Raw genomic sequence first — 54937 nt, 5'->3', positions numbered from 1 at the left:
CACCGAGCTGGCCGAGGGCAGCGCCGCGGGGCCCGTCGGCGCATAGGGCCTGGTCAGTTCTTCGGCAAGAAGGGATACACCAGCTGTGTCGAGCAACACGTCCGTCTCGGGCGCCGACGGCGCCGGACCTTCCCACCCGGCCCCTGGGAGGGGCAGGCGGAGGGCCACCGTGCGGGAGCGGGAGTACCTCACGCGCGCTGCCAGGCACCCCGAGGGGCACGTGCCGGGCGAGGCCAGCGCGCGGCTGGTCGAGGCGATGCTGATGGAGGGGTGGATCTACCGGGAGGACGGTGACGGCTTCCGGCTGGAGCCCGAGGAGGCCCTGGCGTTTCGCGGGCGCACCGCCTGGAAGATCACGCCGGACGGACGCTGGGCCGCGCTGGGCCTTCGGCAGCGCGTGCTGCTCGCCGGGGCCAAGACAGGAAGTCGGCCGCTCGCATGCGACGACGTCAGGGCGAAGGCCCTCGTGGAGATGCACCTGGCCGAGGCCGTCGGCGATGCCGTTGGACTGACCGTCCTGGGCGACGAACTGGTGCGTGCCTTCGTGACATCTCGCGACGGCTATCAGCCGTGAGGCTTCGGGGCCCGGGGTGTCTCTCGGGGGACGACGCGGGCTCCGAAGCCTCACGGCTCGAGGCCGGGGCGGAGTGCCGGGGGGGTGACGCTCCGCGCGGGCTGCTCGTGCGCTCCATGCTAGTGCTGCTCCCCGCCGTGCGCGGAGGTTTTCACTCGTCGGTACGTCGTGCCGAATCGGTCTGCACCGTGCGCTCGCCCGCACTCGGCCGGCCTTCGGGGATCCGGCGGATCACGGACCGGTACTGGCGACAGGGATGGCCAGGCCGCCGGTGTGGAGCCCGTCCCGCTCCCACTGCCTGAGCGTGAGGTAGTCGCGCTCCACCCGCTCCTCCGTCTCCGCGGCGAGATACAAGTATCCGGGCGTGCTGAGCAGGTCGGCGGTCGGCCGCAGCGGATCGCCGTGGTCGACGGCTGGGCAGACCTCGACGGCGCTGGGCAGGGCGGCGGCCCGAATCATGGCGGCCCGGTCTGCGCGGCCGGCGCGGTGGTTGATGAACTCGACATTGCGCAGGGCACCGGTCCAGGTGAGGTGGCGGTCGTCGAAGTCGTCGAAGGCCTTCGGGGCGGCCAGGGCTGCTGCTGCCAGGGCGGTCTGGGACATGCCGCAGTGCTGTTCGACGACGGTCGGCGATGTCGCGCCCCCGAGCCGGGCGCCGGTTTCGATCAGGACGGGACCGGTCGCAGTGAGCATGACCTCGGTGTGCGCCGGGGAGTTGCGGATGCCGAGGGCGTCGAGCACGGCGAAGGTGTACGCGCGCAGGAGACGGGCCTCCGGGGTGTTCGCCGGTACGGGCTCCTCGTAGTCGTAGACGGGGCCGGCGCCGGGACGGACCTGTTTGGTGTAGCGCCAGATCTCGGCGACCTTGTGCCGGCTGTTGAGGGTGACGGTGTTGATGTAGTACTCGGTGCCGACGAGGCGCTCCTGGACCAGGGCAGTGGTGTTCGGCTGGCCGAAGATGTTCCGGCTGTCCAGTACGGTGCGCGTGGCGTCGTGGACGTCGGCGGGTGTCCGACAGAAGCGGACGCCGTCCGAGCCGGCGGAGGCCAGGGGCTTGACGACGGCTTCGGGGAGGCCCGACGTAGCGAACCACTGTGCCGCGGTGGCGGGGGACGCTGCCAGATGCGTGCGCGGGGTGGCGAGGCCGGCGGCGCGGACGGTGGCGGCCATGAGGTTCTTGTCGCGGCGGGCCGAGCTCTGTTCGGGGACGTTGGTGGGCAGGCCCAGGGCGTGGGAGAGGGCCTCGGCGGTCGTGACGCCAGACTCGGTGCCGGCCACAACGCGTGTGGTTCCTTCGCTCCTGAGCCGTTCCGCGAGGGTGCCGAGGTCCGGGACGAAGCCGAAGTCGCGGATGTAGTGGGCCGGGTTGTAGGTGCGGCGCAGGAAGTCGTGGTTGTCGGGCTGGCTCTGAATGTGGACGCAGGGCACGCCCAGGTGGTGGAGCCGTGCTGCGAGGGCGGCTCCGGTGGAGTAGCCGTCGACGATGGCGATGGTCATGGTTATCCCTCGGGTTGGCCGCGAAGCGGCGCGGGGTGGAAGGGGCTTACGCGGCGGGCTGGAGACGGTTGCGGGCGAGTCGGTAGGTCGCGGCGACGCGGGCCCGGTTCCAGCCGGGGGTGCGCGGCAGGTCACGCAGGTGGCGGCGGAGTTCACTGGCCTGGACGATGGTCACGCCGCCGCTGCGCAGACCTCCGCGGGGGACGGGGGCGTGGTGGACGGCGATGACGGCGCGGACCGGATGACCGAGCGCCTGTGCAGCGGATTCGGCTTCCCACAGGACGGTCTCGATGGTCTTGTCCTGGGGGTAGCGGCCGTACCAGAGGCGGCCGCGGCGGTCGGTGGTGACGCGGGCGTTCTTGGCGCCCCAGGTCTTGGTGTCGACGTACACGGGTCCGCAGCGGCCTATGACGAGGTGGTCGCCGTTGTACTTGGTGCCGACGCGGAAGTCGTGGATGACGGCCCAGGTACCGAGGCCGCACCAGACAAGGGTGCGCAGGATGCGTGCCGTCTTCCGCTCGCCGGCGGCTCCGCGTGCCCAGGTGCTGCCGCCGTTGCGGTAGAGGCGGCGCAGCGCGAGGACGGTGATGGTCAGGGCGACCGCGAAGCCGGCGCGGGCACTGGTCACGGTGGCGGTCAGGTAGGCGGCGCCCGCGGCGGCGGGTGCAACGAGGAGAGGAACGGCCCAGGCGGCCGTGCGGTGTTGCTTCCTGCGCTCGTCGGCGCGGATGGTGTCGGCCATGCGCTGGGCGCTGGCGCCGGCGCCGGTGCGGCGCCTGGAGCCGATCAGGGACATGCCGTGGTCCTTCGGGACGGGGTCGGGTTCGTGGCGATGGTGTGGCCGGTGATCTGTGGACAGAGGCCGGCGCCCGGCGCCAGGGGGCGTGCGGCGGCATCGGTCGGTGGCGGTGGCGGGGCGCAGCCGGGGTGAGCTCGCGGCGCGGCTCGGCGGGTTTCGGCTGCTCGGCAGCCGAGTGGCGTAGAGCTCAGGGCGTTGTTCCGCTGCGCCCGGCACGAGGGCGGGCGCGGGATGTCAGCTCAGGGTCCAGGTTCATCCGTCCCGCTGGAGCTGGTCGAGACCGGCCAGCCCCGAGGGCCTGCACGATGTCGGGATTCGCCGCAGCATGGAGGAGAGCGCCCGCGGGTGGAAGCCAGCAGGTGGCCGCGGGGCAGCGTTCAGTCGGGCGGGTCCGGGACCTTCGGGTACGCGGTCACGGGCGGGTGGCCCAGGCGGATGACCTCGCGTTCGCGGCGGTTGCTCGGGAGACGAAATACATACCGGTGTGGGCCGCGATGTCTGATTCTGCGGGCTCCGATGTCGGCCAGGGCGTCCCGCAGCCACTCGGCGGGGTTCACTCCGGCACGGGGGACGGTGGCGCCGAGTCGGATCAGCTTCTCCTCGCAGTACCGGTGGCCCTGTTCCTGTTTGCGGATCTTCTGGGCTGCCCGGTCGTGGAGGATGGTGCCGTCGGGCAGCAGGACGAGCGTGCGCGCCGCCCCACGGCCCGTGTAGACGGCGTTCGTGGCTTGATATATTCGCCCGATATGCCCGATAGCTGTGAGGGTGCCGTCCGCGCTGCGCCGGGGAACGGGATCAGCGAAGGAGACGACTCCCTTCACGCCGGTCGCGCGCAGCTCGGAGAAACATCTCGCCAGGAACCAGGACTCGGAATTGCCCGGGCAGGCGTCGGTCAGCACGAACCGGGAGCACACCAACGCCTCGACGTTCGGGCGAAGTTCAGGCAGTGCTCGGCTGAGCACGTTCGCGCCGGCCGGGGTGCCGAAGACGGCCACGCCGGAGAGCTGGGGCTCGCCGGCGTCCAGCCGGTAGAGACCGAACCTCCTGGTCGCGGAGGGGTAGGAGGCGGAGTAGTGGTGCGCGAGAACGAAGTCCTTGGCCGGCTTCTCCGGCAGCGGGTGGACCTCGAAGCTGCGGGCGTCGAAGCCTCCGTCGCTCCGGTGCCTCCATGACGGCTTGCGGTGCGTCCAGCGGCGGCACCAGTCGGACGCGGTGGGGACCTCGGGCAGGTCCTCGGCAGGTGGCCCGTCGAGAACGCGGCCGGTCACTGCGGCTCCTGGGCGTCGGGGGCGACCGGCTCCGCGTCGTAGGCCGCGCCGAGCGCGGCGGGCGGATAGAGCCAGGCTCCGTGGTCCGGGTAGCTGACGCGGGCCGTGAAGGTCGGCCTCCAGGTGGCGCCGCAGTCGTCGCTGGACATCGTGGGCCCGAGGTAGGTGACCTGGTGCCCAGACGGGTCCGTCAGCGTGGCGCCGGGGGTGATCTCCCGGCCGGTGGCGGTCTCCCGCAGGATCCGGATGGGCTCGTCGGCGCGGTGCAGCTCCTCGCGCAGCGGGTTTCGGGTCAGCGTGTAGGGGAGGGCGTCCAGCGTGGCCTTGTGCTCCAGGTACGCGTCGAGTGCGGTGCTGCCGGCGGAGGTGAGTTCCAGGCTGACGCCGTCACCGCGGTACCGGAGGAGTCCCGCGGTGAACAGCTCCGGCGGCGGCGCACCGAGGTAGGAGCGGAACTTGCCGGAGCGGTCGACGAGGTAGCGCACGGCGCCGTACTCGGTGACAGCGCTCAGGGCGCCGCGCCGGGCTGCCTGAAGGTAGCGGGCGTCGCGGTCGACGAGGGCGGTGCGGTGGGTGATCGGGGACTCCCGGGGTCGTGTGGGTGTGCGGGTGACACGGGGTCGAGCGTGGTGCGCTACGGCGGGGTGGGCGGATGCCGTCGCGTTCTCCTGCTGGTGCTGGTTGGCCTGGTCACGCGTGGTGTACAGGACGCCTCCGGGGTCGGTGCGCGCCTCGGGCCAGGTGGTCTTGGGCAGGGCTGTCCACTGGCGCAGTTCGCGCTCCGACAGGTGTCCTGCGGCTCGGAACTGGCTGATGCCCGTGCTGAGGTGACCGGTGCTGACGGAGGTGGGCAGTACGCGGCGGGCGGGTGAGCGCGTGGTCCTTGGAGGCGGCGGACAGGCGCCGGTCACGGGGCATCGGGGCGCAGGTCCACCGGAGCGTCCGGCAGCGGTGCCCACCAGATCCTCGTGCCGAGGCGGCATTCGAAGACCTGTGCCCCGCTGTCGTCCGTGGTGTCCAGGCTGTACAAGCCTTCGGTGTTGTACGTGACGCACACGGTGGTGTCCTGGGTCGGCTCGACAGCACTGCGCGTAGCCGGGCCGCCGAAGCGGATCCGCAGGTTCTTGGTACGCGCGCTCGCGCCGGTCTCCCGGAGCGTGGTGGCGCGCCACAGGTTGAGATCCTGCTCGGGGGTGTGCGCGATGCGTCCGGTGTCCGGGTAGAGCATGAGCCGGTTGGACAGGGCGGGGGCGTCGCCGCGCTTACCGATGTAGACGAGCCAGCCCTCGGCGCGGCCGGTGTGGCGCTGTCCGGTCTCGGGGCGGGGGGCGGCGAGAAGGTATCCGGCGCGCGGGGTGTCGACACCTCGGCTGTCCGTGCCGTGGGCGTGGACGTGGTCGCCGGCGTTCAGAGCGGCGACGGTGGTTTCCAGGTCGGTGTGCAAGGCGGAACTCCTTCGAGGAGAACGAGTGGCGGTGGGGTGCGCGGTAGCGGAGGCCGGGGCGGCAGGGGGTGGGCGAGCTTGCGAGCTGGTCGGTTCCGGCGTCGCGGGCTGTGACGAGGCCTAAGGGATACTCGCCGTGCCTGTGGTCGAACCGGCTGCACAGCGGGCGCAACACTGCGGCGTTGCCGTCGGCCAGGTTGGGGACGGCGTCGGCTTCGTCGAGCTCGTCGTTCTCGTCATCGGCCGCGATGCGGCGGTGCGCCTCGGTGGCCTGGGCGGGGCCGTGCGCGGGCATTCCGAGTGGCTGGCCGGGTGGGCACGTTGTCCGCGAGCCGGCGCGCCGAGCGCGGCGCAGGTCCGGCGCACCGTGGTACGGGGAGGTCGTCGCGCGGCGGTGCGATCCGCGGCTCGCCGTGGCTTCGGGCAGGGCGCCCGGGCACCGGGGGTGCTGTACGCACCCCCGGTGTGGGTGTGCCGTTGGAGCCGGGCGGCGCGGCAGCCTACTGGGGGAAGCTGAGAACGACGATCGTCGGGGTCTTCGACTCCGACGCTGCCGCGATCGCAGCTGCGACGGCCTCGTGGAAGCTGGTGGCGTCGCCCTGCCGGGGCTCGCCGAGCTGAGCCGCCGTGGCAGGCGCAGGCGTGGCGTCGGGGGTGTCGGGCTGTGCGTCGTGGATGACGCGCAGGAGGTGCCGGACGAGGAGTTCGGCGCGGGTGCTCACCTGGGTGGGCATACGTCCGTCGGGCCTGATGCGGCGTGCCGCGGCCGTCATCTGGCGGACGCTGAGTTCGTCGATGAGGTCGGCGGTCGGGCGGCCGTTGAACTTGTTCCAGAAGACGTCGAAGGCGATCGGGATCGCCTGGTGGAGGTCCGTGGTGAACTCCGCGACCCACCGCGGCTGGTGGACGCTGCGACCGCGGCCGGCGGAGGGCTGGGCCGTCCGGATGACGTGCAGGAATGCGGTAATCAGGTCCGCGGTCGGGCTGCCGTTGGGCCGAACGCTCGGAGGGTTCTCGTTGATCTGACGTGCCGCGAACGCCATCTGGGCCTGCGTCAGGGCGGAAAGCTCACGCGTCGTGATGACACCGGCGAAGTGACTGGTCCGCAGTTCCGCGGTGATGAGCAGTGCCTTGCGCACCCGGTTGTGGAACTCGTGCGGGCTGTAGATCTCCTTGTCGAGATCCTGGGCGAGAGGCAGGTGAATCATGGAACTCCCGGGCTTGGGGGCGAGGGCGCAACCCCTCGCGTGACTCTTTTACTTTAAGCTATGATGCCACCTTTAGTCAATTTAATTGCGTCAACCTGGGTGTACGGAGATCCACCTCGGGCCGCGGTCTGCCGACGGACCCGACCACGGTTCGATCCCTCACAGCCAGCAACTCCACTCGCTTGCCGGCTCTATGCCGGCCCGAACCCACGGGATTCCCCATGGCCTACACGACGCCACACGCGCTCAGCGGACGGCGCCCCCGACTGCTGATGCTGCCCTTCACCCTCGCTTCCCGCGTCTTCCGCCCGGCCCGTCCCGGCCGGCTCACCGACGGGGCCATCGAGGTCGCCCAGATGATGCGGACGGTCATTGGGATCGTGGCGACGATATGGATGGTCTACGCGTACCCGCTGCAGCAGTCGGTGTCTTCGTTCGCCCAGGACAAGCTGGCCGAGACCCTCATCAGCACCGGCGTGCTCATCGTGGTCGGCCCGTTGGCCCTCGTGGTCTTCGTGGCCGCAGCGCGTCCTCCGGGTAGAGCGGTGTACGTGCGCCGGCTATCGGGGCCGGTGACGGGCTTCGGCGCCCTGTTCGCGACCGTGCTCCTCCTCTTCCTGCTTCTGCAGAACAGCGGCGGAGCCCGTCTAGCCCTGCAGTTGGGCCCCTTCCGGTTCGTCTTCCTGCTCCTGGCCCTGGCCGCGGTGCTCTTCGCCGTGCCCTTCGGCCTCGCGTCGGCGTTCCTCTGCGTCCACTACGTCTTCCGCACCGGTGACGTACACGAGGTCCTTCCCCCGCTCCTGTCGCCGTTGCTGGTCTGGGTGATGTTCGGGTTCCAGCTCGCCGACGGCTCGCCCGCCGTGGCGCCCCAGGCGGTCCAGTACCTCTTCCTGTTCGGTCCGCCGCTGTCCGTGACCCTGCTGTCGGCGTGGGAGTTGCGGCGCCTACGCACCCAGTTCGGAGTCACGGTTCGTGGTGCGCTGCACCGCGGGCGCCGGCCGGCATCGTGGTAGCCGTCCCAGAGTCGACGCCGGTCCAGTCGGGTCGATCCGCGGCCGGTGCTGCTCTGCGCGTGCAACAGTGGTCAGCATCTGCACCGGCCGAGTCCCGTTCGAGAGCCCTGGAGCCTACGCATGTCCGAAGAGCACACGGCACGTACCCCGGGTCCCGTCCGGGGCGCCGCGCCCGCGGCCCACGTCCGAAGGCAGCTGCCCCTGGCCTTCCCGATGATGACCAAGGGCGGTCAACCCAAGCGGGACGAACCCGGATCTCCCGGTTCGCTCTCCCGGCTGCTGGCCCTTCAGCTCGCCACCCGGGGCACGCGAGTGCTCGTGACGGATCTCGACCAGCAGGAGACCGCCACCAGCCCCCGCTGGGCGGACCACTAGCCGGGCCCGGCACACGATGAACAAGTGGCCCCCGCGGCCGGCCGGCGCGGGGGCCTTGTGCTGGGCGACGGACAGCTCGAAGCGGGCTCCGCACCGCCATCTTCTGGTCGGTACGGAGCCTGCTCTCGTCCGGGCAAAGGCGGTCGGCACCCACGAATGAGCGCGAAGCCCCGCCCAGGACACGCGACCTCGGTGCGCGCCGCCGATGTACCGGGTCAGGCAGGCCGGTACTGGCCTGGCACCAGCCGCCATGGTGCCGAGTACTCGGCGCCGCAGACAGCGCAGCGGGCACGGTAGAGGGCTGCGGCCGGGCCCAAGCTCTCGGCCGGCCGGGCAACCAGCCGTTGCCCCTCAATCACCGTGACCAGTTCCGCCCAGGGCGTGGAGCAGGTGCAGGCGGCCGGTGGTGTCTGCGTGGCCCAGGCGGTCATGCTTCGGCCCCGGTCTCGGGCGGGTCGTCCGCAGCAGCCGCTCGCCACTCGCGGGGCTTGCGGCCGATCGCCTGCGCCACGGCGTCAACGTCGTTGTGTCCGTAGGCGGTGCGGACACCGGAGACCGACATGCCGGAGGCCGTGGCGAGGTCAGCCAGCTTGTAGGGGCGCGGGCGGGTGAACTCCCGCCCGTAGGCGACCAGGCGGCGGAGTTCAGCTTCCGCCTGCGCCTTGCGGTAGAGCGCGGCACCGATGGCGCTCAGCAGCGGCTCGTTCTCCTCCGGATCGGCGTCCCAGGACATCTCCAGGTTGAAGGACATCTTCTTCCGCGCCTCGTCGATCTCATGGCAGACGTCGTTGAAGACGTCCTCCGGGACCTCCCCCGGCTTCGGCATCGGGTGGACGATCGCGGCTACCTCGTCGAATACGCTCATACATTGCAGCGTACGCAAGGAATTGCGATGATCGCAATAGATTTCACGGATCGCAAGACGCGTTGGGCAGCGAGGATGGGTGATGCCCCCGGCGGTGCGAAGAAGCGGTGCTCCCCGTGGTGAAGGCGGATCACGGCCGGCGGCCTGTTGTCCGAACCGGGTCGTACGCTGCCGGGCATGGGAATCATGGAACGTGAAGAAGAGCGACCGCAGTTCGGGTACGGGCGGGGTGAGCGGCCGCTGTGGAGCGCGAGGGACCGGGACGCCGAAGTGATCCGCGAAGTGCTCCATGGGGCCGGGCGCCCGGCGTTCAGCGACTCCGAGGACGGCTTCGTCGTCGAGAGCGGCGACGAGGGAGCGCCCTTCCTGGTGGCGTGCACGATCGATGAGTGGACGGACGCGGAGCCGGAGCTGCAGCGGTACCGAGTGGCGCTGACCAACGCGCGCATGCGCGTCGAGCTGGACCCCGAAGACCGCAAGACCCTGCAGGTGTGGATGCCGCAGACGGCGTAGCGGCTCGTTGGCGGCCGCTGTGATCGAGCGGGACGACGAAGGGGCGGGGTGGCGCGCCACCCCGCCCCTTCGTGCTCGGCGACCATCCGTCGGCATCCGGACATGAACACGCTTCCGTCAGGCCCTTCACGCCCGGACTGCCGTGGCGCCCCGCACCCCGCGCCTATCGTGGTTCGGAAGGTGAAAAAAGGGGGCGGCGCGTGCGCGATTCCAGGCTGGTGCAGACGGCGGTCATCGGCGATGAGCACTCGGATGTGCCCGTCGTCCTGCCCCCTGAAGCGATCGAGCTGGACGTCTTCCGTCACGCCCATGAAGGGGACACGTTCTGGTGCGGGGTGCTGCTCGGCGGCTGCGGCGCCCAGCTCGCCACGAAGCTCTACGTCGATCGGCAGTGCCACTTCCAGCACTTCCCTCAGCCGAACGGCATGCCGAACCCCTGCCGCCGGCCGGCCGTGGGCGAGTCCAGCGCGGACCACCTGTATGTGAAGTCGGCCCTCTCCCGGTCGCTGCTGGACCACGGCCGCGCCGCGCGCTTCGCCTTCCCGCCGCCGATTGGTTCCGTGGTCGACGTGGACCTGGAGGACGGCACCTCCTTGCGCATCCACATGGACGGCTCGGTCCGGCCCGACTGGGATGTCGCCGAGCGGACCGTGGTTCTCGGGCCCGGCGTGGTGCCGGAGCCGGGCACACTGGCGGGCTGCCCGTACGTCTACCGGGTGCGGTGCGACAGCGACGGCGCAACCCGGCAGGTCTGGATCGGGACGCAGAGCCTGGCCCACCCCACGGACTGGATTCCCCTCGGCGAGTGCACCTGGGGCGACGAGGGTCTGCTCACGCCGACCGCGGCCCGTCTCCTGCGTACCCGTGCCGCCAACCCGAGCCGTACCGCTACCGAGAGCCCCAACGTCCAGTCCGCGACCCTGCCGGAGAACGTGGTGACGTTCGTCCGCGGCTTGGAGGCCGCGCAGCGGACCGGCACGGTCGAACACGTACGCCGGCTGTGTGCCGGCGGCGACTCCTTGCTGCCGAGCCTGACCCCGCCCGTGCGAACCGAGGTTGAAAAAGCCCTGGCGGAGGCGCGCGCGTGGCTGGCCACGCATGAGGAGTACCAACACCGCCTGTTCGCCGAGCTCGAGACGGCCGTCCGCGAGCGCCGCGCCTGGGACGTGCGATCCCGCCTTCAGCAGGCCGCCGCCCTGACCCGACGCGGCGCCAGTGTCTCGGAGCAGCGGGTGCTCGCTGCCGCACGCTCCTACCTGCGCGGGCAGGACCGTGTCGAAGAACCCCGCGCCACGGCCGCCCTCCGGCGGGAGGCGAGCTACCGGCCGACGCCGCCAGCCCCGAAGGAGCCGAAGAAGGAGCCGCGCCCGGCCGCTCGGAAGACGAGGTCTCAGCGGCGCCAGGAGGCCGCCGCGGACGCGCGCAAGCTGCTCAAGTACCTGCGCCGTGAAGAGCGCTCCCTGTCCGCCGCCGAGTTGAACAGGGTGGTGGGCAACCTCGTGCGCGCCGCGCGGACCGCAGGCGATGAGCTCGAGCCCAAGGACCGCCTGGCGGTCGTGTCGTGGGAGCAGAAGAACGAGCGACGGCAGCGGGCAGCGAGCCGCCGCGATTCCTCGCGCACGGAGAGCGAACGGCCGGCCAGGAACCGGGAGCGTCCCGAGCACACGCAGCTCGACCCGCTGGCGTACGCGGTTCGGGCGGTCCTGCAGAAGGCCGCGTCCGCGGGAACGACCCTCACGTGGGCGCAGATCCGGCAGCAGCTGCCTCCGGAGCTTCCGGCCCTGGAGCGCGGCGAGCAGACGCCGCTGCTGATTCGCATCGACCGTAGCCGCGACAGCAGCGCCCCGCTGCTCTCCGCGCTGGTTACCGGCGCCGACCATGACATGCACCCGGCTTACCCCCGCATCGCAGCCGCCCTGGGCCGCCCCGCGACGAACGGAGACCTGGCCGCTCTGGCCCAGTGGGCGGTGGAGGTGTCCCGGTTCCGACGCAGACCGGCGAGGTAGAGCGCCCGCGAGCAACGCCTCGGTCCGAAGCTGACAACACGGCCGTCCCGCGCAGGAGCCGCCCCGCCCGGCCCCGGGCTTCCGCAACGAGAGGGAAGTTGAGCACAAACGACTACCGGCGCTAAGCGTTTCGTTTAATCTTGCGGGATGGCCCTTCCCTGGACACGTTCCGACCGCCCCCTCGCCGACGCCTACTCCGGTGCCGACATCGCCCGGCTGACCGGCCTCACCCGCGGCCGGGTCTCCCAACTGCGCACCACCGACGAGGCCGACGCCCTTCCTGAGCCCGACGCTCCGGGCAGCACCACAACACGGCCGTTGTGGCGTGGTGACACCGTGGCCCGCTGGTGCGCACGTACCGGACGGCGTCTGCCGCCGGGCACCACGTCATGGCTGATGCCGGGCCCGGACGGCCCGCACCTGCGCCGTCAGAGTCAGCAGACGATCAGGCTGCTGCAGGACGAGGTGCCCGACGATCTCGAGCTGCGGCGCCGGCCGATCGACGTCCAGGTCGCCCGCTACACCACCGCCGGCGGCAGCGGCCCGTCCGTGTGGCTGGCGACCGTGCTCGCCCCGGGCGAGATGCGCCGCCTGCTCGGCTGGCCGCCCAGGTGGCCTCACGGGAGCCCGCTGGACCACCTGGTCCACGAAGTCCTCGCGGACTTCGAGCCCGATCCCCGCGTGGCCACCGACCTGCTGGGCACGCTGATTCTGCTCCCGACCATCGCCGAACCCGAGTACGGCTCCATGTCTGGGGACGTACGCGTGCTCCAGCTGCACAAGGGCGACACCGGCAACCGCGCCGCGGACCGCCTCCACGGCCGCCTCCGTCAACTCCGCCCGTCCACCGACGAACTGCGGGACCTGGCCCAGGCACTGGGGCACCGGCTGCCGTGGTGGCCGCCCGGCTGCGCCACCCCAGCGCTCGTGTCCAACTGGGCGCCGGACGCCCAGCGGCTGCCGGAACACGTCCCCCCGCCACTGGCTGGGGCGCAGGCGTTCCTCCGGCGCTGCGAGAGCGCCGCAGCCGAACTGCAGGGCACTCTGCGCGACTCCGTGCTGGAGCTGGGGAGGTACCGGTGGGCCAGGGCTACCTCGGGCTGGGTCGGAGATCCCGACCTCGGAGCGCTGCCCAAGGATTGTGACGCCGGGATCTGGCAGGTCGCCGTCGAGTTCAACCTGCCGCCCGCCTCGGCGACAAGCGGTGACTTCGACGAGGGGCTGGAGTGGGCCATGGACCACGCCCCGTCCCAGCGTCTGGCGCGCGACGCCGTGGACACCTTCGGCGACCCCGGTAGCGCCGGGACCGTGCTCCTCGACACGAACTCTCTGCCGTCTCCGTTGCGCGCGCTGTTCACCGGGCAGGTCACCTCCGCCGAGGCCTCCGGCAGCTACCGCGCGCAACGCGTCCTCGACGCGCTCGACGCCCACCCCGCCGCGGCGGCCGGAGCCTCGCTGGGAACCTGGCCGGCAGTTACCGGTCCGGCCTGGTGCGCCACCTCCCCCGGCACCGGGCTCGTCGCCCTTCACGTACCGAGGGTCATGCCCGCACCTGCTTCCTTCCCGGGCGCCCCGTTGGAGGTCGTACTGCTGCGTACCGAGCCTGTCGGCAGCTACGGGCAGCCGGCTCCTGCCGTCGGCTTCGTCATCACCGAGCAGGACCGGGTTCTCCTCCTGCCGGCCCAGGGGCGGCCCGTAGATCTCGCGGCCGCGATCGAGCACGCCGTGTGGCACCCCGATGTGCCGACGCCGCTCGTGGGCCTGGCGCCGAGCTCCAACGAGTCCCTCGTCACCGCCGTGGACGCGCTGGTAGAGACGGGCCCACGCGTCACTCCGTGGGAGCAGCTGACGGCGCTGGTGGCACCGCCCCCGCCCGGCGGAGGCTACTACTCCTGCTGCGGCGTCGCGGCAGGCCCGGTCGACGGGAAGCTCGGAAGCAGGAGCTGAGACGGCAGGTGCCGGGCGGGGTGCGGATATCCGCACCCCGTCCTGGGCATGGCTACGTCTCCAGAGGCGGCCTGGGACGCGCGGCGGGAAGGCCCGGCCGTCATCGCCGTCGAGGACGACCAGCAGCACGGGTTGCGGATGGCATCGCGACAGGCCCGTGGCTCCCGGTCACAGAGGAAGCTGTCGTCACGGCTCGCTCGGCCGGCACTCCTTGCACAGCCGGTAGTTTCGTCCTCCGCGCGGCCCGGTGTTCTCCGCGATCCACTGGCGGGCCCCGGCCGGGCTCATGATGTACAGCCGCAGGTGAGGGCTGTACCTCTCCTCAGCTTCCGGAGTGTTGTAGTCGTGGTGCTCGTGCGCCCACTTCTGCAGGGCCCGGTCGTACGCCTCCCCTTCCGGGCGTACATGGTCGGCAGGCATCTGCCGGCGGACGCGGCCGCAGGTCGTGCGGTGCAGGTAGCTACCGCTCGCGGTGTAGCTGAACTGCTCGGGGTCCCGGTAGCACGCCCACGAATAGTCGGCGCCGTCCAGGACCCGGTCGAACTTCGCCTTCGCCAGACGACACCAGATGCACCCCTCACACGGTTCCTCGGGCTCCGGCTCCATCTTCGGCTCGCGGTAATCGGGGTGCCACGGGTCCAGCTGGTTGGTCATGTCTGCTTCCTTCAAGCCGACTTCGCGGTTTCCTTGAAACCCTCGCGGAGTGCGGCCAAGTGCTGACCGTGCCTCCACGCGAACACGCGCGCCCGCGATTCCATCGCCGGATACGAGGGATGAGCCGTCATCTGCTCCGAGTGTTTTCGGTAGTGATAGACCACGGCTGGCAGGAGGGCCCCGGGAGCACCACCCGTAATGCCCACCAGATAGGCGTAATCCTCTCCTTGAGGGAGGGCGGCATATCCACCACTGCCGCGAATGAGGTCGGTGCGGGCAAGCAGGGTGGTGGGCCCAATCGGGATCGTCGAGTCGGGCGTCTTCCAGAACCGCCACACGGCGCCGGGCTCGTGGAAGCCAGGCGGTGTGGGGCAGTGCCAGGTCGTGGTCGAGCCGTCCGGGTGCAGGTCGGCGGACCAGCCGGCGCACCATCCCAGGCCGTGGGCGCGCGCGTGCTCGAGCCGGAGCGACAACGATCCTTCCGGCAGGAGGTCATCATCGTCAGCCGTAGTGCACCAGGCAGTCGTGACCTCGTTCAACGCGAAGTTCCGGGCGGCGCCGGCACCGACGGCGCGGGGCAACGGCACGGCGACGACGCGGGGGTCCTCCCTCAGGACTGCGGGCAGCTTCGAGAGCGGCACACCGTCCAGCGCCAGGACCCACTGGAATGGGACGCCCTGCGTCTGAAGGCTGGCGTACAACTCCAACAGGTAGGGGACTCGCTCCGCGCGCAGCCGGGTCGGGGTGATGACAGCGACTTCGGCGGTGTCGGAATGGGTCACAGTGGCGACTTCCTTACGTATGCGGGAACGGTGTCAGCAGTCCGGGCGGGACACCGGATTTCCGATCCCGCGGTCAGCGGGTTTCTGGGGAGTGCAAGCCTTCAGCGGAACCGGAAACGATCCGTATTCGGTCCGCTGAAGTGAATTCTTCATTGCAGCCCCTGTGGATATCTTCCGCCGTATTTCGATGATCTCGGAGCTCAACCGACGTGTGAGCCGGGGCCTGGCAGAGGACCGCCGGAACGCGACGCTTGGCGGAGAGCGGAGGCGCGGGAGTGTAAGGACACGGGACCTTCCGAGGAGTCGTGGGCGAGCGGGTGTTACGCGGCGCGGTGCGGGCCGGACAGACCGGCGCCCGGCCGTTGCGACCACGGCCCGATGACGTACCGGGCCGGAAGATCGATCAGGTGCAAGCGGGGTGGCAGGGACGTGTGGAGCGCCTGGAGTTCGGCGGGGTTCGGGGGCATGGCGGGGGCCCGGGTGGCCGCGGTCATGAGCAGCGTGGGGGCTTCGCCCTCCTCCCCGGACGGGCCGGTCCAGCGCAGGACGAGCATTCCGTAGGCGTCGTCCGCCTGCTGTTCGGGCAGGCCGGGGTGGTGAGGGCGGTGCCACCGGTGGGCCTGGTCGAGGACGACGATCGGGAAGATCGCCCCGATCCCGTAGGAGGCGGCCTGGACGCCCGGCTGGTTCAACTCGTCGCTCCCTTGTGCGTTTCGGCGCTCGCGCTCAGCGCATGTACCCGGTGGTGCGGGCGGGCGCGGCGAGGTTCTGCAGTCCTTGGGCCAGCCGAACCCGGCGGCTGGTCAAGGAGGCCGAGATCGTGGCGCGTGGCGAACCTCTGGGGAGGGAAGGCCCGGTAGGTGCGGTCGCCGGCCCCCGGGGCGATCAGGGCGGGGCGGTGGTGGTGCATGGCGGTGGCTCCGGTCAGGGAAGGGTGGGCTGGGGTCGGGCGCGGCGGATGAGGGTGGCGAGGGGCCAGACGAGCGCGGCGCCGACGAGGCCGACGGTGAAGGTGGTCGCCGCGGCGAGTTGGTCGCCGCCGTGGGTGAGAGCCCATCCCGCGAGTGCGGGAGCGATGATGACGGCACCGGCGAGCGTGGTGCCCCATATGCCCGCGTACAGGCCGCGGGCGGTGGGGGGAGAGAGTCGGTTGAGCAGGTCGGACGCCGCGACGAAGACGACGATCTCGCCAGGGACGGCGAGGGCGGCGGTGGCGGCGTAGCCGAGGGTGGTGGAGGCGAAGCCGGCGGCGCCCATGCTCATGCCCAGAAGGATGGAGCTGGCGGCGAAGAGGCCGGTCATGGGTCTGCCGCCTTGGGCCTGGCGGTTGAGCCAGCGGTTGAGGAGCGGGGAAAGCAGCAGGACCGCTCCGGCGTTCGCGGTCTGAGTCCAGCCGTAGTCAGCGGCGGCGAGTCCGTCTTCGGCCATGAGCATCGGCAGGGAGGAGAAGAGACTTGCGACGCAGGTGAGGGCGCAGAGGCTGGCCAGGAGCAGCAGCCACAGGCCTCGATCGCCCAGGGCGGCACGGTAGACACCGGCCCGGCTGCCGCTGGACGGGCGGGGGCGGTGGGTGGAGGGCAGGTAGCGCCAGGCCAGGAGAGCGAAGAGCAGGCATGCGGCGGCGTTGACCCGGATCAGGACCGGGATGCCAAGGGGGGCGGCGAGCATTCCGCCGGCGGTTCCGGCGACGGCCGCGCCGACGTTGACAGCGAAGTGGCGCCACGCGTTGACGGCGGCGCGGGCGCCGTCGTCGGAAAAGGTGTCGGCGATCGCCGCGGTGAACACCGGGCGGGCAGCGTCGTAGACGATGCCGCCAGTGAAGGCGGCGGCGACCAGCGCGGGGAGAGCCTGCGCCTGGGCGAGGAGGGGAAGGGCGACCGCGGCGAGCAGCATGGTCGTGATGAGGGTGGCCCGGTGGCCGATCCGGTCGGCGAGCCAGCCGCACATCACGGAGCCCAAGAGCCAGCCGACGCCGAAGACGGCCAGAGTGGTGCTGACGGTGCGGGTGGACAGGTGCAGTTCGTTGAGGTGGTAGGGCAGGAACGGGTAGGTGAACCCGAGGCCGCGGACGAGGAAGGTGCCGGCCATCAGCGTCCATATCGCCGCCGGCCATCGGCGTGTGGTTCCGGTCCCGGCCTGGTCCGGTCGGTCGACCGGCGCGGCAGTGGTGGACACACAGACTCCAGCTGGGGTTGCGGCGCTGATGGGGCGGCGCCGTGAGGTGATGAAGGGGCGGGGGTGCCGCCGGCGCGGAAGGCGGCACCCCCTGGTGGCCGGGACGGGCCCCGCTCTCGGAGGAAGGGGGGGCGGGGCCGGACGCCGCTTCGGGGGCTGAAGGGCGGTCCTCGGCCGGTCCCGGCCGGGCAGGGGGGGTAGTGCCCGGCCGGGAATCCGTTTCACGGCGGTGTAGCCGCGGGACGCGGCAGGCCGGGGATCAGTCGAGCTGCATGTAGACGCACTGCTCGAGGTAGGACTTGCTGACCCAGCCGGTCGTGCCCGTCTTCAGGCCGGTCTTGGACCTGTGGTCGAGCCTGATCTTGATCCAGGAGCCGCTGCTCGCGACCTTGGTGCCGGAGTCGCCGGTGTACAGCTGGCCGATCGCGCGGTAGCCGGTGGACGGCCCGCTGCGGAAGTTGACGCCCTTGCCGTGCACGGTCCAGGTGGGGCAGGTGTTCGTCGCGGCGGCCAGGGTCGTCGGTGCCTGCGAGGGGGTGCTCGCCAGTGCGGTGGGCGCGGCGGCCAGGGTGGCCGTGGCGCCCATGGCGATGGTGGCCACCGCGATGCCGGCGCGGCGGATGAACTTGGTCTGCATTCGTCGTCTCCTGAGCAGTGGGCTGCATTGCTGCATGAGCCATCCGCCTGCACGACGGGCAGGGTTGCGACGTCGCGTCAGCCTGGGCGGAAAGCGCACGTCTGGAAAGCTAGGAGAGGACACCTGTGGATAAGTTCCGGCGATTTCGGATGCCAAGGATGGTCATCCCGCAGACGGAGCATGGAGTACATAAGTGCTGGACAATAGGTAGCAGATAGAATATTTCGGCAGCCTTTGATGAATGAGGTGGAATTCGGCAGGGGGCGGGCCGAAGGCTGCTCTGCGCGTTATGCGTCCGGGGTCGCCGAACGCAGCGGAAACATTCCTAATTGAGCGCCATCCATGTGCAGTGCAGCCCGGTGCACGCGACGAGGGTTTGAATTCACACAGCGCGTGCGACGGCGCCCGGCGCTTCCTCGTGGGCCAGCCGAGCCGAGGGGTCCTGGTCCGGCCCGAGTGAGGTCAGGCGGTATCGCGGGCCAGGGTGAGGAGGCCGCAGCCGTACGCCTTCCCGTGGCCGATGCCGTCGGTGAGGGTCCGCCGGAGGGCATCGGGGTCCACGACGTCGAGGAGGCCGTCGTAGGTGGCGGTGCGCAGGTGGACGTCGCGGCGGGCGCCGGAGTCGGTGGTGCGGGGGAAGCGGAGCGCTCGGGTGGCGCTGACGGTGACGCGGGGGGCGACGGGCGAGATGCGCTCGTCGACGGGGATCGTGAACCCGGCGGCGGCAGCGCGGTCGAGGAGCCACTGGATCTGGTCGGCGGGCGTGGTCAGGGCGGTGCGTACGCTGCGCCGGCCGGGGCGGGAGATGGCGCGGGTGGGGTTGGCGGTGAGGCGGAAGCGCAGCCGCATGCCGGTGTGGAGGTGGTCGAGGAGCGGGGTGTAGGGGCGGGTGTCCCAGCCGGGGGTGTCGGGGGTGGCGAGGCGGGGCCAGCCGGCCTGTTCGACGAGGTGGGTGAGGTCGGGCGGGGTCGGGCTGAGGATGAGAAGGGTCGGCTGGTGGTCCTTCTCGTCGAGCCGCCACAGGACCCGGTGGCCGATGGTCTGTCCGCCGGGAGGCGGGGGGAAGGCGGCTGCGACGGCGGCGTGGAGGCGCTGGGGTGAGCCGGTGAGGCGCCGGGCGCGAACGGGGTTGAGGGGGCAGCGGGTGAGGTGGGTCATCTCAGTTCGTCCAGAGCGTCGAAGAAGTCCGGGCCGTCGGGGCGGTCGGGCCCTGGGGCGGGGAGGGTGAGGGTGGCGACGGCGCGGGCGGTGTGGCGGCGGTGTCCGGGGGTGAAGTCGGCGGGGTGGTCGTGGTGGAGGCGGGCGGCCGGGTTGGTGGGGCGGGTGTCGTGGTGGATGGTCATGCGGTGGCGGGGGTGGGCCTGCTGGAACCAGGGGGCGGCCTGCCAGGGCAAGGTGGCGAGGATCTCGGCGGGGTCGGTGGCGCCGGGGTGGACGCTGTGGAGGGGGTGGCGGGCCGGGGGGCAGGAGCGGCGGCCGAGGGAGAGCGGGTGGGCGGGGTTGCGCAGGGCCTGCTGGAGGCGGTCGATGATGGGGGCGGGCCCGGCGAGCGCGGCGGTGAAGGCGGCGTCGGCGAGGTAGAAGCGGTTGGAGAGCGGCATGGGGCGGCCGTCGCGGGTGTGGGTGGTGTGGAAATCGCGCAGCCGGGTGCCGGGCTGGTCGGTGCGTACGGCGTAGGTGAGGGCCGCGAGTTCGGCCAGGCCCGCGGTGTCGGTGCGCTCCAGGCCGGCGGCGCAGCCGAGGAGGCCGATCACGCCGGACTTGGTGGGGTGGGGCTGGGTGTCGCGGTGGGTGTGCTGGGCGGCGGCACCCCAGGACTGCAGGGGGCCGGCGAGGACCAGGACGAGGACGCTCACACGGACTCCCGGATGGCGCTGGTGCGGCGGGCGAGTTCGGCGGCGGCGGTGTCGGCGAGGGCGGTGAGGGTGGGCACGCGCTCGGTGGCGGCGTGGAGGGGCTCCGTGGCCTGGGGATGGGTGGTGAGGAGCCAGGAGCGGGCGGTCGGGTCGCCGTAGGCGGTCTCGGTGGCGGTGAAGTGCTCGGCCAGGCGCGCGGCGGCCGCGGGCAGGTGCCCGCCTTCGGCGGTCGCGACGGGAGTCTCGAACGCGCCGACGTGGTTGAAGGGCGTGCCGGTGACGGTGGCGATCAGGACGGTGGGCCGGGTGGTGTGGGCGTGGGAGGTGATCTTCCCCGACGGCACGGCTTCGGTGAAGGCGCGGACGAATGCGGCCGTCACCTGCTGCAGCGTCATGGCGTCGGCGTAGTCGCTCAGGTTGGCGGCGAGGTCGGGGCCGGTGAGGACTGCGTGCCGGTAGAGGGTGGGGGCGACGAACTCGCCGCGGCCGATCATGCTGGCGCCGCTGTCGGAGGTGAAGTCGTCGACGGCGGTGAAGTAGTCGGTCTCCACGGTGGTGCGGTGAACCGCGAGCGCGTGGGCGACCTGGACGGCCGCGTCGACGCGGAGGTCCTGTTCGGCGGCGACCATGCGGCCGAACAGGGCGATGTCGACCGCGTCCTTCGACATCACCGCCTGCTTGAGGGCCGTGACGTTGGCCTTGGTCTTCAGGTAGGCGGCGATGTCGTCGGCCCCCTCGGCGGCGAGGTGGGCGAGGCGCTCGACCTGCCGGCGGCCCAGGAAGAGGATCTCCCTGGTGGCGGGGGCGGCGGAGTCCGGGCGCCGGGCGGCGGTGTCCGGGCTGGCGCCGGTGGCGGCGGTGAGGACCTTCTCCGCGATGGCGGCCGCCTGCTCACCGCCGAGACCGGGGCGCAGCGTGCGCAGGGCGTCGGCGAGCAGGCGGATGCCGTGGCGGGTCCGTACGGCCAGGTCCTTCTCGGGGATGAGGTCGGCAGCAGTGAAGTGGGTGCGCATGGCGCGCTTCCAGGACTGCGAGGAGACCCGGGCCCGCGGCACGCCCCCGTAGACGGCGGTCTTCGGGGTGCCGAGGTCGTCGCGGTTGATGTTGCTGGGGGGCAGGGTCTGCAGGGCGTGCAGGACGAGGTGAACGCTCATGGTGGAGGGGCCTTTCGCTTCGGCAGGGGTGGTGGGTTCAGGAACGGGGGGCGGGGGCGCGGTGCGCGCGGTTCTTGGCCCGGGCGTAGGCGGTCGCCCACTGCTGGGTGGTGCGGTGGGGGCCGTCGGGCTGCTGCCAGGTGTAGAGGTCGGCGGCGAGCTGGGCGAAGTCGAGGCGGGTGGCGCCGCGCAGGAGCGGACGCAGGCGGGGCAGGAGCTCGTCGAGGGTGTGGCAGCGCAGGGCGCGGGCGAGGTCGTCCTCGGCGGCCGGTCGGTCGCGGACGATGCGGGCGACGACGTGCCCGAGGAGCGTGACGCGCTGGGCGGTCGAGCGGGCGTGGGGGATGTCGGTGCGGGCCCAGAGCTGGGCGGCGGCGGTCACCGCGGTCGCGGCCGCGACGTAGTCCTGCTCGCTCAGGCCGGCGCCGGTGCTGCCGTGGAGGTCCTCCAGCCGCAGCGACAGCCACAGGCCGGGATCGCCGGGCGGATCGTTGCGGCTGAGCATGGCCTTCTCACCCCGGTCGATGCCCCGGGCGAGGCGGGCCTGCAGACCGGCCAGCAGCCGGTCGGTGACGTCACGGACAGCCTCGGCGGTCCGGGGCGTGCTCTGGGGGGCGGGCGTGGTCATACGGACAGGTCCTCTGTGGTGGTCGGGGCGGGGCTTTCCAGGGCGCCGAGCGCGGCGACGTACATCCGGGCGCCGGACAGGGACCGGCTGCCGCTGCCTTTCGCCCCGGCGACCTGCCGCGCGGCCCGCGCCAGGCACTCCCCCCACCGGTCCGTCTCGGCGTCGGGGTCGTCGGTGAACTCCTCCCAGCCGGCCGTGAGGTGCGGGGCGAGGGACAGGTCCGCGCGGGACTGGACGGCTTTCGCCAGCAGGCCCTGGGCGTCGGCGGCGTTGTGTGTGATCTGCCGCTGCATCCACCAGGGCAGGCGGGCGGCTTCCACCAGCCGGGCGCGCCGGTCGGGGTCGGCCAGGGTGCCGGCCGGGCCGAGGGGGGCGTGGAGGTGGATGATCCCGGAGAGGGCGGCGCGGTGCCCGGTGGTGTGCTCGGCCCGCAGGACGGCCGCCTCCACCCTCAGGTCGGGTGGCACGGTGCCGCGCTCGGCGGCCGAGGTGACGTGGTCGAGGACCGCGCAGTTCCCGGTGTCCGCGCTGGTGTCGAGGAGGGTGGCCGGCGCCCACGGCAACAGGTGCCCGGCGCCGTCGGCGACCGCGAGTCTCGTTCCGCGCCCGGTGAGAGCGGCGCCGGGGTCGAAGCGGGCTGCGGACTGGTCGGGGCTGTCGGGCCGGTCGCCGTCGTGGAGCGCGATCCCGCTCACCCGGCCGGCGTCGTCGGCGAACAGGCGCACCCGGCGGGTCGGCCAGGTCCACCAGTCCAGCGGCCCGGACGCCTCCCGCTTGTGCATGGGGGCGGTGGAGGAGTCGCGTTCCCACACCGGGGCGTCGCCCGCATCCCGGATGCCGGGCGGACAGTTCAGCAGCAGCTCGTCCTTGAGGCAGGCGGCGGTGATCCGCAGGTGGGTCATCGTGCTGAGCGGGCCGGGCTTGGAGCCGTAGACCTTCCCGGCCCGGGTGGCCGGGTCGGCCGGATGCCCGGTGCGGATCCCGCCCGGGTGCCAGGCCTGGAGCATCACCAGGCCCACCGCCGCGTCGGCCGCGTCCACCGGCGCGGGCTCCCTCAGCAGGTGCTGGGCGAACTGCGGGGCGCCCGAGCTCCAGGCCGCCACGTCCAGACCCCGCACGTCCTGGGTCGCCTCGGTGACGTGGGCGGACTGCCAGAACGGGCGGTCGCTGCTGAACAGGTCGAACCGGTCGGTGTGCGCGTCGAGGTAGGCGCCGATGCGGTCGGTGTCCAGGGCGGGCGCGCGCCAGGCGGCGTCCCACTGCTCCTGGTCGGCGGGCCGGTCCGCGGCGGCGTACAGGGCGAGCAGCAGCCGCAGCAGCGCGGCGTGCTCCGGCGACTGTGCGGCCAGCTGCGTCTCGTGCGCCCGTTCCAGTGCCTCGCGCAGCGTCATCCGCGCCGGCCCCTCGCTGGTCACGACCGGAAGCCATGGCCGTGTGAGCAGGTCGAAGTGCGCCACAGCCCCTCCTTCGTCGGCGCTCGAAACGCCTGTTGAGAATGCGTCGCCATGCACCCTGACAGCATCCGAAAAAAATGGCAACTCTCAGCACTTGCTATTTAATTCGTGCTATCTCTGAGGTCCGTGAGCGTCGTACCGAAACCACCGGAGGCCCGTTTCTGATGCGCCGACTTCGTGCAAGGTCAGCCTTCGGCCCGAGGTGCCTGACGAGGAGATCGCTGCTCTGCGGGGGGCGGCGATACCATCGACCGGTCCGCCGCCACCCCCACGAGTCAGGGCCCATGACCACCCGCGAGACCCTCTCCGAGCTCATCGACCGCCTAGTCGCCGACAAGGGCCATGAGTGGGTCGAGCAGGAGATCGGCTACGACCGGGAGCTGATCGAGGAGCATCGCGCCGCTGCCGCACGGGCCCGCTTGGTCAGGGCGCCGCGCGATGGCAATGCCCTCCCCATCGACGAGGTCTCCCCCGACCCGCTGCCCCTGACCGACCTCGCCCTCTACCTCCGCGTACGCGACGACACCCTCTCCCGGGCCCTGCGCAGAGATCCCAGCGCGCCCCGCCCGGCCCCCGGCACCGACCCCAAGCGCTGGCACTACGCCGAGGTCCACGCCTGGTGGCCCCGCCGCCGCCGGGCCGGGCAACGGGGGCCCGCCCGCCGCGCCGCCGAACTGGCTGCGGACGGCACGTCCCCGGAGCAGGCGTGAACGCCACCCGCACCACGGAGCGCGCCGCCGTGCCGTCCGTCCCGGCCGACATCCCCGGCACGGGCCCCGGTGCGGTGTCCGGCTGGCGGCTCGTGGTCACCGCCGTGCCCGCGCAGGCCCGCGCCGTCCGGGACCTCGACGGCCTGTGGCTCGCCCCCGGCGCCCGGGCACAACTCCCCGGCGGTGCGCTCGTCCTGGCCGTCGACGTCCACGACGCCCCCCGCCGCTGGACGATCACCGCCCTGCGCGCCACCCCGGACGGGCTCGAAGAAGCAGGACGGTGGGAGCGGCGCAGCCCGCTCGGCGCCCGGGAGATCAACGCTCTGCGTGCCCTGCTCTCCGGCGACGCCGCCGGCCACACGGTGCGCGTCCTCGCCGAGCCGAACCGGGCCCCCGCCGTCTGCCGGGCCTGCGACCGGGCGCTGCCCGCTGGCCAGGGCCTCGCGCACCGCACCCCGGCCGGTCACGTCACCACCTGCCGCCCGTGTTCCGTCCCCCCGTTCGGCGTCAACCCGGACGCGGGCCGCTGCGCGCGCTGCTCGGGCTGGGTCACCGCCGGCGAAGGCCTCCTCGCCCCGGCCCCGGGAGCGCCCGGCTTCTACCGGCCCGCCCACCGCGCCTGCCCCGACCAGCCGCTGCCCGGGCCGCCTCTGCGCACCGCCACCTGGTGCCTGGAGTGCCGCACCACCGTCCCCGCCGGCACCGGCTACTGGGACCGCGGCCCCCACCACGCCCCGGGCCACTGCGCGCTCCCGGCCGACGGCCTGCCCCGCTGGAGTGTCCGCGTCCCCGCCCGCGAGAGCACCGACTGGGCCCCGGGCCAGGTGCGCAGGATCTGGCACACCCCCGCCGCGAACGAACCCGCGCTGCCCGAAGGCCTGCCCGGTGGGCGGATCCTCGCCGATACCGGCTACATGACCGTCCTCTCCCGCGTCCTGGATACCCGCACCACCGGCGCCGGCTCCACACTGGCCCTGGTGCGGGCCGTGACCTGGATGGAGGCCGCCCCGCTGCTGGCCGCCGAGCTCGACCAGGCGCTCGCCACCCGCCCCGACGGCGGGACCTTCCTCGCCCGCCAGGTCGTCGAGCGCATCTGCGGGGACACCGGCTGGGTCGCCGAGATCACCGGCCACGACCCCCGTCACGGCCTGACCCGCGAGTTCCTGCGCCCGCAGACCGACTACGACCAGGCTGACGCCCACGGGCACCGCGGCGTCCTGGACGCCTGGACCCTGCGGCCCCGCCGCGTCTACGAGGTCTCCAGCCCGCTGGGGCCCCCGGCGAAGGACTGGCGCGCGGTGCGCAGACGTCTGGGCCGGGGCGCCCGCGTCACCGCCGAGCACCGCGCGTTCGTCCGGGTCACCGCCGAGGGCGACATCGTCGAGATCACCGAAGAGGAGGTACAGGCATGGCTCGCCGCGGCCTTGGAATGGATGTCCTGACCGCCGCCCGTCAGCGCATCGCCCGCCTCTTCACCGACTTCCCGTGCGTGTACGTGTCGTTCTCCGGCGGCAAGGACTCCGGTGTCCTGCTGGAGCTCGCGGCGAACGAGGCCCGCCGGCGCGGCCGCCGCCTCGGTGTCCTGATCGTCGACCTGGAGGCCCAGTACCAGCTCACCGAGGACTACATCCGCCTCATGCTCAAGCGGCACGAGGACGTCCTGGACGTCTACTGGGTCGCCCTCCCGATCAACCTCCGTAACGCTGTCTCCTCCTTCGAGCCGCAGTGGACGTGCTGGGAGCCGGGCAAGGAGGACGCCTGGGTCCGCCCCCGGCCCGCCGAGGCCATCGGTGACCAGGGTTTCTTCGACTTCTACGAGTACGGCATGGAGTTCGAGGACTTCGTGCCGAAGTTCGGCGACTGGTACTCCCGCCAGCACGGCGGGAAGATCACCGCCTGCCTCGTCGGGATCCGCACCCAGGAGTCCCTCAACCGCTACCGGACGATCGCCAGCCGCCGCAAGCAGCGTCACGACGGCCTGCCGTGGACCACGATGATCAGCGCCCGCGTCTTCAACGGCTACCCGATCTACGACTGGCGCGTCGAGGACATCTGGGCCTTCAACGGCCGGCATCACGTCCCGTACAACGCGGTCTACGACCGCATGCACCAGGCGGGTCTCACCCTGCACCAGATGAGGCTGTGCCAGCCGTACGGCGACGACCAGAAGCGCGGGCTATGGCTGTACCAGCTGATCGAGCCCCACACCTGGGGCATGGTCGCCGCCCGCGTCCAGGGTGCCGAGTTCGGCGCCCGCACCGCCCGCGAGGTCGGCAACGTCAGCGGCCGGGTCAAGGTCACCAAGCCGGACTCGATCACCTGGGAGCAGTTCGCCCAGAACCTGCTGGCGTCGATGCCGCCGGAGACCGCCGAGCACTTCCGGATCAAGATCGCCGTCTTCATCCGCTGGCACCAGAAGAACAACGGCTACACCGACGGCGTCATCCCGGATGAGGGGCCCTTCGACAAGAAGACCCCCTCCTGGAAGCGGATCGTCAAGATGCTGCTGTCCTACGACTACTGGTGCAAGGAGTTCGCCATGGCCCCGCCGAAGAACAAGAACTCCTACGCGGAGTACAGGAAGCGGATGCAGATCAGGAAGGAAGAGTGGGGGTTCCGTGGCACCGTCTGACCTCCCCGAGACCACACCCCCCGCCGCCCGGCCCGCTGGTACGACCATGCCCCGCAAGGAAGACGCCGTGAACGAGCAGACCGCGCTCGAGATCCCCCTTCCGGACAACGCCGTCGTGAGCCCGGCGCCCGGCAGGAGGCCCGCCCGGCGTACGCCGCCCCCACCCGAGCACGGCACCGGCGCGCAGATCATCGACGCCGCCCGGCCGCTGATCGACGCGCTCGCCGATCTCCCCCTCGACGAGCGCGTGAGCACCCTCAACGCCCTGCGCGTCCTGCTGCACGAGCAGAGCCCGTTTGCCGACGAGCCTGTGGACCTGGTCCTGTGGGAGAAGGCCGAGACCGTCGAGGGAAACTCCTACAATCCCAACGCGGTCGCCCCGAGGCAGATGGACCTCCTCAAGCACTCCATCACCGCGGACGGCTTCACCCAGCCGATCGTGGCCTGGCGGCCCGGCGACGCCGGCACCCCCAACGAGCCCGCCGCACCGGCTGAAGAGACGGCCACGCCGATCGAGGTCGTCGACGGCTTCCACCGCCACCTCATCGGAAAGCACGACCCCACGGTGGCCAAGCGCGTGCACGGCTACCTCCCGATCACCATCATCAACACCGATCGCGAGGCCCTGGAAGACCGCCAGGCCGCCACCATCCGCCACAACGCCGCCCGCGGCGTGCACACCATCGAAGGCCTGTCCGAGATGGTCCTCCAGCTCATGCGCGAGCGGAAGGACTTCGCCTGGTTCGAGAAGAACCTCGGCATGCAGCGCGACGAGGTCACGCGCCTGGCCCAAGTCAGCGGGCTGGCCGCCGCGTTCGCCGACGCCGAGTTCTCCGAAGCCTGGGAAGCCGACACCGATCCCTTCGCCACACCCGACGCCGAACAGAGCGGGCGTACCCCCGGGGAGCAGTCATGAGCAACAACGCCGACCGGCGCCCGGTGCCCGGCGCCCGTGTCCCCGACGGCTGGGTACGCATGACCGTCCCCCCGGTGCCCGACGGCATGCGGCCCACCTCCTGGCGGCGCACCCTCGACGCCGTCCACCCCGGCAAGACCGGCGTGGGCGCCCTGCCGGGCCACTGGGTCAACCCCGGCGACGACATCGCCCTGCCCGTCGGCACCCTGCTGCTCAGCGCCGACAAGACCGCCACGGGCACCGCCGTCAACGCCCGCACCCGCCGCCGCTACACCACTGAGGACGTCCACCTCGGCTTCAGCGTCCTCACCCCCGACGGCGTGCTCGGCGCTCTGTGGACCCGGCACTACATCCATGCCGCTTCCGCCTTCGGCCGGGAGGTCGCCACCAAGGCCGCCGCCCTTCTCACCGCGCACCCCTCCCCCGGCGAGCCGCCCGTCATCCTCGCCGAAGCGCAGCGGCCCAACCGCCGCGCCGCAGCCTGCCGCAACGTCTGCGGCGCGGACATCGCACCGGGCGACGGTCACCTGATCGGGGCCGGGCGGGACGCGGAGGTCGAGCACTGGCCCGGCTGCACTGCCCCCGCCGCCCTGCCTGGGTCGCGGCCTCGGAGGACCTGCGACAACTGCGAGGGGCCCGGCCGCGGTCATGAAGCCACCGACTCCAGCGGCATCCCCGGCCGCGTCTGCGCACGCTGCGCCCGCGAGCCCTCCTATCTGCTGTCCTTCGCCTGAATCACCCCCCGCCCAGCGCCCGGAGGAAGCTGTGCCCGCCCAGCCTGCCCCTGTTCTCCTGACCAACAGCGACCCCGACTTCTACCCCATCGTTGGCCCGTACCTCGCCCGCCACGACGTGCACAAGGTCCTCGGCGGCGTGCCCTGGGACGAGGACACCAAGACCTGGATCGTCCTCAAGGCCCCCGACGGTGAACTGCGCGGCTTCTGCGCCGTCAACCAGAGCGCCAACCGCTCCCGCCGCACCATGCTCGAGAGCCTCTACACCCTCCCCGGTCACGACGACGCGGCGGACGACCTGATCCGGGCCGCCGTCAAGCACTTCGGCCACGACCGTGACCTGCATGCCGTCGTCCGCCACTCCATCGCGCCCCATCACGAGGCGGCCGGCTTCCGCACCGTCAAGACGACCGTCAACATGGCCACCCTGGTCCGGCCCGCCGACGTCCGGAACTGACTCTTCCCGCCGGCGGCTCCGGACCTTTCCTGCGGCCCGGGGGCCGTGGCAGTCCATCCTCCCCCGGCGGGCCCCCTACAGGCGACGCATCACGGCAGTGACCTTGCCGAGGATGATGGCCTCACGGCCGCAGATCGGCTGGTAGTCCTTGTTCGCCGGCATCAGCCAGACGTTGGCGCCGTCTCGCTTGAGGCGCTTGACGGTGGCCTCCCCGTCGATCATGGCGGCGACGATGTCGCCGTTGTTGGCGTCGGGCTGTGAGCGGACGACGACTTGGTCCCCGTCGGTGATGTGTGCGTCGATCATGGAGCTGCCGGTCACGGTCAGCACGAAGAGGTCGCCGTCGCCGACGACTTGGCGAGGCAGGGCGAAGACGTCGTCCATGTGCTGCTCTGCGGTGATCGGTGCGCCGGCGGCGATGCGGCCGACCAGCGGGGCGTGGACCACAGCAGGGTCCGGCGCGATCGTCGATGGCGTCTCGGCCCCGGCAAGTACGTAGGCGCGGGGTCGGTGGGGGTCGCGTCGCAGGACTCCCTTGCGCTCCATGGCGATCAGTTGGTGTGCGACGGACGAGGTGCTGGTCAGTCCGACCGCCTTGCCGATCTCACGCATGGACGGCGGGTAGCCCCTGGTCTCGATCGACTCGGCGATGCAGCGCCGGATGCGCCGCTGGCGGTCGGTCAGGCCGTCGTCGCCGGTCCGGATGCCCGGTGGACGACCGGCGCGGCTCGTTGTGGTGACAGCCTCCATGGCGCCCTCCCTTGGTGATCTACGCGGTTCGACCGTATCTGCTGGTGCCGACAGATGCGTACGGGTATTCGATGTCGCGCGTCTCACTTTGCAAAGTACGGCTGGGTCGACGCGGTGCGGCGGTCCTGGTTCTCGTGGCGGACGTCCTCGGTCCGTACTTCGTCAGTCCAGACCGAGCAGGCGCTGCACGAACGTGCGGCGCGGGCGCAGAGCGGGCTGGCGGGGCTCGGGGCGCCAGTCTCGGATGCGGTACTCGGGGTGCAGGTTGCGCGGCTGGAGCCCGGGCGGCAGTCCCTCGTAGGGGATGAACAGGCACTCGTCGACAGCGAGCGGCCCCTCCCGGTCGAGGTCGGCGAGGTCGTAGTGGATGGTGGCCCGCAGCGGCCGGCCATGCCTCGCCCGGCGGTGGGGCGGGCGCAGTGCGCATTCCACGCTGATCCGGCTCAGCGCCCGGTCCAGGATGGTCTTGGCTTCGATGACGGTGTTCGCGCCGAAGTTGGTGTAGAGGCCCTCGGCGCACTGGCGGGGGAGACCGGTCCTTCGGCTTCCAGGTCGGGCAGGACGAGGAAGATCCGCATGCGCAGCGGCAGGACGGTCTCGTCCGTGCCGGGGCGGGCCCGCAGGGCGGCGTCGATCTCCCCGGCCGCCTGGCCGATGATCTCCTGTGCCTCGCCGACGGTGCCGGCGGTGAGCTTCTGGTACACGCTGTCCCCTCTTCGTCGTGGGCGTCACTGTAGGGCTGGGCTGTGTCAGTTCTGGTCGAGAGGTTGGGGGCGTGGCTTGAGCAGGGGGTGGTGGGTGCGCGCGTCGCCGGCGGTCAGAATGCGGCGTCGATGGTGAACGCCCGCGCGGCGGGCCTTTTCCCGTGGGCGGCGGTGTAGACGAACGGGAGGAAGGCGCGGGTGCGGTCGGCCAGGTAGATGCCGATGCCGGGATGCCGCCCCGGGGAGGCGGAGGAGTAGCCGTAGGCGCTCGTGATGGCCGGGTCCTGCGCGGCCAGGAGGCTGGCTGTCAGGTACTGCTCGGCTCGCTCCGGGGTGATCTTCCCTGCGTTGTCGAAGAGGGCGGGCAGCGGCGGGGCGGCGCTGGGTACGACGGCGGCAGAGGCGGCGCTGGCGACGGCGTCGGCGTTCGCGGTCGTGACCCCGGTCCACAGGCGGGCACCGCTGCTGAAGGTGATCACGAGTCCGCTGGGGCGGCTGTCGTCCGTCCATCTCTCTGCGGAGGTGATGTCGGGGCCCTTGGCCAGCGTCTCGGTGCACAGCTCCTGCACCTGTTCGGGGCCCATCGCAGCACCTCTCCGCCTGTCGTACGTGTGTGCGATCAGCCTAGGCGGGGGGTCTGACATCGCGGCGCCGCGTGGTCGACGGGCGGGCGAGGGAGGCAGGGCGCACGGCAGCGGCGCCGAAGCGCGTGCGTGCCTTGTCGGCGGCGGCTTCGAGCAGGCGGGCCTTGTGGTCGGCGGGGTCGAAGGTGAGCTGGTGATGGGCGGCGCCGGCCGGGCCGAGGCCTTCGGCGCGGAGTGCGAGGCCGCGCACCCGGGCCCGCTGGAGGGCGAGGGATTCGTAGAGGTCGTAGGCGGTGCGGGCGAGCTGCACGGTGTGGTTGGTGGCTTCGGGCAGGGTGCGGGTGCGGTGGGTGCTGGTGTGGTCGGCGTAGCGGACGGTCAGTGCGAGGCGGCGGGCGACCTGTCCCTCGCCGCGCATCCGGAAGGCGAGCTGTTCGGTGAGGTGCAGGACTGCCTGGCGGTGGCGGTCGGGGTCGAGTTCGTCGTGGTGGAAGTCGATGCCGGTGGAGCTGGACTGTTCGGGTTGCTGGCGCAGGACGGGGCGCGGGTCGATGCCGTGGGCGCGCTCGTGCAGGAGGCGGCCGGCGGCGGCGCCGAGGATCTTCTGGACGGTCAGAAGGGGGGTGTCGGCGAGTTGGCCGATGGTGGCGATTCCGTAGCGGGCGAGGATCGCTGCGGTGGCGGGGCCTGCTCCGTACAGGGCGGCGACCGGCCGGGGGCGCAGGAAGGCGCGGGTTGCGGTGTCGGTGGGGTCGATGCAGGTGAGGGTGCCGGGGGCGGTGGTGTCCGCGGCCATGGCCGCGATCAGGCGGGAGCGGCCGCCGCCGATGGTCACGTTGAGGCCGAGCAGGGCCAGGGTGCGCAGCCGGATGAGCTGGGCGAGTTCGTGGGGGGTGCGGTCGAAGAAGCGCAGGGCGCTGCCGATCTCGATGTCGGCGGCGTCGGGCTGGAGGGCCTGGACGGTGGGGGTGATGTTCTCCAGGAGGTCGAGGAGCTGCGGGTAGAGCTCGGAGCCGGCGGGCCGGGGCAGGAGGGCGTGGACGCGCAGGACGTAGGACTGGTGCACGGCGATCACCCGGCCGATCCCGGGCTGGCGTAGGCCTTGAGGTTCGCGGTGCGCTCGCCCGCGGGCACGAGGTCGGCCCAGGCCTGGAGTTGCGCGCCGTTGGGCAGGTGGATGACTCGTCCCGGGGCGGGCGCCGGCGCCTGGGGCGGGGGTGGTGCGGCTTCGCCGAGGAGGTGGTGGACGGCTTCGGGTCCGTGGTCGCGTCGGGCGGTGGCGAGGGCTTCGAGGTCCCAGGCCATCTCGCCGGTCACGGTCGCGCGGTGGCCGCGGCGTCGGACCGTGCCGCGGACCAGCAGGATGGCGCTGTGGAAGACGGTGTGGGCGACTGCGTGGTGTGCGTCGTCGAAGAAGGCGACGTCGGTCAGGCCGCTGCCATCGTCGAGGGACGCGAAGATCACGCGCTTCCCGCTGGCGATCGGAGGTGTCTGGGTGGCTGCCCGGACGCCGGCGACGAGGACCGGCTGGCCGGGACGCAGGGTGGCAAGGCGGCGGGCGCTGGTGACAGCGAGTTCGCGCAGGAGTTGGTGGTGGTGCTCCATGAGGTGGGTGGAGACGTCGATGCCGAGGACGTCGAGCTCGGCGGTGAGGCGCTCGCGGGAGGTCATCTCGGGCAGGCCGGACGGTACTGCGGTCGGTGAGGTGCCGTGGTCGAGGGGGAGTTGTCCGTCGCCGAGAGGGCGGCTGCGGGTCTGGCGGTGCAGTTCGGCGATCTGCAGCAGCAGGTCGCGCCGGCTGGCGGAGCCGCCCACGGCGTCCAGGGCGCCGATGTTGGCCAGGTTCTCGGCGACCGGTCGGGCGGGGCGGGCGCGCTGCCACAGGTCTTGGACGCTCGCGTACGGCTGGCCGTCGACGATCCGCCGGATCTGCTCGTCGGTGATGCCGCGGACCTCGGCGAGGGAGAGGCGGACGGCGAAGGTGCCGTCGGCGGCGGGCTCGATGCGGTGGGCGGCACCGGAGCGGTTGATGTCGACGTTGTGCACCTGGATGCCGTGACGGCGGGCATCGGCGACAATGACCCGCTTGGGCCACATGCCCGGGTCGTGTTCGAGGACGCCGGCGTAGAGCGCGGCCGGGAAGTGCGCCTTCAAATAGGCTGATTGCAGGGCGGGGACGGCGAAAGCCACGGCGTGGGCGCGGGCGAATCCGTAGGCGCCGAACGCCTTGAGCTTCTCCCAGACGTGCGTGACCACCTGCTCGTCGTAGCCGCGGGCCAGAGCCTGGCTCCGGAACCACTCCCCCACCTTCGGCAGCCGGTCGGGGTCGCCGAGGGCTCGGCGGGCGAGTTCGGCGAGCGCGTCGTCGCAGCCGGCCATGAGCGCCACGATCTTGATGATCTGCTCGTGCCAGATGAGGACGCCGTAGGTGTCGGCGAGGATCGGCTCCAGGTCGGGGTGCGGGTAGGCCGGCGGACGCCCGTGGCGGGCTGCGATGTACTCGGCGGGCATGCCGCCAGCCACCGGTCCGGGACGGAAAAGACTGATATCGGCGATAACATCCTGTACGTCTCGGGGCTGCAGACGAGACAGAAGGTCCATCTGGCCGGGGCTTTCGAGCTGGAAGACGCCGATCGTGCGGGCGTCCTGGATGAGCTTGAAGGCGAAGTAGTCGTCCAGCGGGACCTGGTCGAGGTCGAGGTCCTGGCCGGTGGCGCGCTTGATCTCGGCGACGGCGTGGGCCATGGCGGATTGCATCCTCACGCCCAGAACATCCAGTTTGATCAGGCCGAGGTCCTCGACGTCCTCCTTGTCGGCCATCAGCATGTCGTAGTTGCCGCCGGGGGTGGGCTGCACGGGCAGGCGGGTGCGCAGCGTCGCGTCGGAGATCACGACGCCGCACGGGTGCATGGCGATGCCGCGCGGCAGGCCATCGAGCCCTTCGGCGAGCTCGAACAGCGGCCCGTACCGGTGCGCCTGGTCCGCGAGGTCCTTCAGCTCGGGCAGCTCGGCGAGGGCCGCGCGGATGTCGCGGGCGCGGATGTGAGGAAATGCCTTGGCGATGCGGTCGACCTCACCGGGGGCGATGCCGAGGGCGAGGCCGGTGTCGCGCAGGGCATGCCGGGCCCGGTAGGTCTCGGGCATGGCGGTGACGCCGACGCGGTCGGTGCCGTATCTGGAAAAGATCTGGTCGTACACCTCGAGCCGGCGGTCTGCTTCGACGTCGAGGTCGATGTCGGGCAGGTCGGTGCGGCGCATCGAGAGGTAGCGGGCGAAGACGAGGTTGTGATCGAGCGGGTTGGCCGCGGCGATGCCCAGCAGGTAGTTGGTCATCGAGCCGGCGCCCGAGCCGCGGGCCGCGACGCGGATGCCCAGCGCCCGTACGTCGTCGACGACCTGGGCCACGGTGAGGTGGTAGGTGTCGTACTGGAGCCGGCCGATGACGTCCAGCTCCTCCTCCAGGCGGGCGCGGGCTTCCTTGGAGCTGTCGAGGCCCCGGCGGACGAGGCCGGCCTCGCAGCGCTCGCGCAGCAGCCGGGCGGCCCCGGCGGCGTCGGCGGCGCCGACCACGTGCGGCTCGGGCAGGTGCGGGCGGCCCAGGCCGAGGTCGGCACGCGGATCCAGGGCGCATCGTTCCGCGACGGTCGCCGTGTCGGCGAGCAGCCGACGGGCGCGGCGGGGGCCCTCGCCGGCGGCGAGCGCGATGCGGTCGGCGGCCGCGGCCATCTCCCGGGGCCCCTTGAGCCAGCGCTCTCCGGAGTCGAGGTGGCGCCGGTCGATGGGGCGGAGCAGGCGGGCGGCGTCGAGGACGTCGGCCATCCGGTGCTGATCGGGGTTCGCGTATCGGACGGCGTTGGTGAGGACGGCGGGGATGCCGAGCTCGTCGGCGAGCCCGACGGTGCGCGCGGCCAGCCGGAGCGACCCGGGGCCAGTGCCGTTCAGACCGTGCCAGACAGCGGCCAGACGCAGGTCCGGGCCGAAGAGGTCGCGCCAGGGACGCAGCAGTTGCCGGGCGAGATCGGGGCGTCCCGCAGACAAGGCGCGGGCCGGTTCGGAAGCGGGGCCGAGCAGGACGCTCAGCCCGTCGCCAGTGTGCTCGCGCAGCAGGTCCCAGGTCGCCACGGGATAGCCGTCGGTCGGGGCGGCGTGCGCGGCGGACAGCAGGCGGCACAGCCTCGTCCAGCCGGTACGGCTGTGCGCGAGGAGCTGGACGCGCAGGAGCGGCTCGCGCACGTGGGCGCCGCCGCGTACGGGGGTGCGGCGGCGCTCGGCACGCGTCGTGGTCACCGGCGCCACGGCCATGTCGATGCCGAGGACGGGCCGGATGCCGTGCTGCTCGCAGGCCTTGGCGAAGCGGACGAAGCCGGTGACCGTGTCCCGGTCGGTCAGTGCCAGGGCCTGCATGCCGCGCGCGGCGGCGGCCTCGACGAGGGCGGCCGGGGAGGAGGCGCCGTACCGGGGCGAATAACCAGAGGCGGTGTGCAGGTGGGCGAAGCCCTCCATGGCGCCCTCCGATCGTGCCCTGTCTCACTGGTGTGCTCGCACCCCTCCCGCTTATCGAACATTCGTACGATGACTGTAACGCGCGAGTCCGCGGAGCGGGCAAGGGGGAGGTCTGGCATTCACCCGTCAGGGGTAGCCCCGCTCGCCGTCCACCGAAGCGGTGGCCGCTGATCCGCTCGCCGGCGCGTACTGCCGACAGCCGACAGGCCAGCCTGCGGAAGGCAACCGGGCCCGGCTGGCCGGGCTGGACGGTGGGGGCCCGGCAGACCTGCCTAAGAGTGCGCTGGCGTCAGGTAGGCGAGCACGGCCGTGTAGGGGTCGAGGTGGAGCGGCGGCCGACTGGTCAGGGACGCCTCGTCCTCGGTGGCGGGCGCCACCAGTGCTTGCGCAACTGCGTGGGGCTCAGGGACCAGGTCAGCGGGCAGCAACCGGCGGACCTCGCCGAACCCGGTGACCGACCAGCCTCGGTCACTGAACCAGATCAACAGCACGGAGTCCGCGTTGAAGATACGCAGAGCGGTCTCGCCGCCGACGGCGAAGTGCGCTCCGAGGACCCCTTGTTCGTCGAAGCCGAGCTCGTAGCCGTCGGGGGTGTCGGTCGCGACGACGGTGAAGCCAGCGTCGGTCACGGCAGCGACGACCTGCCGCACGTAGGCGTCCTGGGGGCCCTCGGCGCACCCGGCCCGGAGTGCCGGCTGCGCCGGCGCGTGCGAGGCGGTCCACTCCAGGATCTCTCGGCGGGACACGTCCGGGCCGGTACGGGCCTGAAGCCGGCGAAGGAACGTCGCGGCGAACAGGTCCGTGGGAAGCGGGCGCAGCCCCGTGCCCCGGCACCCGGCGCAGATGCACACGTGACCGCCGTCCGGCCGGTAAGCGGGAACGTGCGTGTCGTGCTCCGGGTCCAGGGCGGTCAGCCAGCCGTTGCCGTGGCAGGCGCTGCACGAAGCGCGGCTGGTCGGCGCGGCACCACCGAGCGCGTGGGCGAGAACTGCGCGGGCCAGCTCCTCGCGGCCCGGGGCGGTCTCGCAGGTGAAGTAGCCGGTGGTGGCCGGTGTGCCCCAGGGGCGAGGGAAGGCGACGTCTTCGAGGTACAGGCCGTCGACGGTGTGCACGGTCACCAGTCGGCGCGACGGGGAGATCGGCACCTTCCGCGCCCGGTAGGTGACGTCGTCCTGCCGCAGGCGGGCTCCGTACGGACGCCGGAGCAGATGACGGAGCGGACCGGTGAGCGCGGCGATGCCGGCGCACACGTAGTCGGGAGCGCTCCCCTTCCTCAGCGCGTCACGCAGGTGGTCGAGGGGGAAGTATCGGAGCGCTGGGGGGATGTCCGGCAGGACTTCGGCCGGGGCGGGGGCGCCGGTCAGCCGGTAGAGGTCCTCGCACAGCGCGATGGCGTCTTTTGCGGTGGGCCAGTCGGCGTGGTCCGCGGCGGTCAGGTGCCCTCGCAGGCAGTCGCGCCAGGAGACGGCGATGGCGTCGGCTTCGGCGAGCTCGCGCAGCGTCTTGCGTGCCTGGTCGGGGTGCAGTTGACGGCTGCGGGCGGCTTCCAGGGCCTTGCCGTACGTGAGGCGGGCGCCGGGAGCGCGCTGGATCTGTCGGGCCCGCTGCTGCGCGGTGGTCCGGTTCTTCGGCATGGTTCGTTCCTCAGGCCGCAGCGCGCGGGGCGCCCACATCGTGCTGCGGAGGGGAGTTCGAAGGACACCACCATGACGCAGCACGGGGTCCGGAAACCCTTGCCGTCAGCGAAGCCGCGCGGATGTGGACGAGCGGCGGACGACCGTGGCGGTACGTGTCTGGCCAGGAGGCCATCGTAGAACCGTCGCATCCGCCGCGCGGCCCACTCGCCGTATTCATCCCCGTGCGCATCGAGCGATCGCCACCCCGCTGTCCGGCGGAAAAACTCGAGGACCTCCGCCCAACTACGGGGAGCCCGCGGGGCAGCGGGGCGCGATGCCGCTACGCGGCGAGCGCGGCGGGCTCTCCCAGGTGGGCGGCCGCCGTCCTCCAGGCCGTGGTCACCGCGGTCCGGGCCCGCGCCGTCCGAGCCGCGCGATCGCCGGTCAGCGCCAGGGGCGCACCCACATGGACGTGCAGTTCGGGTCGGCGCAGAGGGGCGGTGACGAGGCCGGCAAGCTGCTTGACGGTGCTGCCCGAGGTGACCCGGCGGGCGCCGGCCTGGCCCACGGGAACGACGGGAGCCCCGGTGCGCTCGGCGAGCCGGGCCAGGCCGCTGCGGAAGGATCCGGGCGCCGCTTCGGCCGCGTCCAGTGCGTCCGCGGCGCGCCGGTCGCCGCGGAAGACGGGGATGTGGCCCTCGCGGGCAAGCGCGCGGCCGAGCAGCGGGACACGCCACAGACCGGCGGCCGCCATGATGACCGGCTCGACACCGAGGCGCCGCAGGGCGGCGACGACGATGGCGGGATCGGCGAGGGAGGTGTGGTTCGCGGCGCCAGGTCGGCGCCCGGGTCGGTGGTCACCGACAGGCGGCCGACGGCGGCCACCAGAAGGTCTGCGATACGGCTGAGCATGAGCGGTCCCCCGTCTCGGCAATGTTGATCTTCATCGTCGGTGGCGGATGCTGCGCCGCGTCGTCGTACTCATCTTCGGCGCTGGCCGCCCAGCGCGGCGGTCCGCTCGGGCCTGCCGACGCGCGGTGGGCGGGCTTGCGCAGCAGGCTGGGGGCGTGGACTTCCCTGTGGCCGTGGCGCTCGCTCAGCCCGTACCGGTCCTGCCGGCGGGACCGGGGTGGTGGTTCGAGCCGAAACTGGACGGTCACCGCACGGTGCTGTGGTGCGAGGCGGACCGGGTGCGGCTGCAGTCACGCTCCGGGCGGGAGGTGACCGGCGTCTGGGCGGACCTGGCGCGCGCCGCGCGCCGGCTGCCGGCCGGGACGGTTCTGGACGGCGAAGCGGTCGTCTACGTGGCCGGCCGCGTCGACTTCGGTGCAGCGCAGGCCCGCGCCGCGTCGTCCCCCGCGCGGGCCGCGCAGTTGGCGGCGCGATGGCCGGCGTCGTTCGCCGCGTGGGACATCCTGTCGCACGCCGAGCTCGGGGATGTCCGCTCCCGTCCGTACGTCGAGCGCCGGGCGCTCCTCCTCGACGTCCTGGGGGGTGTGGGCCCCCCGCTGCAAGCGGTGCCAGCCACGGACGACCGCGACACCGCTCTGGTGTGGTGCGAGGCGCTGCGCGCCCAGGGCGTGGAGGGTGTGGTCTGCAAGCACGCCTCTTCGGCGTACCGGGCGGCGCGGATCTGGCGGAAGGTGCGCCATGCTGACACGCTCGACGTGGACGTCGTGGGCTTCACCGGTCCTCGGTCGCGGCCGAGGGCCCTGGCGGTGCGGCTGCCCGGCGGGCGGACGGTGTTGTCCCAGACGGTAAGTGGGCCGGTCGGGCGCGAGGTCATGGCGCGGCTGGCGGACGTGGGTCCTGGGCGGCCCGCGCGCACCGAGTCCGGGGTGGCTTACGAGGCGGTGGAGACGGGTCTGGTCGCCGAGGTCCTGGCAGGTACGACGCGCCATGGGGTGGTGACGGTGACCCGGCTGCGGTGACGTGCCTCGGCGCCTGGTGGTGCCCATCCGCCGCGACGGGGACCGCGCGGGGCGTCACACGGGAACATCCTCCAGCCAGGCGATCCAGCCGCCGTCGGGCGCCCGGCCGAGATGGAGGGCCGGCATGTGCCCGGCCTCGGCGGCGCAGATCCGGCCGTACGTCCCGTGCCGAGCGGGGCAAAGCAGGGACGCTTCTTCGGCAGTGAGAATGGTGAGGTCCTCCGGGAGGCGCTGACCTGCGGCGGTAGCGCGGGCCTGCGCGCCGCGGCGGCGCTCGACCTCGTCCAGGTGTGAAGCGGTCAGGCGGAGCCAGCGCAGGTCGGAGTCGTCCTGATCGCCACCGGGGGTATAGACGCACTGCCGGGATCCGTGCTCGTCGAGCTCGTCGACGAGGATCATGCCGAGCGACTCCAGCAGACCGCGGGAGCGGGCGTTGGCCGCCTGGGTGACAGCGACGACCGGACCGCCGTCGGGCACCGTCGCTGACCACCAGCGGACGACGGCGCCGACCGCCTCCCGTCCCAGGCCGCCGCCCCAGGCGGAGGGCAGCAGCTGGTAGGAGACCTCGGCCCGGCCTGCGCACCGCGGGTCGGCGCCGATGCTCGCCAGTCCGACCGCTCGGCCGTCGGCGACTCGGACGATGGCCCAGGCACCGGGCGTCTGCGGGTAAGCGACCTGGCGGGCGGCGACGCGTTCGGGGGAGGCAGGGCCGCCTAGGTAGGCGCGGACCCTTTCGTCGGTCAGCAGCTCGCGGACGACGTCGGCGTCCTGGGGGGTGACCGGTCGCAGGAGCAGCCGGTCGGTACGCAGTTCAGCGGGCCAGATGCTGTCCAGGGCGACGTCGACGGGGGTCATGCGCTCAGCCTCGCAGACGCGCGTGCCGCCCTGGGCCGGCTCAGCACCACGGTGCTCGGCCGGGAGGGAAGTCGGTTCCGGTCCTTCCGGTGGGGACGAGCTTCCCGGCCGCCCGGGCGCATGGCCGGCTCGCGTTCATCGGTCGGCGGCGGGAACCGGCCGAGCCTGACCCTGCCGTGCGCTGCGTTCACACTGAAGGGCGACGTTGAGGTGGTGGCGGGTGACGAGGGGAAGCAGGCCGCCCAGCCGCGCCGCGGCCCGCAGGTGCTCAACGGCCGCCTCCAGCCCGGCTGCGGCCTCGCCCCGGTTGACGAGGTCTTGCGGAATGTGACCTGCCACGTGGGCAAGTTGGTCGGCGAGCTCGGCGATTCCCGGGTCGTCGAGCACGGCACAGCCCCACTTCGCCGTAGTCTCCGCCAGTTCCGCGACTGCTCGGGAGCGGGCGGGCAAGCAGCGGGCGGTCAACGCGTTCATCGAGCCATCATCACCCGGTCCGCGCCGCCACGTGGGAGGTTGACCGAATCCGCTGCGAGGACGGCACTGCTGGCGCCGCAGCGTACGGCGAGGTACTGACGTGTCCGGCCGCCCGGGACCGCCGTTACCTCGCTCCCAGTGACTCCGTACGCCGGTAGCGTGGCGTCGCAACGGACGGCACAGAGCAAGGCGGGTTGAAGGATGAGGCACGGCCAGAGCCGTCTGTCGTCACTGGACCGGGACGAGTTGCGGCGCCTGGACATCGACCTGCCGGCGGTCGTCGAGGCGAAGGTCCAGCTCGTGCGTGCCGGGACGGGGAAGTGGCACGTCCCGGTTCCGGAGGGCAAGTCCTGGGGGCACTGCCAGCACGCGGCCAGGCTGTCGGGACGAGCCCCGGATCAGGTCGTGGTACTGGACGCGTTGGCCGAGCTGTGCTCCGGCTGCGTCGGCGCTGTGGAACTGCCGGCGGGCGCCGAGGTGTTGTGGCAGGCGCTGGAGGAGATCCTGCGGGCCGATGCCCGCGCGACCGAACTGGCCGGCGCGAGCGGACCCCGTACCTGGCCGTCGTACGCCAAGGCGCTGGAGCGGGCGGCTCGGCACGACGATGCCGCGGTGCGGGCCCTTCTCAAGCCGGTCCTCGATCATGCCGAGCTCGGCGCCCAGGGGTGGCGGGCGCTGCGGGCGTGGACCGCCGTGGTCGAGCGGTCGGAGGAGGCACTGGCCGCGTACCGGGCGGCCGCTCCGCCCGCTACGGCCACCGCGTCGGTGACCGCGGCCTGCGACGCGGTCGCCGCCGACCGGAAGGTGCACGAGGAGTCCCGAGCCCTGGGCGCCGTGCTCGGAACCGGTCACGGGTACGGGTACGGGCGGCCGTCGCTGGAGTTGTGGACGATGGTCCGGGCGGCCTGGACGATGGCGCGCGAGCAGGGCCGGGATGCGGGTGGTGCGCTCGACTACGCCTCGGCCGTGGTGGCCCGGGAGTGGGGCAAGGCCCGGGTGCGGGATGTGACCGCGCTGCCGCTGCCGGCGCTGACCTGCGCGGCGGGGCACACCTCGCCGGCCGCGTGGGCCCAGGCCGAGTTCCACCAGCAGTGGCACTCCTTCGTGCAGCGCTGGTGCGCCCGTCTGGAGGCTGAGCTGGCGGGGGCGTCGCAGGGATCGGACAAGCAGCGGCTGCTGCTTGTCTGCGGCTGGCCACTGACCGGGCCGCACGATCGTGATCTCGCCTTTCTGGCCCAGTACGAGCAGATCGGGCCGCGGGTGCCGTGGGGCGCGGGGCAGCGTTACAACCCGTACGGCGAGAATCTTCCTGCGGACGCGGTGGTCCTGGCGGTGCCCGAGTTCGCCGCCGAACGTGCGCTCGAGCACTCCACGGGGCGCCGGGGGCGTCTGATCGCCGGTGAGCCGCTCGCCGAGGGCGGTCTCATGCCGGAGGGGCCCGCTCCTGCGGTGCTGGGTGCTGCCCGCGCCCTGCTGCGGACGGCCTTTCCCCTGCTGGCCGAAGACGTCGCCCAGGACGGTCGACGGCCTCGGCCGTCCGAGCGGGTGCGCGAGGCCCGTGCACTGCTGCGTGGCCGGTGCGGGGCCGAGCCTCCGGTGCACTGGGCGCCGCAGCGGCAGGAGGACTCCCGGTGGCGGTGGAAGGAGTCGTTCGAACTGGGTCAGTGGATCTGGGTTCCGGACGACACCGCCGCCGGTCCGGCCGGTCAGGAGCTGCGGGAGCTGACCGAGCCGTATCCGCCACGCGGCGTCATGCGGCTGATCGTCGAGACTGGCGTCCGTAGCGATGCGGCGGTGCACGTCTTGTACGGAGCCGTCGGCGGCTGGGACTCGCGCAGGCGCGTACTCGCCTTCACCGCGCGCGACACCGAGCACCGGCTGCGCGTGCCCGTGCACCGAATCGTGGGCCTGACGGGGGACCGCGACCGCCGCTCGCACGACGGCCCGCTGTGGGAGGAGTACACGCCTCCCTCGCCTCACCAGTACCGGTATTGGTGACCAGCCCGCAGGTCACGTCAGCAGCCGTACTCCTTCAGGATCCTGCGGGCGGCGGCATCCGCGGGGGCCAGGTGCCGGAGGCCGCCGTCGACGGCGTGGTCCAGGCGCAGCACGGGCAGACCCTGGGCGATGGGGTCGATGACCATCCGGCCGGGGTGATCGTCCGCGAAGGTGGTCTGCGTGCGGTCGAGGTTGTACGGCGTGTTGTGCAGGCAGCGTCCCGGGCCGCCGAGTTCGCGTTCGTAGCGCTCCTGCGCCCGGGGGAACACCGTATGGGCCCAGTCCGGCGCCGAGCTCATGATGGTCAGCAGGACGATGCCGGCGACGACGCTCTGCCACAGGTAGAGGCCGAAGCGGGCGAGCAGCCGGTGGGCGATCGCGTAGACGGCGAGAGAGGGCAGGGTGGCGCCAGCGAACACCGCGGCCAGCGCCATGTGCCGGTGGTGGTGGAAGAACTTGGAGTACAGGGCCAGGTAGAAGCCGAGGAAGACGAGAACGAACGCGGTGGACGTGGCGAGGATCGCGGCGGGCGGCCGGTAGTCGGCGCGCCCGCCCCAGGTGCGGGGCGGCTCAAGGCGGCGCAGGAACACGGGTACCTGGCGCTCCGGGGGGCGGGCGCTGCCCGCGGGGTGACTCACGTGCTCGTCCTGCCGTTCGGTGTCCGCGTGGCCGCCCGGAGGCGGCCTCGTTCGTTGGTCGTGGTCAGCTCGCTCGTGAGTGTGCCGTACGGCCTCTGCTCGTCGGGAGCGGCATCGTCGCGCGGTCGCGGCGGGCGAGGCGGCGGTGCCGTCGGCCGCCGGCCGGGAGAGCTTCGGCGCAGGCCCGTTCCAGGGCGGTGAGGAAGGCCTCGGGGTGCTGGGTGGGCAGCCGGTGGCCGCCGCCGGGGATGACGTGGAGGCGGGCGGTGTCGATCTGCGCGGCGAGCCGCAGGGCGTGGATGGGCGGGATGGTCTGGTCGTTCTCGCCGACGAGGATGTGCACCGGGATTCGTGCGAGGGCGTCGAGCTGATCGGCGACGTCGTGCCGCATGAGGGCCTTGAACCAGCGGGCGGCGTGGTCGATCGGGGGTTGCTGGTAGGGGCGGGGACGGACGAGTTCGCGAATGCGGTGGGCCGGGCCCGGGGCGTGAATGCAGACGGCGGCCATGGCGTGGCGGGTCATGCCGATGAGGCGTTTCAGCGGCGGGTGGGGGGCGGTGGCGAGGTCGAGGCCGCCGGCGGTGGTCGCGGCGAGGAGAGCGGCGGTGACCTTGTCGCCGATGAGGTGCGGATGCTGGGCGGCGAGCGCGAGGACGGTCATGCCGCCCATCGAGTGGCCGGCGAGCAGGACGGGCAGTGGGCCGGGGGCGGTGGCGGCGATGACGGCCTTGAGGTCGTCGGCGAGCAGGGGGATGGAGGGCAGGGCGCGGCCGTTGGTGGAGTTGCCGTGCCCGCGCTGGTCGTAGCGGACGATGCGGGTGCGCGGGCGCGGGAGTTGGCGGACGTGCTCGTTGAAGACGGAGGCCGCCGCCTGCCATCCGTGGGCCATGACGAGGACGAGGTCGGGATCGCTGGGGCCGTCGACGTAGAGGGCGAGGCTTGCCCCGTCGGGTCGCTGGAGCTCGGCGGTGGGTGTGGGCAGCTGTGCCATGGTCAGCTCCGTTCGGGCAGGGGGAGAGTGACGTCGATGACGCCGGCGGTGGCGGCGGGGATGGTGATGTTGCGGCGGTTGAGGATGTGCAGGGCACGGCGGTTGGAGGCGCTGAACATGGCGGTGACGGTGCGGCAGTTGGGGTTGGCGGCGGCCCAGGCGAGCGCCTGGTCGGTGAGCCGGGCTCCGAGCCCCTGGCCCTGCCAGGGGTCGCCGACCAAGACGGCGAGTTCGTAGACGCCGGCGGTGCGGGTCTTGAGGAGGTGGGTGAGCGCGACCGCCGTCTCGGTGCTCTCGGATCCGTCGGTGAGTGTGGTGATCCAGGTGTCGCCCGCGGCGGGGTGGACGAGCCGAGCGAACTCCGACGGTTTCAACTCCCGGCGAGGCGTGGCGTATCGGGCGTACCGGCTGTCGAGAGAGCAGGCGTGGTGCAGCGCGTTCACCAAACCGAGGTCCTCCAGGTGGGCGCGGCGGGTGGTGAACGGCGAGTCGCTTGTCGTGGTGGGCATCGAGGAGGCCCGCGTGATGGTGCTCGGTGTGGACAATCCGCTGCTCCTTCGTCTGTGCGGGGGCGCGCCCGGACGGAGACGGGCCGAGGCAGGGACAGGGTGAGGTGCGGGCCCTGTGGATAGAGCCGGTGGGCCGCTACTGGCGGGTTACCTGGCTCTGGACGGAGTTGGGGGCTTCCGCGCTGTTTGCGCGCTATTCCTCGTCGGTCGCCCTGTCTGGCTTCGCAGGGGACGACGACTTCGATGGAGGTCAGCACGGTCCCAGTGGGTGCCGCGGGTACTGGGGCGTTCGCCCCGCGGGGTGCTGCTCGGTCCGGTCATGTCTGGCTCCTGGTTCTGGTCGCGTGCCGCGGGCGGCGCGGGCCCGCCGCACGCTCGGCGCGGCGGAGGTATTCGGCGGACTTGCAGGGCCGGCAGGGCTTCTGTCCGGCCCGCAGGTGGCGGCGGTAGGCGGCGGCGGTGCCGCAAGGCTTGAGCTCGGTCTTGTGTCCGCGGCCGCGCCAGCCGGCGGGCGGGTAGCCGGCGGCCGCGCGCTCGGCGCTGGTCTCGCCGCCCCAGGTTCCCCACTCCCGGTTGTCGCGGGCCTGCGTGCGACAGAGCGCGGCGAGTGGGCAGCCGGTGCACAGCTTCCGAGCCGTGGCGGCATGGGCGTCGTCGTGGAAGATCTCGGGTTCGGCTCCGGCGCAAGGGGTTGCCGCCTTGGGGCGGACGAGCATCGCGGTGCTGCTCATGCGGCTGCTCCGCCGGCGAGGACGACGGTCAGCAGGCGCAGCAGTGCGTCGCGCTGGGCATAGAGCGCGTCGAGTTCGGGGTCGGTGATGGTCGAAGCGGTCTTGCGGGCGGGCCGGCTCCAGTCGGCCGGGGGCGCGGGGAGCACGTGCTCTGTGCGGGTGGACGTCATGGGCGGGGCTGCTCTCGTTCGTCGGAAGACAGGGGGTGGGTCAGGCGGCGCCGGTGCGGGGGCGGTTCCTGCCGTCCAGCAGCGCGCGGCGGGTGAGCTGGTAGCCGGCGGAGGCGTTCTCCCGGGTGATGACAGGCGTCTCGTTCGATCGTTGCGGGGCGAGGGCGCCGATCTGGGCGAGCGCCTGCTGGTAGCCGTCGCACCCGTCTTCCCGGGTGCGGGCTGGCGCCGGGTCAGCGGGCTGGGCTGGCAGGCTCTTCACAAGGGCGCGGACTTGCTGGTAGCCGTCGCTCCCGTCGTCCCGAGTGCGAACCGGACCCCGGGTGGTGTCGGCGGGGGTGGTCGCGAGCGCGGCCCGCGCGCGGTGGTAGCCGGGCGAGGCGCTCTCGCGGGTGCGTACCTCACCGCGGGGTGCAGGGGCAGCAGCCTTGGGGGGCGGTGCGGTCGGCTCCATAGGGGTGCGGGCGCCGACCGGGAGGACCCGGATCTGGCGGACGGTTTCGGTGCCGACCGCGGCGTTGGCCCGCCGGATGAGCTGTGCGCTGGTCAGGCGTGCCTGGGTGGCCCAGGCGTTGGTGGCCGGGAGGAGGTCGAGCCGTCCGGTGTGCTTGTCGAAGGCGACGGCCCTCAGGTGATCGGCGACTTCCGGTGTGGCGATGGTCGGCCACTGGTCCATCACTGATCCGCCGGCGGCGGGGGTTTCCCAGCCGCGTTCGGTGACGAGCTGAGCCAGGGCCCCGCCGAGTCCCATGGGGTCGCGGCCGCCGCGGCGGGCGGACGGACGGTTCTTCGGGGTGCGCTGGGCGGACGTGGTGGTGCCGCGCTGCTTGGCGGCCTTCTTCGCGGCGGCCAGCGCGACGCGGGCGAGGTCGACGCCGGAGGGTCCTTCGCTGCTCACGCCGGCCTCCAGCTGTGCACGACGGTGCGGCCGAGTCCGGTGAGGCGCTGGACCTGGTCGACGAGGGCGGTGGTGAACAGGCGGCGTGCGTAGGTCTCGCCGCAGGAGCGGACGGTGGCACGGACGAGTGCGGGGTCCTTGAGCGCGGCGGCGCGCAGTTCGATGATCTCGTCGCGGGTGAGCTGCTCGAGCTCGACCAGACCGTCGTCATCGACGGCGAGGTCACGCTCCTCGGCCGCCGGGGCGGCCTGCTGCTGCAGCTGGGCGAAGGCGGCATCGACCTGGCGCGCCACCGCGCGGCTGGCGGGCCGGCGGAAGTCGTCCTGCCACCACTCGGTGTGCCGGTCGTGTTCGGCGTGGCGGGAGTCGCGCCAGTGGTCGACGATCGCGGTGCGCTGGGCGGCGGTGGCGTACAGCAGGTGGGCGCCCTTGAGGCGGTTGGCGAGGAAGCCGGAGGGCCGGTGGACTCGGCGGGCCGGGGCTTCGAGTCCGATGAGGGCGATGACCTCGGCGGTGCTCCACCCGGCGTCGGCGACGTGGCGCACGATCCAGGCGATGCGGGGGACGGAGGCGCGGCCGAGCCAGCCGACCTGCCGGATGAGTTCGGCGGCGAGCTGGTAGCGGCGGCCGGTGGTGTTGAGCTTGCGGAGGGTGGGCTTTTTCTTGGCGGCGGAGGACTTGTGGTGCCCGCTGGCGAGCTTGCTCTCAGAGGGAGAGTTGAGATCACCCGCAGTAGAAGAACTAGAAGTACTAACCACCATTGGGGTGCAAGACGAGGTTGCCGAAGGGGTGTTCACCGAGCGGCGGTTGGACCGCTTTGTCCGCTTCTTGCGTCGGGGTGGGCGGGCGGCAGCGTGGAGCTCCTGGAGCAGTGGGGTCTTCTCCGGGGAGAAGCCGCGCACGGTGCGGATGAGCTTGTCCGAGGGACCGGTGCGCAGCCCTGCGGCGTCGTCGAAGACCTGGGGGATGGTGCGTTCGAACTCGCTGGCCCGTCCTCCAGCGCCGGCGACGCGGGTGCCCTTGGAGCGGTAGGTGAGCAGGCCGCTTTCCCTGAGCATGGCGAGGTGGTACTTGACGGTGCGCTCGGAGAGCTTGAGCCACTCGACGAGCTTGCCGACGCTGGGGCGGCACTCGGTGAGGTGCGCGATCGTCTTCGCCAGGCGCAGGGTGGTGGCGCCGAACTTCTTGGGCCCGTGGGCGCGCTCGGAGGAGTAAGGGCCGTACTTGTAGAACCAGTACACGGCTTCGAGCCAGGACTCGCCGCTCGGCGCGATACGCCCGCCGGTCGTGGACATCCACTGCCCGGCCAAGGGCACGCGGTGGCAGGCGACGTCCTGCTCCGCGGCCGACGGCACGGCGGCCGACCGTGGTGGTGCAAGGGTCGTGGGCACAGGGGTTCCTGGGATTGTGGTACGCGAAGTAGACCCGTGGCGTATCGGGCCTGCGGGGCGGTCGGCGCGCGGGGGACGGCGCCAGATGTCACCAGTCGAGCGAGAGAGGCATCTGGACGGTCTCGGCCGGCTGGCTGGGCTGGGCGGGCTTGGTGGGAGGCGTCCGGCCCGGAAGCCGGGGTGCTGCCTGGGCGCCGGGCTGGCGGGAATGGGCGCGGGCAGGGGTACGGCACACGATGCGGGGGGTTGCCGGGTTCTTGGCTTCCTCGGCGACCAGGGTCTTCAGGCGGCTGATGTTCTTGAGGGACAGGCGGGTGGCGTGGCGGACGCGCAGGTCGCTGGCGCCCCGGGTGAGCATCTCGATGGCGATGAGCTCGGCGCGGGCGCGGTCGACGTTGTAGACCGGCCAGGGCCGCGCCGGCAGGACGGTGACCTTCTCGGTCTCCTCGCTCGTCTCGTCCTGCGGGTCGGCGTCGTCGGTCACTTAGGCACCCCCCGTGGCGGAGACGAGGTCCGCCTCGACGACGACCCGCTTGGAGTGGCCGGTGGCCGGCCAGCAGGTGACGAGTGTGAGTTTCGCCTTGGTGGGGGTGGCGTTCGGCTGGCCCGGGACCTGGGCGATCACGTTCACGTCGGTCGGCGCGACGGTGCGTACGCGGGTGACGATGTACGTGTAGGTGATGCGGTGCGCGGTGGTCACCTGGATCTGGGCGCCGGTGGTGATGCGGTCGATGTTGCGGAAAGCGGGGGCGGTGACGCCGGAGCGGTGGCCAGCGACTGCGTAGTTGCCGATCTGGCCCGGCTGTTCGGTGTCCGGGAAGTGGCCTACGCCGGCGCGCAGCTGCTGGCTGCCGACTCCGTCGTAGACGGGCTGGGCCCAGTCCTTGCCGAGGACGGGGATGCGCAGGACCTCGCCGATGCGGCCGCCGGGGCCGCTGCCGTTCTTGCCGCCGACCGCGTGCTTGCCCTTGGCAGCCGGGTTGTCGGCGCTCCAGTCGGACAGGGTGCGGGTCGCGGCGTCGCGGGACTTGCCGGTGTTGTCCGGCGTCTTCGCGTCACCGCCAGTGGGCGCGGCAGAGGGAGTCAGCGGGTCAGGGGTCTGCACGGTGGTCGAGGGAACGGCGGCGGGGGCCTTCGCGCCCGCCTGGGCGTGGCCGGCGGAGTCGTGGCCAGCCTGCGTCGCCCACAGCAGGGCCGCGAAGGTGAGCCCGGTGGCGGCTACCGCGGCGATCGCGAGGCGGCGCCCGTGAAGGGCGGGGGCGGGCTCGTGGGAGGAGGTGGCGTCGTCGGACTCGGAGGTGCTGGTGGTGCGGGGCATGGGTGTTTCCTGCGAGTGAGAGCGGCTCACGCCGGGCGGTGGGGTGGTGACTCCTTGAGGGCTGGTCACCACCCCATCGCCGTCGGGTCCGCGGTGAACGCGTGGCGTAGCGGCGGTCAGGCGCCGGTCTGCGGCAGGACGGGGATGGTGACCGGCCGCGGCTTCGGCTTCGGCTGCTCCGGGATCTTTACGTCGGTGACCGCGACGGCGGCGGTCTTGCCGTCCGCGACGGTGGTCTGCTGGTCAGCGGCGAGCTGGTAACCCTCGACGGCCTTCACCTCGTGCACCGTGTACGTGCCGGGGGCAAGGTCCTTGGCCTGCCAGGTGCCCGTGGCGTCGGTCTTGCCCGTGGCGACGGTCTTGCCCGAGCTGTCCTTGACCGCGAACTCGACGCCGGCGAGCGGCTTCTTCGTGTCGTCCGCCGTCTTGGTGACGGTCAGTCCGCCCTTGGGGCTCTTGGTCTCGAGGTGCACCTCGGCCTGGGCACTGGAGGTGCCGCCGGGTACGAGGAGCCGCTGGGCCTTGGCGTCGTTCGGCGTGAGGACACGCAGCTGGGCGGCGGGGAGCGACTTGGCCAGGGCCTTGAAGTCGACGGTGCCGTCCTTGGCCGGGGTGATTGTCGCGGTGGCGACGCCGTCCGCGTTCGTGGTCACGCTCGCGGCGCCGGCTGCCGCGCCGGAGACGTCCAGGTCGAGCTTCACGCCCGGAACCTTGTGACCGGAGGCGGAGGTGACGGCAAGGGTGACGGAGGTCTTCACCCCGGGCCTGAGCGTGCCCTCGGCCGACTTGATGTTGACCGTGTAGGGGCCGGCGAACATGGCGGCCTCGTTGAGGTAGCCGCCGGCCCACTTCTTCGCGTCCGGGGACACGTTGGAGTAGCCGAGACGCTCCAGGGCACGCGTGCCGTTGGGCAGGGCGTAGGGGGATCCGGCCTCGAGGTAGGTGTAGACGACCGCGTCGACGGCGGCGGCCTGTACGTCGCTGGTGGTCTGGCCGTACTTCGACAGCACGTACGCGGCGCGCGCGAGGTCGCCGGCGCTCGCGGCCTTCCCGGTGGCCTTGGAGGTCCATGTGGTGACGTCCGTGGCCGGGGTGTACCCGTTGGCGGCTTCGGGGCCGGCGAGTTCGGGGTCCGCGCAGTACGCCAGGATGCTCGTTCCAGGCACGTGGTAGGCGCCGATGTGGGAGGTGCCCGGGTTCCCGTTGCTGTCGGGGATGAGGTAGCCAGGGCCCCATCGGTCGGCCGCGTTCGCCGTGGCCGCAAGGACCATGCTCGCGCCTACAACCGTGGCCGTGCTGAGAACGAGTGCGTATCGAGTTCGCGGGTTGTGGTGCGCGCGGACGCGCAGAGATGACAAACTCACAGGACCTCCGTTAGCGGGGAGCACCCGTCGGTCCACACTCACGGTTTCCTAGGCCAGAGGAGTGTTGGACTGGCGGGGCAAACTTCTTGCAGGTACGTGGCTTGCGCTGTGCCTTGGAGAATCAGGAGCCAGGTGGCTCTGATGTCGAGGTTGGCCAGCAGCGGCAGAGGGCTGAGCTGCGATCAGCGGCAGCGAATGAGCAGGTAGAGCCGGCGTCGAGACGACACGGAGCTGTCGCGCAGTGCTCGGATCCCGGCCTGCTTGAACTGTGCGGTGCTGCTCACGTTTTCCCCCGTGTTCGACGCTTCGTACGTCGCCTGGATCCGAGTGCAGGGCTGCCACCGGGCTTCCCGTAACTCGGACCGCGGAGGCGGTGGAAGCCAGGCGTGGACGACGAGCGCCATCCGTGCCCCGATGGATCACTGGCGGTCATGATCCTGCTGCAACACGCAACCTCTGTCAACCATAGTTCTCCTGAGGAGGATCGCGAATGAACTACAGTTCTGTCAGGTCGGTGACGGCTACAGCGCTGGGCGCTATGGTTCGACCGTGCCGCATGCGCGCGGCTTCACTTGCCCCCGCGATTACAGGAGTGCTTCGCCATGGTCGCGTCTGACCCCAACGAGGCGGAGAACCTCTCGGAGACCGTCGCCGCAATCAACGAACTGATCGCTGCACTCGGCCGGGACCGAAGGATCATCAACACTGAGAAGGTCCACTACGCCACCGGTATCCCGGTGGAGACGATCTCAGCGGTCCTGGCTGGCGAGCAGGTCAAGCTCGACGACATGTCGCCCGCACTGGCCGAGCGTCTGAAGTTTCTCCACAGCACCCGCCTCAAGCAGACCGAGGAGGGTGAGAGGCGGTACTACTACGACGAGATCGCGGAGGGGATCGGCGTCACAAGCAAGACGGTCGGCAACATCCTCAACAGCAAGAAGGGAGCCAGCAGCGACGTCACCGTGGCGCTGGCGCGCTTCTTCAAGGTCGAAGTCGGCTACTTCCTGGATTCGTGGAGCAAGGTGCTTCACGACGCGCTCAAGCCGCAGTACCAGCAGCTCAGAGACCTCGCACTGCTCCGCGGCGTCGGCATCAAGACGATTCGGTTCCGCGGGAGCCCCGTCCTGGACGACCAGCTGGGCCGCGAGGTCATGGCCGCCTTGAGGCAAGCCGTCGAAGGCGGCCCGACGACACATCCAGAGATCCAGGAGCTCACCGCCGACCTGGAATCCATGCCCGAGAACCGGCGCCTCAGAGTCATCCCGGTGATCAAGGAGCTGCTCGGCCTGGCCAGGCCGGACGAGGCGGACACGCACCGCTGAAGCGCACGCGCCACTGCCGGCAACATGCCAAGCCGGTCAACGTGGCATAACTTGCTGCATCAGGCCCTCTGCTGGGCAGGGGCTTCAGGGCACACGAGCCGGCCGTCTGGGCGGACTGGACGCGAGGAGACGGCCTCGCCTCGGGCTGTGCTGCAGGCACGGTTGGCGAACCCCCGTGCTCCGTTCTGAACCCCCGCGTGTGGACAGTCAAGTGGGCGGGCTCGCCGGCGGCGGGCTGTGAGCCGCCGCCGGCCATGGTCGATCAGCGCTGAAGCAGCACTCGTGCAGCGCGCAAGAGCGTGCGCGGGTGGGTGAGGGCCTTCGGGTGCTCGAGCATCTGGACGACCCTCATGTAGACGTCGTTGACCCTGGAGTCCTTGATCGAGGCCTCCGTGATGCGGTCGGCCGCCCAACTGCGGGCCTTGTAGCCTCGCGGGTACGGTCCGGTGACGTGCGGCTGGGCGAGGTCAGCCATCGTGGCGAGTTCCCACGCCACATCCACAACCACTGCCGCCCGGCGGAAATAGCCCCAGGCGGGCTGATTCACGGAGGCTGCGGACTTCAGGTGAGCCGCCAGGGACGAGGCTTGGAGCGTTGCCAGGGTCAGGCCCTGCCCGTAGATGGGGTTGACGTTCGCCATGGCGTCGCCCATGACGACCAGACCGGCCGGGAAGCCCGACATGTCGGTGAACCTGCGGCGTCGGCTCTCACGGAAGTTGAAGACCTCTACGTCGCCGATCATCTTGCACGTGTCTGCAACCTCTCGCACAGGCTCGACAGACCTGCGCAGCCGGGCAAGGAACTGCTCGGCGTCGTTGCTCGGCTTGTGGTGGGCGTAGCCGGCAACAACGGCAGACCAGGTGTCGTCCTCTACCGCGGCGACGGCCGCGGTCTCGACAATGGTCGGCTGGTAACCGGTTGCAGGGCCGGGAATGGAGTGGGCGACGACCAGGTCGTCAAGCTCGCTGTAGACGTCGGGGAGCAGCCCGGTGCGGGTGAAGCGAGCTGTGGCGTAGCCCAGGTCTACCTTCATGCGGTCAGCCGGGATGGTCTCCCAGCCGGCGTCGCCCAGCCAGTTGGAGAGACGGCTGGAGCGGCCCATGGCATCGACGACGAGATCGGCCTTGAGGTCGCCCTCGCTCGTCGACTGGCTTTCGTCAGGTGCGAGCCGGACGCCAGCGACACGTCCGCGCTCGAAGATCAGGCCCCTGCCTGTTCCCTGCTGCAGCCGGACATTGGCGATGCCCATGACACGTTGCCGCACGTGGTCCTCGATGAACGGGCGGGTGGCGCTGAGCGTCTCGGCGCCTGAAATGGGCGCCTTGCGGATTCCGTCAACGTAGAACCGGATCGCGCCGTCACGCCCGAGCTGCGCTCCGCCGTTGACCATCTCTTCGGTGATGCCCGGGAAGAACCGCTCCAGCTGCTGATGTCCCATGGCGAGAAGAGCGTGGGTCTGGCGGCGGTGCGGTGATCCTCGTTCTGTGCCCTCGCTGGATATGAGGTCCGGCTCGACGATCACCACCTCGTCTGCGAACTGGCTCAGAACCCTGGCCGCCATGAGCCCGGCAAAAGATCCTCCCAGCACGACGGCTCGCTGCACGTACTTCCCCCCATTCAGGCCGACCCGGTCGGCGTGGTCTTATCAACGTGGTCAAGCTCCGGCTGTCACCGCAACTTCCCGGACCCTACCGCGCCTTCGCGACGAGGATCCGGGAAGTCGCGCCGCCCCGGGTTCCGGCCTCGACGCGCCGCAGCACCTCATTCGTCATCGGGTGACGCAGGACCCGGGCGACGTCCAGGAGGCGCCCACGCTGCTCGCTGGCAGCGGAGTCGTCTCCCGGAAAGACCGGGCCTGCGATGCCGTGAGCGCTTTCGGCCTCGGCCGCTCGGGCGCGCGCTGCTGCGTCGCGAACCATCACTGCTGTGGCTATCGCCCGCTTCTCCCGAGGAGACAGGTCCGGGAGATCGAGATCTTCGATGGCCGTCGCCAATTCCGGCCGAGCCCAACGGCTCAGCGCACGCATGCCGTCGAGGATCTCGATGACTGTTCGGTGCAGGAGGAACCGCTTGCTGGTCAGTTTGCTCCCGTTCACGATCCGTGATGTCAACGAAAGGCCACGGTTCACGTCGCTGACGACGAGTGTCCACAGAGGATGCAGGACGCGTACGTCCCTGCGCTCCTGGATCCAGGCGTTCGCTGCGGCACCCGACATGCCGTAGCTGGTGACGAGCGCGCCGCCGGCGCCGAACACGAGGCCGAGGTCATTCAGGGCGTCGAGTTCGTGATGACCCACAGCTGCCGCAACGATCGCGGGGACGTTACAGACGACGTAGCCGAAGACCAAGAGCATGCTGGTCGTGAAGCACTGCAGGACGTGGTTGAGGCGCTCATCAGCGAGTTTCGTCCGTCGCGCTCGCATCCACGTTCCAAGGGTTCCGCAGGTGAGTGTGCCGAGGAACAGGGCGAGGAAGAGCTGGATGAGCGGGTCGCCGGCGTGCTCAACGTTGAAGCGGAGCAAGCCGCTGGGGCCGGGGAGATGAGCTGACAGGAACGTGACGGTCATCGCTATGCCGACCACTGCGTACGCGACCGCGGTAAGAGTCACCTGCCGCCTCAGGGCACGTCGCTCGCAACTCGGTGGAGGCGTCCACAAGATGGTCAGCACGTGCGTGATCGCGTAACAGGAAAGGATGCCGAGGTACGTAGGCAGCGTGACGATGCTGGGCCGGCCCAACGCGTTGCCCAGGACCCGGTAGACCAGCGGCGAAGCCACGGCGAAGACGAAGACACTGATGAAGAAGCTGGCCGTGATGAGGCCCAAGGTGAGAGTGGGCTCCCGGAAGAACGCCTTGGTCTTCCAGCAGGTGATCAGCGCATTGATTGCCGCGATCACCAGATACACCACCGTTGCCGTGTGCTCAGACACCGCCCCTCCGATGTTCGAAAGTCGACTCGACGAGCCCCTGCTCGGTTGACGCTCGCAGCCTTACGAAGCGCTCGATCAGCAGGGTTCCCAGGAGCTCGACATCGCGCTCTTCGTCGTCTGTGTAGTCATCGGCCCGCATGCGCAGCGTGGCTTGCACATGCTCCGGGTCGAGATCCGGGAAGAGAGCCTGGGCAAGATCGAGCGACATGACGTCGCCGTCGTGGTCGGCTCCGTCCGTGGAGCGGCTGCGGTGGCCAAGGAGAAGGTGGCCGAGTTCGTGCGTGCCAGCTTGAAGCTGCGTGAGCTCATTGGCCCCTTCGTCCACCACGATGTAGTCGTGCTCTGGGCTGCTGGCGCAGTAAGCACTCTCTCGGCGCATGATGGGCCGGTAGGTGATGCTGATTGGCTTGCCGCGCCTTTCGCTGGCGAGCGAGATGAGATCGTCCAGGCTTCGGACGCCAGACAGTCCGAGGTCACGCCGAATGATCTTGATCATTCTTCGCGTGCGGACACGCAGGCGCACCTGTTCCGCCAGAGCCTCGCCGCGGGCGGTGAACCAGTTGCCGAGGCTTGTGCTTGTCTTCCTGCCTGGTTCGAGCAGTGTGTTTCGGTCTCGAGTCATTGTCCTGTAGGCCCATCTTCACACTGGGAAGAGCATCGCCTGACACCGCCCGGCCACCCGGGTGGGGTCGGTGGCCTGGGGGTGCTCCACCGCCGTCTCGGCGTTCGCGTGCAGCCCTCGGACCCGCTCTTGATGACGCGGTCCGCGCTGCCGGGCTGTCCCGCCGGAACGCGCGCTGCCCGCGGGCGCCTTCTTCGGGTGCGAGATGCCTAGTCCCAGCTGGGGTCTTCAACCGTGATGGGGTTGGTGGAGTCCCAGCTCGGGTCCTGCGCGGCAGCCATAGCCGTGGGGGCCGCAATGTCGGCCATCGCCGGACCTCCGCCGACGACCACCGCCACAC

Annotated in this window: 55 protein-coding genes and 1 pseudogene (1 of these 56 running past the window's edge); 16 read left to right on the top strand and 40 right to left on the bottom strand. The window is 71.7% G+C overall.

Features of this window, described 5'->3' with window-relative positions; genetic code table 11:
- Together ACZ6K0_RS38395 and ACZ6K0_RS38390 are read left to right on the top strand one after the other, a co-directional pair.
- On the top strand, positions 1–46 hold the 3' end of the coding sequence (locus tag ACZ6K0_RS38395; RefSeq protein ID WP_469578235.1) for a hypothetical protein. Its footprint begins 176 nt before the window's first position; 46 of the gene's 222 nt are visible here — the last part of the coding sequence; its start codon lies beyond the left edge, outside the window; its stop codon occupies positions 44–46.
- A gap of 123 nt (positions 47–169) precedes the next feature.
- Positions 170–574: a hypothetical protein gene (locus ACZ6K0_RS38390; RefSeq protein ID WP_469578233.1), complete on the top strand. Its 405-nt coding sequence runs from the start codon at positions 170–172 to the stop codon at positions 572–574.
- A 231-nt stretch (positions 575–805) separates the two neighbouring features.
- Here ACZ6K0_RS38390 and ACZ6K0_RS38385 read toward each other — a convergent pair whose 3' ends face one another.
- From ACZ6K0_RS38385 to ACZ6K0_RS38360, 6 genes are all read right to left on the bottom strand, one after another.
- Entirely contained in the window at positions 806–2071 is a 1266-nt protein-coding gene (locus ACZ6K0_RS38385; protein WP_469578230.1) for an ATP-grasp domain-containing protein, read from the bottom strand.
- Between the two features lie 46 nt (positions 2072–2117).
- Positions 2118–2867, bottom strand: coding sequence for a nuclease-related domain-containing protein (locus tag ACZ6K0_RS38380; RefSeq protein ID WP_362485571.1), 750 nt, complete (start codon positions 2865–2867; stop codon positions 2118–2120).
- A 380-nt stretch (positions 2868–3247) separates the two neighbouring features.
- Complete coding sequence (locus ACZ6K0_RS38375) at positions 3248–4138, bottom strand: Mom family adenine methylcarbamoylation protein (protein ID WP_469578228.1); 891 nt, start codon at positions 4136–4138, stop codon at positions 3248–3250.
- The gene (locus tag ACZ6K0_RS38370) at positions 4135–5049 is read right to left on the bottom strand and encodes a hypothetical protein (protein WP_469578226.1); all 915 of its coding nucleotides are present in this window, start codon (positions 5047–5049) and stop codon (positions 4135–4137) included. Before ACZ6K0_RS38370 ends, ACZ6K0_RS38375 begins: the two co-directional genes overlap by 4 nt.
- Positions 5046–5582, bottom strand: coding sequence for a hypothetical protein (locus tag ACZ6K0_RS38365; RefSeq protein WP_469578223.1), 537 nt, complete (start codon positions 5580–5582; stop codon positions 5046–5048). The genes ACZ6K0_RS38370 and ACZ6K0_RS38365 overlap by 4 nt, the downstream gene beginning before the upstream one ends.
- Positions 5583–6082: 500 nt before the next feature.
- The gene (locus ACZ6K0_RS38360; protein WP_469578220.1) at positions 6083–6790 is read right to left on the bottom strand and encodes a hypothetical protein; all 708 of its coding nucleotides are present in this window, start codon (positions 6788–6790) and stop codon (positions 6083–6085) included.
- Between the two features lie 221 nt (positions 6791–7011).
- Between ACZ6K0_RS38360 and ACZ6K0_RS38355 the strand changes: the two genes are divergently transcribed.
- Together ACZ6K0_RS38355 and ACZ6K0_RS38350 are read left to right on the top strand one after the other, a co-directional pair.
- Positions 7012–7803: a hypothetical protein gene (locus ACZ6K0_RS38355; protein ID WP_469578217.1), complete on the top strand. Its 792-nt coding sequence runs from the start codon at positions 7012–7014 to the stop codon at positions 7801–7803.
- A 120-nt stretch (positions 7804–7923) separates the two neighbouring features.
- A complete protein-coding gene (locus tag ACZ6K0_RS38350; protein ID WP_362485565.1) occupies positions 7924–8178 on the top strand; it encodes a P-loop NTPase family protein in 255 nt (84 codons plus the stop codon).
- Positions 8179–8605: 427 nt separating this feature from the next.
- Here the strand turns inward: ACZ6K0_RS38350 and ACZ6K0_RS38345 are convergent, their stop codons facing one another.
- The gene (locus tag ACZ6K0_RS38345) at positions 8606–9043 is read right to left on the bottom strand and encodes a hypothetical protein (RefSeq protein WP_469578215.1); all 438 of its coding nucleotides are present in this window, start codon (positions 9041–9043) and stop codon (positions 8606–8608) included.
- A 177-nt stretch (positions 9044–9220) separates the two neighbouring features.
- On the opposite strand from ACZ6K0_RS38345, the gene ACZ6K0_RS38340 reads away from it, so the two are divergent.
- From ACZ6K0_RS38340 to ACZ6K0_RS38330, 3 genes are all read left to right on the top strand, one after another.
- The gene (locus tag ACZ6K0_RS38340) at positions 9221–9556 is read left to right on the top strand and encodes a hypothetical protein (RefSeq protein WP_469578212.1); all 336 of its coding nucleotides are present in this window, start codon (positions 9221–9223) and stop codon (positions 9554–9556) included.
- A gap of 200 nt (positions 9557–9756) precedes the next feature.
- The gene (locus tag ACZ6K0_RS38335) at positions 9757–11562 is read left to right on the top strand and encodes a hypothetical protein (RefSeq protein WP_469578209.1); all 1806 of its coding nucleotides are present in this window, start codon (positions 9757–9759) and stop codon (positions 11560–11562) included.
- Between the two features lie 147 nt (positions 11563–11709).
- A complete protein-coding gene (locus tag ACZ6K0_RS38330) occupies positions 11710–13509 on the top strand; it encodes a hypothetical protein (protein ID WP_469578206.1) in 1800 nt (599 codons plus the stop codon).
- A 186-nt stretch (positions 13510–13695) separates the two neighbouring features.
- Here the strand turns inward: ACZ6K0_RS38330 and ACZ6K0_RS38325 are convergent, their stop codons facing one another.
- The 10 genes from ACZ6K0_RS38325 to casA all read right to left on the bottom strand — a co-directional run bounded on the left by ACZ6K0_RS38325 (position 13696) and on the right by casA (position 22852).
- A complete protein-coding gene (locus ACZ6K0_RS38325) occupies positions 13696–14163 on the bottom strand; it encodes a hypothetical protein (protein ID WP_469578204.1) in 468 nt (155 codons plus the stop codon).
- 11 nt (positions 14164–14174) lie between these two features.
- Complete coding sequence (locus tag ACZ6K0_RS38320; RefSeq protein WP_469578202.1) at positions 14175–14945, bottom strand: glycosyltransferase family 2 protein; 771 nt, start codon at positions 14943–14945, stop codon at positions 14175–14177.
- Between the two features lie 320 nt (positions 14946–15265).
- The gene (locus ACZ6K0_RS38315) at positions 15266–15637 is read right to left on the bottom strand and encodes a hypothetical protein (protein WP_469578199.1); all 372 of its coding nucleotides are present in this window, start codon (positions 15635–15637) and stop codon (positions 15266–15268) included.
- A gap of 232 nt (positions 15638–15869) precedes the next feature.
- Positions 15870–17120 (bottom strand): MFS transporter, encoded by a 1251-nt coding sequence (locus ACZ6K0_RS38310; protein ID WP_469578196.1) that lies wholly within the window; start codon positions 17118–17120, stop codon positions 15870–15872.
- Positions 17121–17379: 259 nt separating this feature from the next.
- On the bottom strand, positions 17380–17757 hold the full coding sequence (locus ACZ6K0_RS38305) for an SH3 domain-containing protein (protein WP_469578195.1): 378 nt from the start codon (positions 17755–17757) through the stop codon (positions 17380–17382).
- Positions 17758–18219: 462 nt separating this feature from the next.
- Positions 18220–18915 (bottom strand): type I-E CRISPR-associated protein Cas6/Cse3/CasE, encoded by a 696-nt coding sequence (cas6e, locus tag ACZ6K0_RS38300; protein ID WP_469578193.1) that lies wholly within the window; start codon positions 18913–18915, stop codon positions 18220–18222.
- Positions 18912–19613 (bottom strand): type I-E CRISPR-associated protein Cas5/CasD, encoded by a 702-nt coding sequence (gene cas5e, locus ACZ6K0_RS38295; protein WP_469578191.1) that lies wholly within the window; start codon positions 19611–19613, stop codon positions 18912–18914. The genes cas6e and cas5e overlap by 4 nt, the downstream gene beginning before the upstream one ends.
- Positions 19610–20767, bottom strand: a complete 1158-nt coding sequence (gene cas7e, locus ACZ6K0_RS38290; protein WP_469578189.1) for a type I-E CRISPR-associated protein Cas7/Cse4/CasC — start codon at positions 20765–20767, stop codon at positions 19610–19612. Before cas7e ends, cas5e begins: the two co-directional genes overlap by 4 nt.
- A gap of 37 nt (positions 20768–20804) precedes the next feature.
- A complete protein-coding gene (locus ACZ6K0_RS38285; protein ID WP_469578188.1) occupies positions 20805–21395 on the bottom strand; it encodes a type I-E CRISPR-associated protein Cse2/CasB in 591 nt (196 codons plus the stop codon).
- Positions 21392–22852: a type I-E CRISPR-associated protein Cse1/CasA gene (casA, locus tag ACZ6K0_RS38280; RefSeq protein WP_469578186.1), complete on the bottom strand. Its 1461-nt coding sequence runs from the start codon at positions 22850–22852 to the stop codon at positions 21392–21394. The genes ACZ6K0_RS38285 and casA overlap by 4 nt, the downstream gene beginning before the upstream one ends.
- A 281-nt stretch (positions 22853–23133) precedes the next feature.
- Between casA and ACZ6K0_RS38275 the strand changes: the two genes are divergently transcribed.
- From ACZ6K0_RS38275 to ACZ6K0_RS38250, 6 genes are all read left to right on the top strand, one after another.
- Positions 23134–23559 carry a hypothetical protein gene (locus ACZ6K0_RS38275; RefSeq protein WP_469578184.1) on the top strand — a complete coding sequence of 142 codons (426 nt, stop codon included), beginning with the start codon at positions 23134–23136 and terminating at the stop codon, positions 23557–23559.
- Positions 23556–25001, top strand: coding sequence for a hypothetical protein (locus ACZ6K0_RS38270; protein ID WP_469578182.1), 1446 nt, complete (start codon positions 23556–23558; stop codon positions 24999–25001). The genes ACZ6K0_RS38275 and ACZ6K0_RS38270 overlap by 4 nt, the downstream gene beginning before the upstream one ends.
- Positions 24968–26191, top strand: coding sequence for a DUF3440 domain-containing protein (locus ACZ6K0_RS38265; RefSeq protein ID WP_469578181.1), 1224 nt, complete (start codon positions 24968–24970; stop codon positions 26189–26191). The genes ACZ6K0_RS38270 and ACZ6K0_RS38265 overlap by 34 nt, the downstream gene beginning before the upstream one ends.
- A gap of 67 nt (positions 26192–26258) precedes the next feature.
- A complete protein-coding gene (locus ACZ6K0_RS38260) occupies positions 26259–27107 on the top strand; it encodes a ParB N-terminal domain-containing protein (RefSeq protein ID WP_469578179.1) in 849 nt (282 codons plus the stop codon).
- Positions 27104–27841, top strand: coding sequence for a hypothetical protein (locus tag ACZ6K0_RS38255; RefSeq protein ID WP_469578177.1), 738 nt, complete (start codon positions 27104–27106; stop codon positions 27839–27841). Before ACZ6K0_RS38260 ends, ACZ6K0_RS38255 begins: the two co-directional genes overlap by 4 nt.
- A gap of 31 nt (positions 27842–27872) precedes the next feature.
- Positions 27873–28298 (top strand): hypothetical protein, encoded by a 426-nt coding sequence (locus ACZ6K0_RS38250; RefSeq protein ID WP_469578176.1) that lies wholly within the window; start codon positions 27873–27875, stop codon positions 28296–28298.
- Positions 28299–28373: 75 nt separating this feature from the next.
- Here the strand turns inward: ACZ6K0_RS38250 and lexA are convergent, their stop codons facing one another.
- From lexA to ACZ6K0_RS38210, 8 genes and pseudogenes are all read right to left on the bottom strand, one after another.
- Entirely contained in the window at positions 28374–29135 is a 762-nt protein-coding gene (gene lexA, locus ACZ6K0_RS38245; protein WP_469578175.1) for a transcriptional repressor LexA, read from the bottom strand.
- Between the two features lie 75 nt (positions 29136–29210).
- Entirely contained in the window at positions 29211–29480 is a 270-nt protein-coding gene (locus ACZ6K0_RS38240) for a hypothetical protein (RefSeq protein ID WP_469578174.1), read from the bottom strand.
- An 11-nt stretch (positions 29481–29491) separates the two neighbouring features.
- Positions 29492–29752, bottom strand: coding sequence for a hypothetical protein (locus ACZ6K0_RS38235; protein ID WP_469578172.1), 261 nt, complete (start codon positions 29750–29752; stop codon positions 29492–29494).
- 113 nt (positions 29753–29865) lie between these two features.
- Positions 29866–30336: a hypothetical protein gene (locus tag ACZ6K0_RS38230; RefSeq protein WP_469578171.1), complete on the bottom strand. Its 471-nt coding sequence runs from the start codon at positions 30334–30336 to the stop codon at positions 29866–29868.
- A 40-nt stretch (positions 30337–30376) separates the two neighbouring features.
- Positions 30377–31402: a DNA polymerase Y family protein gene (locus tag ACZ6K0_RS38225; RefSeq protein ID WP_469578169.1), complete on the bottom strand. Its 1026-nt coding sequence runs from the start codon at positions 31400–31402 to the stop codon at positions 30377–30379.
- A gap of 5 nt (positions 31403–31407) precedes the next feature.
- On the bottom strand, positions 31408–34839 hold the full coding sequence (locus tag ACZ6K0_RS38220; RefSeq protein ID WP_469578167.1) for a DNA polymerase III subunit alpha: 3432 nt from the start codon (positions 34837–34839) through the stop codon (positions 31408–31410).
- A 272-nt stretch (positions 34840–35111) separates the two neighbouring features.
- On the bottom strand, positions 35112–36473 hold the full coding sequence (locus ACZ6K0_RS38215; protein ID WP_469578166.1) for a hypothetical protein: 1362 nt from the start codon (positions 36471–36473) through the stop codon (positions 35112–35114).
- A 322-nt stretch (positions 36474–36795) separates the two neighbouring features.
- A pseudogene (locus tag ACZ6K0_RS38210) lies at positions 36796–37367 on the bottom strand (lysophospholipid acyltransferase family protein).
- Between the two features lie 155 nt (positions 37368–37522).
- On the opposite strand from ACZ6K0_RS38210, the gene ACZ6K0_RS38205 reads away from it, so the two are divergent.
- Positions 37523–38386: an ATP-dependent DNA ligase gene (locus ACZ6K0_RS38205; protein ID WP_469578164.1), complete on the top strand. Its 864-nt coding sequence runs from the start codon at positions 37523–37525 to the stop codon at positions 38384–38386.
- Between the two features lie 54 nt (positions 38387–38440).
- Here the strand turns inward: ACZ6K0_RS38205 and ACZ6K0_RS38200 are convergent, their stop codons facing one another.
- Together ACZ6K0_RS38200 and ACZ6K0_RS38195 are read right to left on the bottom strand one after the other, a co-directional pair.
- Complete coding sequence (locus ACZ6K0_RS38200; protein ID WP_469578163.1) at positions 38441–39241, bottom strand: GNAT family N-acetyltransferase; 801 nt, start codon at positions 39239–39241, stop codon at positions 38441–38443.
- A 135-nt stretch (positions 39242–39376) separates the two neighbouring features.
- Positions 39377–39715 carry a hypothetical protein gene (locus tag ACZ6K0_RS38195; protein ID WP_469578161.1) on the bottom strand — a complete coding sequence of 113 codons (339 nt, stop codon included), beginning with the start codon at positions 39713–39715 and terminating at the stop codon, positions 39377–39379.
- 201 nt (positions 39716–39916) lie between these two features.
- Between ACZ6K0_RS38195 and ACZ6K0_RS38190 the strand changes: the two genes are divergently transcribed.
- Positions 39917–41713: a hypothetical protein gene (locus ACZ6K0_RS38190; protein WP_469578159.1), complete on the top strand. Its 1797-nt coding sequence runs from the start codon at positions 39917–39919 to the stop codon at positions 41711–41713.
- 17 nt (positions 41714–41730) lie between these two features.
- On the opposite strand, the gene ACZ6K0_RS38185 is transcribed toward ACZ6K0_RS38190, so the two are convergent.
- The 10 genes from ACZ6K0_RS38185 to ACZ6K0_RS38140 form a co-directional block, all read right to left on the bottom strand.
- Positions 41731–42351, bottom strand: coding sequence for a hypothetical protein (locus ACZ6K0_RS38185; RefSeq protein ID WP_469578157.1), 621 nt, complete (start codon positions 42349–42351; stop codon positions 41731–41733).
- Between the two features lie 64 nt (positions 42352–42415).
- Positions 42416–43342, bottom strand: a complete 927-nt coding sequence (locus tag ACZ6K0_RS38180) for an alpha/beta fold hydrolase (RefSeq protein WP_469578156.1) — start codon at positions 43340–43342, stop codon at positions 42416–42418.
- A 2-nt stretch (positions 43343–43344) separates the two neighbouring features.
- On the bottom strand, positions 43345–43887 hold the full coding sequence (locus tag ACZ6K0_RS38175) for a GNAT family N-acetyltransferase (RefSeq protein ID WP_469578154.1): 543 nt from the start codon (positions 43885–43887) through the stop codon (positions 43345–43347).
- A 281-nt stretch (positions 43888–44168) separates the two neighbouring features.
- Positions 44169–44582: a WhiB family transcriptional regulator gene (locus ACZ6K0_RS38170; RefSeq protein ID WP_469578153.1), complete on the bottom strand. Its 414-nt coding sequence runs from the start codon at positions 44580–44582 to the stop codon at positions 44169–44171.
- Entirely contained in the window at positions 44579–44752 is a 174-nt protein-coding gene (locus ACZ6K0_RS38165; RefSeq protein WP_469578151.1) for a hypothetical protein, read from the bottom strand. The genes ACZ6K0_RS38170 and ACZ6K0_RS38165 overlap by 4 nt, the downstream gene beginning before the upstream one ends.
- A gap of 40 nt (positions 44753–44792) precedes the next feature.
- The gene (locus ACZ6K0_RS38160) at positions 44793–45650 is read right to left on the bottom strand and encodes a DciA family protein (RefSeq protein WP_469578149.1); all 858 of its coding nucleotides are present in this window, start codon (positions 45648–45650) and stop codon (positions 44793–44795) included.
- Complete coding sequence (locus ACZ6K0_RS38155) at positions 45647–47041, bottom strand: helix-turn-helix domain-containing protein (protein WP_469578147.1); 1395 nt, start codon at positions 47039–47041, stop codon at positions 45647–45649. The genes ACZ6K0_RS38160 and ACZ6K0_RS38155 overlap by 4 nt, the downstream gene beginning before the upstream one ends.
- An 88-nt stretch (positions 47042–47129) precedes the next feature.
- Positions 47130–47525, bottom strand: a complete 396-nt coding sequence (locus ACZ6K0_RS38150) for a hypothetical protein (protein ID WP_469578146.1) — start codon at positions 47523–47525, stop codon at positions 47130–47132.
- The gene (locus tag ACZ6K0_RS38145) at positions 47526–48359 is read right to left on the bottom strand and encodes a sortase (RefSeq protein WP_469578144.1); all 834 of its coding nucleotides are present in this window, start codon (positions 48357–48359) and stop codon (positions 47526–47528) included.
- A gap of 116 nt (positions 48360–48475) precedes the next feature.
- The gene (locus ACZ6K0_RS38140) at positions 48476–49630 is read right to left on the bottom strand and encodes an MSCRAMM family protein (RefSeq protein WP_469578142.1); all 1155 of its coding nucleotides are present in this window, start codon (positions 49628–49630) and stop codon (positions 48476–48478) included.
- A 695-nt stretch (positions 49631–50325) separates the two neighbouring features.
- Between ACZ6K0_RS38140 and ACZ6K0_RS38135 the strand changes: the two genes are divergently transcribed.
- Positions 50326–51045: a hypothetical protein gene (locus tag ACZ6K0_RS38135; protein WP_469578140.1), complete on the top strand. Its 720-nt coding sequence runs from the start codon at positions 50326–50328 to the stop codon at positions 51043–51045.
- 262 nt (positions 51046–51307) lie between these two features.
- Here the strand turns inward: ACZ6K0_RS38135 and ACZ6K0_RS38130 are convergent, their stop codons facing one another.
- The 3 genes from ACZ6K0_RS38130 to ACZ6K0_RS38120 all read right to left on the bottom strand — a co-directional run bounded on the left by ACZ6K0_RS38130 (position 51308) and on the right by ACZ6K0_RS38120 (position 54471).
- Positions 51308–52648 (bottom strand): FAD-dependent oxidoreductase, encoded by a 1341-nt coding sequence (locus tag ACZ6K0_RS38130; RefSeq protein WP_469578138.1) that lies wholly within the window; start codon positions 52646–52648, stop codon positions 51308–51310.
- An 85-nt stretch (positions 52649–52733) separates the two neighbouring features.
- Positions 52734–53975, bottom strand: coding sequence for an MAB_1171c family putative transporter (locus ACZ6K0_RS38125; protein ID WP_469578136.1), 1242 nt, complete (start codon positions 53973–53975; stop codon positions 52734–52736).
- The gene (locus ACZ6K0_RS38120) at positions 53968–54471 is read right to left on the bottom strand and encodes an ImmA/IrrE family metallo-endopeptidase (RefSeq protein WP_469578134.1); all 504 of its coding nucleotides are present in this window, start codon (positions 54469–54471) and stop codon (positions 53968–53970) included. The genes ACZ6K0_RS38125 and ACZ6K0_RS38120 overlap by 8 nt, the downstream gene beginning before the upstream one ends.
- Between the last annotated feature and the right edge of the window lie 466 nt (positions 54472–54937).

The organism is Streptomyces sp. NPDC042346 (assembly GCF_055581845.1).
The sequence above is the reverse complement of the archived record's forward strand: the minus strand, read 5'-3'. Positions and strand labels throughout refer to the sequence as shown.

Bases quoted from the DNA above. Each gene is read 5' to 3' on its own strand.
- ACZ6K0_RS38385 (WP_469578230.1), bottom strand. From the start codon at position 2,071: ATGACCATCGCCATCGTCGACGGCTACTCCACCGGAGCCGCCCTCGCA.
- ACZ6K0_RS38380 (WP_362485571.1), bottom strand. From the start codon at position 2,867: ATGTCCCTGATCGGCTCCAGGCGCCGCACCGGCGCCGGCGCCAGCGCC.
- ACZ6K0_RS38360 (WP_469578220.1), bottom strand. From the start codon at position 6,790: ATGATTCACCTGCCTCTCGCCCAGGATCTCGACAAGGAGATCTACAGC.
- ACZ6K0_RS38355 (WP_469578217.1), top strand. From the start codon at position 7,012: ATGGCCTACACGACGCCACACGCGCTCAGCGGACGGCGCCCCCGACTG.
- ACZ6K0_RS38350 (WP_362485565.1), top strand. From the start codon at position 7,924: ATGTCCGAAGAGCACACGGCACGTACCCCGGGTCCCGTCCGGGGCGCC.
- ACZ6K0_RS38345 (WP_469578215.1), bottom strand. From the start codon at position 9,043: ATGAGCGTATTCGACGAGGTAGCCGCGATCGTCCACCCGATGCCGAAG.
- ACZ6K0_RS38340 (WP_469578212.1), top strand. From the start codon at position 9,221: ATGGGAATCATGGAACGTGAAGAAGAGCGACCGCAGTTCGGGTACGGG.
- ACZ6K0_RS38330 (WP_469578206.1), top strand. From the start codon at position 11,710: ATGGCCCTTCCCTGGACACGTTCCGACCGCCCCCTCGCCGACGCCTAC.
- ACZ6K0_RS38325 (WP_469578204.1), bottom strand. From the start codon at position 14,163: ATGACCAACCAGCTGGACCCGTGGCACCCCGATTACCGCGAGCCGAAG.
- ACZ6K0_RS38305 (WP_469578195.1), bottom strand. From the start codon at position 17,757: ATGCAGACCAAGTTCATCCGCCGCGCCGGCATCGCGGTGGCCACCATC.
- cas6e (WP_469578193.1), bottom strand. From the start codon at position 18,915: ATGACCCACCTCACCCGCTGCCCCCTCAACCCCGTTCGCGCCCGGCGC.
- cas7e (WP_469578189.1), bottom strand. From the start codon at position 20,767: ATGAGCGTTCACCTCGTCCTGCACGCCCTGCAGACCCTGCCCCCCAGC.
- ACZ6K0_RS38285 (WP_469578188.1), bottom strand. From the start codon at position 21,395: ATGACCACGCCCGCCCCCCAGAGCACGCCCCGGACCGCCGAGGCTGTC.
- ACZ6K0_RS38275 (WP_469578184.1), top strand. From the start codon at position 23,134: ATGACCACCCGCGAGACCCTCTCCGAGCTCATCGACCGCCTAGTCGCC.
- ACZ6K0_RS38265 (WP_469578181.1), top strand. From the start codon at position 24,968: ATGGCTCGCCGCGGCCTTGGAATGGATGTCCTGACCGCCGCCCGTCAG.
- ACZ6K0_RS38255 (WP_469578177.1), top strand. From the start codon at position 27,104: ATGAGCAACAACGCCGACCGGCGCCCGGTGCCCGGCGCCCGTGTCCCC.
- ACZ6K0_RS38230 (WP_469578171.1), bottom strand. From the start codon at position 30,336: ATGGGCCCCGAACAGGTGCAGGAGCTGTGCACCGAGACGCTGGCCAAG.
- ACZ6K0_RS38220 (WP_469578167.1), bottom strand. From the start codon at position 34,839: ATGGAGGGCTTCGCCCACCTGCACACCGCCTCTGGTTATTCGCCCCGG.
- ACZ6K0_RS38215 (WP_469578166.1), bottom strand. From the start codon at position 36,473: ATGCCGAAGAACCGGACCACCGCGCAGCAGCGGGCCCGACAGATCCAG.
- ACZ6K0_RS38200 (WP_469578163.1), bottom strand. From the start codon at position 39,241: ATGACCCCCGTCGACGTCGCCCTGGACAGCATCTGGCCCGCTGAACTG.
- ACZ6K0_RS38195 (WP_469578161.1), bottom strand. From the start codon at position 39,715: ATGAACGCGTTGACCGCCCGCTGCTTGCCCGCCCGCTCCCGAGCAGTC.
- ACZ6K0_RS38190 (WP_469578159.1), top strand. From the start codon at position 39,917: ATGAGGCACGGCCAGAGCCGTCTGTCGTCACTGGACCGGGACGAGTTG.
- ACZ6K0_RS38180 (WP_469578156.1), bottom strand. From the start codon at position 43,342: ATGGCACAGCTGCCCACACCCACCGCCGAGCTCCAGCGACCCGACGGG.
- ACZ6K0_RS38170 (WP_469578153.1), bottom strand. From the start codon at position 44,582: ATGAGCAGCACCGCGATGCTCGTCCGCCCCAAGGCGGCAACCCCTTGC.
- ACZ6K0_RS38165 (WP_469578151.1), bottom strand. From the start codon at position 44,752: ATGACGTCCACCCGCACAGAGCACGTGCTCCCCGCGCCCCCGGCCGAC.
- ACZ6K0_RS38145 (WP_469578144.1), bottom strand. From the start codon at position 48,359: ATGCCCCGCACCACCAGCACCTCCGAGTCCGACGACGCCACCTCCTCC.
- ACZ6K0_RS38140 (WP_469578142.1), bottom strand. From the start codon at position 49,630: ATGGTCCTTGCGGCCACGGCGAACGCGGCCGACCGATGGGGCCCTGGC.
- ACZ6K0_RS38135 (WP_469578140.1), top strand. From the start codon at position 50,326: ATGGTCGCGTCTGACCCCAACGAGGCGGAGAACCTCTCGGAGACCGTC.
- ACZ6K0_RS38120 (WP_469578134.1), bottom strand. From the start codon at position 54,471: ATGATCAAGATCATTCGGCGTGACCTCGGACTGTCTGGCGTCCGAAGC.